The organism is Butyricicoccus porcorum (genome assembly GCF_051246315.1).
In the GTDB taxonomy this organism is placed as follows: Bacteria; Bacillota; Clostridia; order Oscillospirales; family Butyricicoccaceae; genus Butyricicoccus_A; species Butyricicoccus_A porcorum.
This window is the reverse complement of record NZ_CP178353.1, coordinates 2,124,111-2,181,781: the sequence shown is the minus strand read 5'-3', so window position 1 is coordinate 2,181,781 and position 57,671 is coordinate 2,124,111. Positions and strand designations below refer to the sequence as shown.

Here is a 57,671-nt window from a genome sequence, read left to right as displayed (position 1 = left end):
ATTTTCATACGCCTTATTTCCCTTTGCTGCACGTGCAGCTGCCATTGCCATATCGTCGTTGTTTGCACAGATGATTGCAACGCCTTCCGGATGAGTCTGCATGATAGCTTCCATACAGGTAACTGCCTTATCTGCTACTGCATCTGCATACTGAGTTTCACTCTCCAGGAACTCGCCGCCTGCTTCATTGATGCCCTTTTTGTAGCCTTCATAACGTGCAGTGTTGGTAGAGTCACCCTGAACACCACAAATTTCAATCGCCTTGATTTCCTCCCAGCCAGCTTCCTTTGCAGCTTCGACAGCGGTCTTACCGCCCAGTGCAGCTGCTTCCTCATTGCCGGTACCGATGAAGGAAAGAACCTCCGGTGCATCAATGTTGGTATCGACCGCCAGGATCGGCATCTCTGTTCCCTTAATCAGGGTTGCTATCTGATCGCCCTGAAGTGGAGCGATGACCAGTGCGTCATATGCACCGGAATTCAGGTCGGTTTCAATCATGTTCTGCTGCTCATCATAAGCAGTTTCAGAAGTCGGGCCCTTTACTTCAATCGAAACACCGTTTTCTTCGCCATAAGCCTCAGCACCGGCCTTGACGTACTGCCAATATTCCGCGGAAGTGGTCTTCAAAATCACACTGATTTTGTAATCTCCGCCGGACGAGCTGCCGGAGCCGCTGTCTCCGCCCGCTGCCGTATCTCCGCCAGAGGAACCGCAGCCTGTCAGACAACCTGCCGTCATTACGCCTGCAAGCGCAATCGATAAAAGTCGTTTCTTCATTTTCATTGTACTTTCCTCCTGTGTTTCTCTCTTTCTGATGTATTTATCTTTTATCCTACATCTCAGCCGATACGTAGAAATGCACAGCCGTGATGCTGCACGGTTTTGTTTCTCATACCGTTTGGGATATGGGAAAGAAGATCGATGTTATTGTCCTGAACCTGCATTTTCTTTTGCTGCATGTACAGATATGGGGCAATTTTCACGATTTGATCGTTGATTTTTGCATCATTTATTGTGCTTATTATACAAAACCATTGCATAATTAACCGAATCAAACCGCGCAAGAACTGTTGCAAATTGCTCTTTTTAAACTAAAAAATTGCGAAATTGTCTGGGCGACATTCCTACCTTGCTGCGAAATGCAGCGGCAAAGCTCGTATCATATGCATAACCGACTGCTCCTGCAATCTCTGTAACAGACAGTTCTGTTTCTTTCAGCAACTTTTTTGCCTGACTGATACGCAGATTTACCAGATATTCATGAGGCGACTGTCCTGTGCCTGCTCGGAATTTTCTGTTAAACTGCGATACACTCAAATGGAATCTTTTTGCCAGCATAGCAGTTGATACATCCTCCGAAAAGTGAAGCTCCAGATATTGTTGTACGCTGGCAATCAGTGGATCATCGGATTTGTCGGCCGCTCCGTCATCCAGCATGCTGTATATGATATCATACAGCATACGGGAAGCCGTTGTTTCTTCCATACAACCTGCTGTGCGCAGCAGATGCAGAAATTGCTGCATCTGGTCGCGGATGTATGCAGAATACTCTGCCGGAATGACAAGCCCATGTTCTTTGAAAATTTCCTTCCAGAACATCTTTGTATTGGCACCGTTGAAGTAGATCCACATATACTCCAACGATTCAACTGCGCGATAACTGTGCGCTTCATTACAGTTGATGAAACCGCATTCACCGGCATGAATGATTGCTTTTTCACCGTGTGCAAATACGCACATCTTCCCTTTCGTCACATAGAACAGCAGGTAACCATCCTGTCCTGTGTGCTCTATATAATAATCTGTATCGCAGTAAAAATATCCTGAACGCTGTAAAAAATACAGCAATCTTGCAGCGCGATCAGATGGTGTGGCTTCATAGAGCTCTGACATCGGTTCCAGCCCCTTTTCATGCGGCAACAGCATATCTTCTCGTCCTCCGTTCTGTTGCAACCAATAACAAAATCGTTGCAATGATCCACCTGTGCAATTCCTGAATAAAGCAAAAGCGATTCTTTCATGTGCCCGGAGAATCCGAACAGCAGCGATTCAGGTGTACATTTCTTCAAAAAATTACACATTTGCATCGTATTTCGTATAAATCAGGGCTTTAATTTCCTTTTTTTCATGATATCAGGTCTAATTTCCGTTTTCCATTGCAATTATTGCGCTTCACATTATAAATCTTGCTGCCTGGACAGCAGGATTCCTAAATGAATCGTTATTATTGACAGAAAAACGGGAGGAACTCTGTGATTTTTATGATACTCTGCCAAGCAAAATAAGTCATTGCACGCAGTGCGCCAGATTTATACATAAATAATCATGTTAAATTGGATTTGAAAGACACGGCAATGTGCGATACAATAGAAACCAATGCCAGAAAGAAGGAGTCTCTGTATGATTTTTAATCAATTTACGCCGGATATGCTGGATTTCCTCGCAGAAAACCATCTGCGCAACAGCAAGAGCTGGTATGATGAGCATAAGGATGTCTATAAGAAACTGGTGACGGAGCCGTTTTATGCACTGGTTGAGGAAATGAGCCCTCATATGTTGGAAATTGATCCGCAGTTTGTAACCATCCCATCCAAATCGGTTGCCCGTGTCCGCCGTGATACACGTTTCACAAAAAACAAGGATCTGTACCGCGATCATATCTGGATTGTGTTTCGTCACCCGAAAAAACGCCTTGGCAGCTCACTGTGCTATTATTTTGAGATTGAACAGGAAAGCTGGGGGTATGGTGTAGGCTATTATGATATTCCATCCGCTGTGCGCGAGGAATATCGCCAGATGATCCTGCATCACGACAAGCATTATCTGGAAGCCAGACGCGCACTGGAACAGGCGCCGGATTTCAGCCTATACGGCGATCCGTATAAGCGCCCGCCCTATCCCGATGCGCCGGAAGAGGATCGGCACTGGCTCAATCGAAAGAATATCGGCGCCAGTTTTTCCTGTGAGGACTATACCACCTTGTTTGACGGCACATTCTATGATATAATGATAGCAAATCTCAAGCGAATCGCACCATTTTACCAATTTCTTCGCATTGCAGAAGAGCGCGTTCGCCGTCAGTCATTGGAGGACCACTTGTGAAATTCACTGCAATCGATTTTGAAACAGCAAATGCATCCATGCTCAGCGCATGTTCCATCGGTATTGTCGAATTCGAGGACGGCGTTCCCGTTCGTGAGACCTATACGCTCATCCGCCCGCCTGAGGAATATGGAAAATTCAACTGGTACAACGTCCGTATTCACGGAATCAAGGCAACTATGGTGAAGGATGCACCGACCTTTGACAAGGTCTGGGAACAGATTCGGGACAGCATTGATGGTCAGTTGATCGTCTGTCACAACGCTGCGTTTGATACCGTCGTTCTGTGCCGCCTGCTGGAGTATTATGGAATTGCGATTCCCACCTTTGATTATGTCTGCACGGTTAAGATCTCTCAGCTGCTGTGGCCGGAGATGGAAAACCATAAGCTGGATACTGTTTGCAATGATCTCAATATTGTCCTGAACCACCATGAAGCGTTGTCCGATGCACGCGCCTGCGGCTTGATTTTCGCCGAAGCGCTCAAAAGCCAGCACTGTATCGATACCGCGGACTTGCTGGATGCACTGGAAATGCGTGTCGGACATGTTTCCCCAAAGGGTCGGCAGTCCTGTTCCACCTCGGAAGAGGTTCGCCGAAAAATGATTTCTGATAAGAAAAAACAGGCAAGCCGCCGCAAATATTTTGCCCGCCGCCATTCTGCCGCGGACACGAAAGAGAAAGGAGAAAAACCATCATGACAAACTGTTGTACGTTTTTCAAAAAAGCCGGAGATTACCGTGACCTTGCCGCTGCACGCCTTGAAAATGCAGGTGATCTCGTTCGGGCAGGCTATACTGCCGCAAGCCAGCGTATCACTTCCCTTCTGCGCAAATACATGCTCTCAGAGATTCAGATTCTTCAGTTAATGCTGGTTTCATTCGGCGTCCTGCTCGGCGCAACTTTTTCCGATTTCTTCAAAAAACACCGTAAATTCGTACTGATTGCATTCCTCCTCTCGGTCTGTCTGTTTGTTTACAAAGCATTCCAGCTGCTCGGTGAATGGGATGAATCAAACGGTGAGTTTTAACTGTGAGATCATGCAATCCGCCTGAATTAACATTCAGGCGGATTTTTTTCAAAAAGTACTTGCAACAACGGATAAAGTTATGTATAATATTTTTGTTGCATTACCATGCCGGTGTGATGGAATTGGTAGACGTAGTGGACTCAAAATCCACCGCTGGCGACAGCGTACCGGTTCGAGTCCGGTCACCGGCACCATAAAATAAAGCGGTTGATATCACAGGTTATTCCGTGGTATCAACCGCTTTTCGTCTTTAGATTCAGAGTCTGCCCTGGTGCATCCCGCTTGAATGGCAAGCCCAAGCGGGATGCGTGTTTCAATTGTGCTTCTCCCGGTCATACTCACACAGGGCATCCTTGACTGCTTTTTTAATGACAAGGTATGCCACAGCTGCCACAATCGCGATGATAACGGCATACATCATGAAAGCTATAATAACTGACATAACTCATTCCTCCTGTTTCTGCAATAAAAACGCAGAACCGCCTTCCATCTGGAAGGACAGGCTCTGCGTCTAAGCGTCTGGCTCTGATAAAACGGGATCATTTGAACTTTTCTATACTATAAATCCGGCAGCAGCGATTGTCAACATCTGATATTTATGATTTAAAAATTTCAGCGCATAAAATATAAATCAGCTGTTTTTTGTCGCTGTTTTTTCTGACTGCTCAGGTAAGGCTGCCGCAACGGAGACCTCCGAGGGATTGACATGAACCATAATATGTTTTACCTTGGGGAATTGCTGCTCGATTGCAGTATGCACCTGCTCTGCAATCTGGTGACCTTCCGCAAGAGACAAACTGCTGTCCGCTGAAATTTCAATATCCACATAGATTTTATTGCCGAACACGCGGGTGTGCAGCACATCAACTCCGAGTACGCCCTGCTGACTGCTCGCACAGTCGAGCAAAGCTGCTTCGGTTTCTTTTTCACAAGAGTGATCGACCATTTTGTCAATCGCGTCCTTAAAAATATCATAGGCGGCTTTGGCGATAAAAAAACAAATTACGAGACTTGCAACCGCATCCATCACCGGAAAGCCCATTCTGGCCGCGGCAATACCGATCAGTGCACCGACAGAGGAAAGTGCATCGCTGCGATGGTGCCAGGCATCTGCCATCAGTGCACTGGAATCATAGCGTTCGGCATAAGAGCGGGTGTACCAGTACATGGCTTCTTTGACGATAATGGAAATAAATGCGGCGGCCAAAGATAACACGCCGGGTACCGTCAGATTTTGATAGTCACCTCCGGCAATATTGCGGACAGCACCAATGCCAATCATCAGTCCTGTGAGAAAAAGCACCACGGAAAGGACAATCGCAGCCACGCATTCAAATCGTTCATGACCATATGGATGCTCGTCATCCGACGCTTTGGCGGAGATTCTTACGCCAATGATGACAATGATACTGCTGAATACATCGGATGCGGAATGCACCGCATCGCTGATCATGGCGCCAGAATGTGCAATCACACCGGCCAATGCCTTGAAGACGGAAAGGATCAGATTGCCCACGATACTGACCATGGATACTTTTGTAGCAACCCGCTCAAATTCCGCAGGAGAGCAGGTTTTCGGATGATTTTTCATATCAGTTACCTCCAAAATAAATGTGTGACAACTCTATGACATCTGCTTCGCGGAGGTTCCAACAATAAAAAACACCCACGAAACCAGTAATGTAACTTACTGTCCCGTGGGTGATCCTTCCACTGTCACATGTGTGACCCGGCTCCGAGCGCGTCGCTCCGGCCTGTTCAGTTTGTACTGTAGAGGTATGCAGTGCAAAGAGTATTTGTATAATACCACAAAGTCAGTACATGCGCAAGAGGGTATGCCTGTATTTATTCAAGCTGTCCTGAATGTTTTTCCTTCTTTTTGGGAGGGAATTGGCGATCAAACGCTTCGACAAGATCAGGCGCTGTAAAATAACAGGGCGGGTCGGAATAAACGCCCCGGATAGTTCCGGCAGCAGCATCCTGTAGAAACTTCACCATAAAAAACGGAGCTTCTTCCGTTGGATCCATACCTTCGTAAAAAATACCATATTTTGAAGCACTTTCAAACCCAAATCGGCTGTAGTAGTCCGGATTCCCCGTGATGACAACCGCAGGATAGCCCAGCTCTTTTGCTTTTTCTAACGTGAATGAAATCAGTTGTGCACCGTATCCCCTGCCCTGCTGCTCCGGTAAAACACTGACTGGGCCGAACAGCAGCAGTCTCTGTGTGCCAGCTTCTGTTCTGAGCACGCCCTCAGCATATGCAATATGCGCAATGATTTTCCCTTCTTCTTCTATCACATAATCCAGCTCTGACACAAAAGAGGGATCCGTCCGCAGCATATGTAGCACATAATGCTCCATGCAACCGGGACGGTACACATTCCAGAAGGCTTCGCGCGTCAGATTTTCCACTGTAAAATAGTCGTTTGGCTGTTCTTTTCGTATGGTCATATCTTTCACCACTTTCTATTGGTATTGTTTCGTAAGCCTGCTTCGCATTTTTTCAAAATGACTGTCCAGCAAGGCTGCAACTGCGGTTTTGTCCGTTGTGCCGTCATAACAGCTGTACAGCAAATACATAGGAGCATAAAACGCAACGGCCTGTTCGCGTGCATCCGGAATGTTCAGGCTTGTGAACAGATCTGTCACATATTGAAGCGGCCCTAATCCGAGATACTGCTGATACAATGCGCCCATTTCCTCATTCCGGTACTGTTCCAATGTCAGCATTTTTCGGAAGCAGGACGAAAACTCCTCCTCTGTCCAATACTGAAACTGTGCTTTGCTGAATACAATGATCTGTTCGATTGATGTGTTCTGATAATCCTCTGCCGATTGTTCCAGCGTTCCCTCCGGAACTTCGTACCGGCGGGCGTGTTCAGCATCCATCTGCTCCATACGCACAAGGATACTGTCAAAAATATCCCGTTTGTTTTTATAATGCTTATACAAGGCGCCTTTCGTCATTCCAAGCGCACCGGCAATCTGACTGACCGAAACCGCTTCATATCCATCTCTGGCAAACAGCCGGAGGGCTGTCAGCAGGATGTTCTCCTTTGTATTGCTCATAATGCTCCTATCTGTGAAGTAAACATTCGTTTACCTATATTATAGTAAACCATCGTTTACCTGTCAAGCAGATTCACTCCATATAAGAAAAAGCAGGTCATGACAATAAAAAATCCCCTGTCGGAAAAACCGGCAGAGGATTATCACAGTTCTATGTACTTGTGTACTGCGAAAAATCAGGATTTGCTCTGTTTTTTCGCAAAATATTCCCTGACCAGTTGAACGACTGTTCCGGACAGAAGGAACAGCGCAATCAGGTTGGGAATGGCCATCAGTCCGTTAAACGTTTCTGCGATATCCCACAGAAGGCCAAGATCGATGGTAGCGCCGATGATGGAAACCAGTGAATATACAACCATGAACGGCTTGATTACCTTATTGGAATGGAACAGAAATTCGATGCAGCGCGAGCCATACAGACCCCAGCCGAGAATTGTGGAAAATGCAAAGCTGCACATGGCAATTGCAGTAAAAATAGTAACCCAGTTGCCATATATCGAAACAAAGCCCTGAATCGTCAATTCTGCACCGGCGGCCTCACCGTAGCTCACCGGAATACCGCTGCACAGGATAACCAGTGCAGTCAGCGTACAGATGACGATGGTGTCAGTAAATACCTCAAAAATACCGAAAAGGCCCTGCTTGACCGCATCACTTGTATCGGCACAGGCGTGTGCAATGGAACCCGTGCCGAGTCCCGCCTCATTGGAGAAAATGCCTCTGGAAACGCCCTTTTTCATGCTCATGAAAAACGTGCCTACCGCACCACCTGTGATGGAGCGCGGGGAGAATGCGCCATAAACAATAGAATAAAACACCTCAGGAATACGCCGATAGTTGATGGCAACGACACCACATGCGAGGATGATATAAAGCAGCGCCATAAACGGAACCAGCTTTTCCGTGACAGTTCCGATGCGTTTAATTCCACCCAGCAGGATCAATGCAACCAGACCTGCAATAACAATACCGACAATCAGATTAAACGTGCCTGCAAAAGATTCCGACAACACACCATAGCTAAAAAGTGCAGAATCGATGGATGTAATAATGGTATTGACCTGCGTCGCATTGCCTGTGCCGAATACCGTGAGCACGCCAAACAGTGAAAAGGCGGCAGCGAGCCAATGCCAGTGCTTGCTCAGGCCGTTTTTGATGTAATACATCGGGCCGCCGACCCAGTCACCGTCTGAATTGCGTTCGCGGAAATGGACGGCGAGCGTGACTTCTGCGAATTTGGTGCACATGCCGAGGAATGCAGAACACCACATCCAGAAGACTGCGCCGGGACCGCCGATTGCGATGGCTCCGGCAACACCGGCAATGTTTCCGGTTCCTACTGTTCCCGCCAGCGCTGTGCAGACCGCCTGGAACGGTGTCATGGAGCCGTCCCCGGCTTCATCCTTCCGGAAAAGCCTGCCCAGAACCGTTTTTACCGCAAGTGGAAATTTGCGAATCTGTATAAACCGGGTCCGAATACTCAGATATAATCCCACGCCAATGATACAAATCATGGCCGGAATTCCCCAGATAAAATTGTTCACATATGTGTTGATTTGTTCAATGATCTGAAGCATTTCTCTCTCCTATCTGAAAAATTTCTTTATATTTTATCTGATTTCGACGGGAACACAAGGTGCCCGACAAAACGACATATAAAGAATTATATCTTATAATCAAAAAATAATCAATTTAATCATGGAAAATACTTTCAACCCTTTCTCAAGGCATGTCTGGAATTGATCTCAGAGAAATTTCTTGACAGGATTTCTGTGATATGCTACAATGATTCCAGTTTTGGAAAGATAGATTGACAGAGTCTTTCTAAAGCAATTATTCTTGGACCACTTCACAGATGAAGTCAAGGCCATACGGACAGCCGGGTCCACTGCCGACTGGCAACATTGTTGCCTATTGATTGAGTTAAAAGCTCAAATTTTATAAGTTGGTTGCTTAACAACCAGTTGGTTTCTTATAAACCGAATAGCGCCCGCGGGGTGCTGCTTGTGAAACGGTCAATACGAGTAGTAAAAGTATGATTGCTATATAGACTCTGACAATATCCAATGTAATTTCAAAAAGAACCTCCCTTCTGTTGCCCTGTGCCCGCATGGCAGGTCAACCGGACGTAGCACAGCAGGTTCTCATTTTGTCAGCACAATGGAAACGCAAGACAGCGCTCAAAGTATGGCGCAGGTCCTGCGTTTTATTTTTTTTGAAAAAATGAGGTGAGAGAATGGGGAATTCGACATATGCACTCGATCAGAATCGTGCGCCGATTCATGAAGCGCTGGAACAGTTCCGCCGCATTCGGGTGGTTCCCTTTGATGTTCCGGGGCACAAACGCGGTCGCGGCAATCCCGAACTGACGGCATTTCTTGGGCATCAGTGCGTTGGTGTGGATGTAAACAGCATGAAACCGTTGGATAATCTGTGCCATCCGGTTTCCGTCATCCGTGAAGCGGAGCAACTGGCCGCCGATGCATTCGGTGCAGCACAGGCTTTTTTGATGGTGGGCGGCACGACCAGCGCAGTACAAAGCATGGTGCTCACTGCCTGCAAGCGCGGCGATGAGATCATTCTTCCCCGCAATGTACACCGCAGCGTCATCAATGCGCTGGTGCTTTGCGGTGCAGTTCCCGTCTATATCAACCCGGAGGTCGACACACGGCTCGGCATCTCACTCGGCATGAAGCGCGAGCAAGTCGCCAAAGCAATTGCAGAGCATCCGCGTGCAGTTGCCGTTCTGGTCAACAATCCGACCTATTACGGTATCTGTTCTGACCTTCGTGAGATCGTCCGTATGGTACATGCAGCGGGCATGCTCTGCCTTGTCGATGAAGCACACGGTACACATTTCTATTTTGGCGAGAATTTTCCGGTTTCCGCTATGGCAGCGGGGGCAGATATGGCTGCTGTGTCCATGCACAAGAGCGGCGGCAGCCTGACCCAGTCCAGTTTTCTGCTGACCGGCCCCAATGTCCATGCCGGGTATGTCCGACAGATCATCAATCTGACTCAAACGACGTCCGGCAGTTACCTGCTCATGTCCAGCCTGGATATCTCCCGCCGGAATCTGGCGCTGCGCGGCCGGAAGGTCTTCGAGCAGGTGCGCCTGCTGGCCGAATATGCGCGCAGTGAAATCAATCTGATCGGCGGGTATGATGCATTTGGTCAGGAACTGGTGGACAGCGACGCAATCTATGCGTTTGACCCAACCAAGCTCAGCATTCACACGCGTGATATTGGTCTGGCGGGTATTGAGGTGTATGATATTCTCCGCGATGACTACGATATTCAGATCGAATTCGGTGACATCGGCAACATTCTGGCCTACCTGTCTATCGGAGACCGCGTACAGGAGGTCGAACGTCTGGTCAGTGCACTGGCAGAGATTCGACGTCGTTTTCAGCGCGACCCGAGCGGCATGCTCAGCCAGGAGTATATCGACCCGGAAGTTGTCGCCACCCCGCAGGAGGCTTTTTATGCCGAAAAAGTCAGCCTGCCGCTGCGCGAAACCGAAGGACGTATTTGCAGTGAATTTGTCATGTGCTATCCGCCCGGCATCCCGATTCTGGCACCAGGTGAAAAAATCACACGCGAAATTTTAAATTATATTGAATATGCCAAGGCAAAGGGCTGTAGCATGACCGGCCCGGAAGACCCGAACATCGAACAGCTCAATGTATTGCAGTAAGGAGGCGGACAATGGAATTATGGTTCAGTGAAAATCACACCGAGGACGTCAAGCTCAGTCTGCGTGTCAACCGTCAACTGTATTCCAAACAGAGTGATTATCAGCGCATTGATGTGTTTGACACACCCGAATTTGGGCGTGTGCTGGCGCTGGACGGCAATATTATGCTGACCGAGCGCGACGAATTTATTTACGACGAAATGATCGTCCATGTCCCCATGGCAGTACATCCGGATATCACCAAAGTGCTGGTTATCGGCGCAGGGGATGGCGGTGTCGTGCGCGAGCTGACGCGCTATGAGCAAATCAGACGCATTGATCTCGTAGAAATGGATGAACTGGTTGTAGAGGCGTGCCGCCAGTACCTGCCGGACAATGCGTGCCGCCTGGACGACGAACGCGTGCACATCTATTTTGAAAACGGCCTGAAATTTATTCGACGCTGTGAGGAGGAATATGATCTCATCATCGTCGATTCCAACGACCCATTCGGCCCGTCCGAAGGCTTATTTACGCGAGAATTTTACGGAAACTGTTACAAAGCGTTGAAAAAGGACGGCATTATGGTCAACCAGCAGGGCAGCCCATTTTATGCCGAGGATGCGCACGCCATGCAGCGCAGTCATAAGCGCATTGCAAGCACCTTCCCCATCAGCCGTGTCTATCAGGCACATATCCCGACGTACGCCGCAGGTTACTGGCTGTTCGGCTTCGCCAGCAAAAAATTTCATCCGATTGACGATCTGGATAGTGCTGCGTGGAATGCACATCACCTGCGCACGCGCTATTATACAACTCGTCTGCACATCGGCGCGTTTTATCTTCCTGCTTTTCTGGAACGCATGCTTGAGGAGGTGGAGTGATGCTTTCGCCCAACATAGAGACCTTTCTCGGCTGTGATGCGGATTATACATCTGCCGATCTCGTGCTGTTTGGCGCGCCGTTTGATTCCACCACCAGTTATCGTCCGGGTGCACGCTTCGGCCCATCCGCAATGCGGCATGAAAGCTTTGGTCTCGAAACCTACAGCCCCTATCAGGATGCTGACCTGACTGATTATGCGATTTTTGACAGCGGCGATCTCGAGCTGTGCTTTGGCAGCAGCGAGCTGGCACTGGAAGCCATTCAGGAGCGGGCAGAGGTGATTCTTTCGGACGGAAAGCTGCCGCTGCTGATGGGCGGAGAGCATCTGGTCACACTCGGTGCCGTGCGTGCGGCGCTGAACCACTTTCCCAATCTGCATATCATCCATTTTGACGCGCACGCAGATCTGCGCGAGGACTATCTCGGCGTGCAGCTCAGCCACGCCTGTGTCCTGCACCGCTGTTACGATCTGATGGGTGACGGGCGCATTCACCAGTTCTGCATTCGCAGCGGTGACCGGGAGGAATTCCAGTTTGCCGATATTCATACAGATATGCACAAATTTTCCTTTGACGGGTTGGAGGATGTCCTTCAGCCGCTAATCGCAGCAGACACACCGGTGTATTTCACCATCGATCTCGACTGTCTCGACCCGTCCTGCTTCCCCGGTACTGGTACGCCGGAGGCGGGCGGTGTGGATTTCCCTTCCCTGTTGCACGCCATTCAACAGGTCAGCCGCACCCATGTTGTTGCAGCTGACATCAATGAACTTGCGCCGATGCTCGATGCATCCGGCGCTTCCACCGCACTCGCATGCAAAGTTCTGCGCGAGCTGATGCTCGCCCTTGCACGCAATCGAAGCAACTAACCACCCCATATTCTGCCAAAAAGGAGATCAATCATGAGCAAGGTTCTTATCATCGGCTGCGGCGGCGTTGCATCCGTCGCCATTCACAAGTGCTGTCAGGTAAGCGATGTGTTTACCGAAATCTGCATCGCCAGCCGCACCAAATCCAAGTGCGATAAGCTGGCGGCAAAGCTGGCTCCTACAACCTCCACGAAGATTACCACTGCACAGGTCAACGCGGATAACACGGACGAGGTCATTGCACTGATTCGCTCTTATCAGCCAGAGCTCGTTATGAACATCGCCCTGCCCTATCAGGATCTGACCATCATGGATGCATGCCTTGCGTGTGGAGTGAATTATATGGATACCGCCAATTATGAGCCGGAGGACACTGATGATCCGGCATGGCGCAGGATTTATGAAGCTCGCTGTGAAAAAGAAGGCTTCTCCGCGTATTTTGACTATAGCTGGCAGTGGGCATACCGCGAAAAGTTTGAACAGGCCGGACTCACTGCCCTGCTCGGCAGCGGCTTTGACCCCGGTGTCACGCAGGCATATTGCGCTTACGCAGCAAAGCACGAATTTGACCAGATTGACACCATCGACATTCTCGACTGCAACGGCGGCGATCACAGCTATCCCTTCGCCACCAATTTCAACCCGGAGATCAACCTGCGTGAGGTATCTGCGCCGGGCAGTTACTGGGAGAATGGTCATTGGGTAGAGATTCCTGCGATGAGCATCAAGCGCGAATATGATTTTGATCAGGTTGGACACAAGGACATGTATCTGCTGCACCACGAGGAAATCGAATCACTGGCACAGAACATTCCGGGTGTCCGGCGCATTCGCTTCTTCATGACCTTCGGTCAAAGCTACCTCGACCACATGCGCTGTCTGGAAAATGTCGGCATGCTGTCGACTACACCGATTCTATTTGAAGGCAAAGAAATCGTCCCGATTCAGTTCCTTAAAGCACTGCTCCCTGATCCGGCGACGCTTGGCCCGCGCACCAAGGGCAAGACCAACATCGGCTGTATCTTTACCGGCAAAAAAGATGGCAAGGATAAGACCTACTATATCTATAACATCTGTGACCACGAAGCCTGCTACAAAGAAGTCGGTTCACAGGCGGTTTCGTACACCACCGGCGTTCCCGCAATGTGTGGTGCGCTCATGCTGCTGACCGGCAAATGGAACAAACCCGGCGTTTACACGGTCGAAGAATTCGATCCGGATCCGTATCTGGATGCGCTGGATAAATATGGACTGCCGCGCAGTGAAAGCCATGCGCCGGTGCTGGTTGACTGATGCAGAACAAAGATATACGTCCACCATTCGCCGGACTGTCCGGTTTGGATGTCACACAGCTGTTCGCCGATCTGCCAACTCCGTGCTATGTGTTGGACGAAGCACAGTTGCTGCAAAATGGTAAGATTCTGCGTGGTGTACAACAGCGCACCGGATGCCGCATCCTGCTCGCTCAAAAGGCGTTTTCCAACTTCCCACTGTACCCCGTACTTGCGCCGTACCTGTGTGGTACAGAGGCAAGCGGGTTATATGAAGCACGCCTCGGCAAAGAGGAAATGCCTCAAGGCGAGGTACATGTTTTCTGCGGAGCATACCGCGAGCGCGAATTTCCAGAACTGCTGCAATACGCCGACCATATTGTATTCAACTCTCCGCGCCAGCTGAAAAAATTCGGTGCACGTGCAAAGGATGCAGGGAAAAGCATCGGTTTGCGTATCAATCCGGAATGCTCCACACAGGATGGGCATGAAATTTATGATCCCTGTGCGCCGGGCAGCAGACTGGGCACCACACGCGCTCAATGGGATGCCGCGATAACACCGGAATTATTTGGTCTGTTGGACGGGCTGCATTTTCATACCCTGTGCGAGCAGACCGCCGACGCGCTGGAGACAACGCTGGATGCTGTTGAACAGAAATTCGGCGATATTTTGTCACATATGAGCTGGATCAATTTCGGCGGCGGTCATCATATTACACGCCGTGATTACGATATCCGCCGTCTGGAACGGCTGATTGTACGAACGCGTGACCGCTATGGTGTCACGGTTTATCTTGAGCCAGGAGAAGCGTGTGCACTCAATGCCGGATATCTGGTCACAGAGGTTCTCGATGTCCTGCAAAACGGTACCACTTATCCGGCGATTCTCGACATGTCAGCTGCCTGCCACACGCCGGATGTCATTGAAATGCCTTATCGACCGCCGCTCTATGGTGCGGGCGACGCAGGTGTTCACGCGCATACCTACCGCCTTGGCGGTCCCACCTGTCTGGCGGGAGATATCATTGGCGACTATAGCTTTCCCGCACCGCTTCGCGAAGGCGACCGCCTGGTTTTCGGAGATATGGCAATTTATACTACATGCAAAAATAACACTTTTAATGGCATGCCGCTGCCCGATATCTGGCTGCTGCGTGCTGACCGAACGCTCAAACAGCTTGTATCCTTCGGATATGATGATTTCAAAAGGCGTCTGGGCTAACCTGAAAATGCGCTGGATTGGAGAGTGATCTGATCCGGCGCTTTTCTTCTTTTTCTGAGAAAATCAGAAGCCTGCTGTCCATTGAGGCAGCAGGCTCTGATTGGGGTTTTTGAGAGAGTCACAGCAAGTCATGGAACCTGCTGTGACTGTGGAAGCATGTCCGAAGAGATCCATTCTGTTGCAGGATGCTTCAGATATTTGATGGCAAGTGGACCTGCTTTACAGCAGGTCCACTCGTGAATAAAAGTAAATGAAGAGAAGAAACTGAAAATCAAAACTTATGCCTTGGCAGCAGCTTCCTTGCGGCGAGCCTTTGCTGCCATGGACTCACGGGTGACATCGAGCAGAACCGCGCCGATGATAACCAGACCGAGAACCATGTTCTGAATCGAAGAGTCAATTGCCAGCAGCGTGAAGCCGTTGCGCAGAACTGCGATGACCAGAGCGCCGATCAGCGTGCCAGCCATGGTGCCCTTGCCGCCCATGAACGATGCACCGCCGATAACACAGGCTGCAATTGCGTCGGTGTCATACGGCTGGATTGCATTTGCGCCGTTGCAGATGCCGGAACGGCCAACAGATACGATGCCTGCCAGTGCCGCCATGAAGCCGGATACCACGTAGCAGAATGTCAGAACATTCGCGGAGTTGATGCCCGACAGACGGGTTGCTTCCATGTTGCCGCCTGCGCAGTAAATGGAACGGCCCAGTGCAGTGCGGGTCAACATAATATGCATGATGATATAGATCACGATCAGGACAATAAAGCTGACCGGGAAACCGCCGATGGTTGCGGAACCGAGAGCTGTAACTCCCTTCGGGAAACCGGAAATCATCTGAGAACCGGTAACCAGCAGCGAAGCACCCCACAGGAAGTTCTTCATGCCGAGGGTAGATACGAACGGATGCGGCAGATGCAGGCGGGTCAGCAGCAGGCCGTTAATCAGACCGATAAGCGTGCCGACAACCAGTGCGACAACCAGCAAAAGAACCGGATTGGTGATACCAGCCTTGACCATCATGCCCATGACGCAGGCACAGAAGGTCGCGTTCGCGCCGACCGAAAGGTCGATACCTGCGGTAATCAGGCAGAGCAGCATGCCGCTTGCCAGCAGTGCTGTAAATGTAGTCTGCTTCAGGACAGACATGATGTTGCTGTAAGTAAGGAATTTATTGCTGCAAATCGTAAGTACGACGCACAGAATAATCAGCGCCGCCAGTGTTCCAAGAATGGAACTGCCATTGGATTTCTTTTTCTTATTCATCTAACGTACCTCCCCATGCTGCCTTCATCAGGCTTTCCTGGTTAAAGTGTTTGCTGTCGCGGTCTACGGTCGCCATGACCCTGCCGCCGCGCATGACAACAACGCGGTCGGACATACCGAGAATCTCCGGCATTTCAGACGAAACCATGATGACGCACTTACCTTCCTTGACAAGGCGGTTCATGACATTGTAAACCTCGATCTTTGCGCCGACATCGATGCCACGGGTTGGCTCATCGAAGATGTAGATATCCGCATCCGTATTGACCCATTTGCCGATGACGACCTTTTGCTGATTGCCGCCGGACAGCTGTCCTACGATTTCATCGATGGACGGTGTCTTGATACGGAGCGAATTGATGTTCTCTTCGCCCCGCTCCTCAATCTTTTTCTCATCGAGGAACAATCCGGACTGGAAACCCTTCATGTTCGCAAGAATCAGATTGGTGCGGATGGTCTGCGCCAATACAAGGCCCTGTCCCTTTCGGTCTTCAGTGAGGAATGCAATGCCCTCTTTGATGGCCTGACGCGGGCTCTTGATATGAACCTCTTTGCCGTGGATATAAATCTTGCCGCCGTCAATCGGATCAGCGCCGAAAATTGCACGCATAGTCTCCGTTCGGCCTGCACCAACCAGTCCGGCAAAGCCCAGAATCTGACCGCTGTACGCTTCAAAGTCGACGCCAAACAGTACGCCGCCTTCCTCCAGGCCTTCGACCTTGAGGGCGACATCGCCCTTTTTGCCGAATTCCTTCGGGAACAGATTGTCCAGTGTACGGCCGACCATTGCGGAAATCAGAGAATCATTTGTCCAGTCCTTGATATCGCGCGTGTCGATATACTGGCCGTCACGGATAACTGTGACGCGGTCACACAGCTCAAACAGCTCTTCCAGCTTGTGAGATACAAATACAATACCAATGCCGCGGTCGCGGAGCTCGCGGCAGGTTTTCATAAGCTGAGCAACCTCTTTTTCGCCGAGCGAGGAGGTCGGCTCATCCATAATAATCATTTTTGCGTCGATCAGAACCGCTTTTGCGATTTCGATCATCTGCTGAACGCCCATGCCAAAGGTTCCAGCCGGCTTCTCCGGATCAACATCCTGTCCGAGGGAAGCCATGACTTCCTTTGCCTTTTTGTTCATTGTCTTGTAATCCAGCAGTCCGTTTTTGCCCTTGATCCACTTATTGATAAAAATATTATCGGTAATGCTGAGCAGTTTCTCAATGTTCAGCTCCTGATAGACACAGGCAATGCCTGCCGCTGCGGATTCATTCGGATTGCGGAAGGTTTTCCGCTCGCCATTGACATAAATTTCGCCCTCATCCGGCTGATGGACACCGGTAAGCACTTTAATCAATGTAGACTTGCCTGCGCCGTTCTCACCGATCAGACCGAGGATTTCGCCAGGCTTGACCGCAAGCTGCATCTTGTCGAGAGCCACAACACCCGGGAATGTTTTGGTACAATCCCGCAGCTCTACGATATATTCACTCATTGACAGTTCACCCTTTTCTCCGTTAAATCGGTTGCATGAAATGGAACAGGTGATATAATCTCCACCTGTTCCATATTCATTTTCCTATGTACAAGATCTGTGGCGCTGCCGCCGCAGATCCTGTACATCAAACATATTACTTTCCGAGGTAACCATTCAGTCTGTCAATGCGCTCCTGTGCATTATCCTTGGTAACGATTTCAGTACCGGAATCGACAACTTCGTCGACCTCTTCACCCTTAGCTGCCTTCAGTGCAGTCTCAACTGCCAGATAGCCCATGTCATATGCCTGCTGTGCAGCAGTCAGGGTCAGCTGGCCGTTCAGAATGGATTCACAAGCCGTGATCTGTCCGTCAAAGCCGAGGAAGATGGTGTTCTTGTAGTTTTCATTGCCGGATTCCTGAGCAGTACGAGCTGCTGCAACCGCCATGTCGTCGTTATTTGCGCAAATGATTGCAACGCCTTCCGGATGGGTCTGCATGATAGCTTCCATAGCGTTAACAGCTTTGTCAGCGACTGCATCTGCATACTGAGTCTCGTCCGCCAGGAATGTGCCGCCGCTCTCCTCGATGCCCTTCTGATAACCAGTCATACGAGCAGTATTGGTTGCGTCACCCTGAACGCCTGCAATTTCGATGCAGTTGACTTCCGCCCAACCAGCTTCCTTGGCGAGCTTTACAGCAGCCTCTGCGCCGGCCTTAGCAGCTGCCTCGTTACCAGTACCTACGAAAGAAATAACTTCCGGTGCATCAATGTTGGTATCGACTGCAATAATCGGGGTGGTCTGACCAGAAATCAGGTTTGCAACCAGGTCAGACTGTAACGGAGCGATGCAGTACGCATCGTAGTCAGCCGCGAGGTCAGTCTCGATCTGGTTCTGCTGCTCGTCGTAAGAGGTCTCAGACGGAGGTCCCTTGATATCGACAGTAACGCCCAGATCTTCCGAAGCTGCTTCTGCACCAGCTTTCATAAACTGCCAGTGCTCGGAAGCCAGAGTTTTCATGATGAAGCTGATCTTGATGTCGCCGTTGTCAGCTCCTGTGCTGCCCGAACTACTCGCAGAGCTGTCTCCGCCAGAGGAACTGCCGCCGCATGCGGTCAATGTCGTTGCCATTACGCCTGCCATCAACATGGCCATCAATCTTTTTTTCAACATACCTTGTTTCTCCTTTACTCCTTTTCTTTTGTTCTATTCAGAAACATCGGAAGAAAGGTCCTCCCGATGTTTCACGATAGATAAATTCAGCAATTCTCCATAATTGCCTTAACAGCGGTCTTTGTGTCGGTGGACGGGAACAGCTCATAGCCGACGCGGCCGGTATAACCACAGGCCTCCAGATGACGGATCACCTTGGTATAGTTGATCTCGCCCGTGCCCGGCTCGTGGCGGCCCGGCGCATCTGCCACATGAATGTGGCCAAACTGATCGCTGTACTTGCTGATGGTGTCACAGATACAGCCTTCGTTGATCTGCATGTGATAGACATCGTACAACAGCTTGAGGCGCGGGGAGCCAATCAGGCGGCAGATTTCCGCACCCATCTGGGTGGTTTCAAGGAAGTTGCCGACATGGTCGGTTGTGATGTTCAGCGCCTCGAGGTTGAGATTGATTTCCTCTTCCTCTGCAATCTTTGCGCACTCCAGCAGCATGTCGTACATGGAGCACAGCTTGACGGTGTGCGAGAGATCGTCATAGTGGTTGACGACAATGCCGCCGTCGCCCAGTGCGTTGGAATGAATGGTTACGCTGGAAGCGCCGACCTTCTTTGCCGCTGCAATCGACTGTCTGAGGTAGTCGATGTACTTTTCCTTATGGGTCGGATCAACGAGGGAATAATCCGCATCGCCGTTGAAGCCGGAGATCGCGATGCCTGCCTTTTCAGCAGCTTCACGGGTCGCATCCAGATCACGAATGCGCCAGTCCCAGAACTCTACGGCTTCAAAGCCGTCATCTTTTGCCGCCTGGAAGCGTTCCAGCCACGGCAGCTCAGTATACAGGGTGTCAATGCATGCGCATTTTCTCAATGCCATATTACTCTACCTCCGAAATCTTGACCGGACGGCCTTCCTTCAGGGACTTGGTTGCAGCAGCAGCCATCAGAACCGGATACAGACCGTCTTCGCCGGTTACCGGGGTCTCTGTGTCGTTGATGACAGCATCTGCAAATGCCTTCATCTCAGAGACAAATGCACCGGTGTAACGATCCCACATAACCTTGTATGCGGTACCATAGGTTGTGCCATCCGCAGTGGACAGAACAGCGGTGGACGGGATATCGTTTTCATCCTGTGCGCAGCCCTCGGAACCGAAGACCTCAACGCGCTGGTCATAACCATAAACTGCCTTGCGGGAGTTATCGATGATGCCGATTGCGCCGTTCTCAAACTTGAGGGTGACAACTGCGGTATCTACGTCGCCTGCTTCGCCAATGCCCGGATCAACCAGAACCGAACCGTATGCGCTGACTTCCGTTACCTCAGAGTCCGCGAGGAAGCGAACCATATCGAAGTCGTGGATCATCATGTCATAAAAGATACCGCCGGAAACCTTGACATAGGATACCGGAGGGGGCTCCGGGTCACGGGAGGACACCTTAATGATGTTGACCTTGCCAACCTTGCCGCTCTGAACCATATCGTATACGGCACGGTGGTTGTGGTCGAAGCGGCGGCAGAATCCGATCTGGAGCTTGACGCCGGCTTCCTTTGCCGCATTGATTGCTTCGTGAACCTTGTTCAGATCATAATCAATCGGCTTCTCACAGAAGATATGCTTCTTTGCCTTCGCCGCTTCGATGATGAAATGAGAGTGCGTATCCGTGGAGGAGCAGATCAGAACTGCTTCAATCTCCGGATCGTTCAGGATATCTGCCGGATCGGTGGAAACGTTTGGGATGTGGCACTGTGCCGCAAACTCACGAGTTGCATCGTTCGCAAACGGATCCGCGATGGTCTTGATCTCCATCTCCGGGACAAACATGGAAATGTTCTTTGCATGAACCTTGCCGATGCGTCCCGCACCAATAATTCCTACTTTCATAATAACTCTCCTTTTCCAAATTTATCATAATTATAAATTATGGCTAATGAAATAAAACAGACAAGGGACGGATATCATCCCATGTTTTCTGAATTTACAACACTGATTTCCGTGAAGGAAATCGGCTCTACCGGTGTTTCCGGTGATAAAATCAGATTTTTTAACAGAATGACCGGCTGGTAACCCTGCCAGTAGATATCTTGTTTAATAATGAAATCAATGCGATCTTCTGCCAGCAGACGCTTGGTCTCAGCGGTGAGATCATTGCCCACAATCATGATCCTGTCCATGCGTTCGCTGGCGGCGACCGCCTCGGTGCACGCGACGACATTTTCATTCGCCATATAGATGGCGGACAACCTCGGCTGCTTCTCCAGAATCTCACTGACCTTTTCGTATGTAAGCAAATATTCGTTGAAGCTCTCAATAATGGTGATTCGATAGGACGAAATGCCGACTTCCCGGCATTTATCGCAAAAGCCCTGCACGCGCTGCCTGTGGCCATCGATTTCGAGGTTTCCAACGACCACAAGAACCTCATCCTGTTCCTTTAGCATTTTAACGATCAGGTCTGCGGCGACCCTTCCGCTTTGATAGGGATCTTGTCCGATGAAACAAGTACGTCCACTGTTCGGAATATCACTGTTGTATGTGACAACCGGAATATCAGCATATGTCAATTCCAGAATCAGACGCTGAATCACGGGACTGTTCTTGACGCAGAGAGCAATGCCGCCAATCCCCTGCTTTCGCATTTCAGTTATTCGGTCGACAAACTCATTCGGCAGATCGGTTTCACACTCAACCACATCTACAGTAAACCCGAGCGGTTCGATCATATGCCTGGCATCATTGACACCCCGCAGCCATTCCCGTCTCAGATTTGCGTCAAACCATCCGCTGCCGGGAAACAGGACGCCAATCCGTTTTACAAGCGTATGCTCGAATTTGGGTGAGGAAATATATCCCAGTCTTTTGGCTGTTTTCAGCACATGCTCTCGAACTTCAGGCTTCACGTTTGGCCGATTGTGCAACACACGATCGACAGTCCCGCGTGAAACGCCGGAGTTTTCTGCAATCATTTGAATTGTGACACGTCCCATTCGTTCACCCGTGCTCCTTGTTTTTATTGTGTTATTAAGCACAATTATTTTATATCACACATTTTTGTCGAAGTCAACGTTATTTATCGGCATAAAAGTTGCTAAATTTAGGATAAATCATAAATTGTGCAAATTTTGTGCTTTTTTGTGCTTTCCTTTTTCCATCATTTTTTCAATTTTGCGTACCTTTCCTTGCAAGAGCCGGACTTGTCTATACATTTTTTCCTCTGTTTTTTGTGTATTTTGCACATGACACCCTATTATTCCGAAAAAAAGTCGTTGCGTGCACATGTACGCAGAAGTGCATCGCACAATTTTGCGCAAAAAAAGACAGAAACCTGTCTGTCGGTTCCTGTCCATTCAGATTCTATCTTTGTTGGAATGGTGGTTGACTTTACGTGAATGTGCTCAGATTTGGGGGTGCGGACAAAATCTTGGACTGATTATGCAGCAAAACCAAGATGATGTCTATACTCAATCGGGCTCAGCCCGCCTAAAGATAACTTGATGCGTTTATGGTTATACCAATTGATATAGCGGTCAATCTCCCGGCTAAAATCGTCAAGCGAGACTCCTGTCCAAGAGCGGCCATAGAACATTTCGTTTTTGAGCCTTCCAAAGAAACCTTCGCAGGCTGCGTTATCGGGGGGAGCAGCCCTTCTTAGACATAGAGCGAATGAGACCAGCCCCATTCATCCGTTCAATCCATCCGGGCCATCGATAATGGCAGCCCCTGTCAGAATGGACAATCGGATGACAGCCCTCTGGCAGATCGGCAATCACTTGATCCAACATGGTGTTGACCAGATCGGCATTGGGGCGGGTTCCGATCGTCCAGCCCACAACCATTCCATCAAAACAATCGATCATGGCGGAGAGATATAGCTTGCCGTTCGAAAGGGCAAATTCTGTGATATCCGTCAGCAACTTCTCATACGGCTGATTTGCATGGAAATCGCGTAAAATGATGTTCTCTACTTCGGGTGTGATTTCCCCCAAATACGAACTATATTTTCGTTTCTTCGAGCGCAAAACCACCAGTTTTTCTTCTTTCATGATCCGGCGGATGATCTTCTCGGAGAGCATAATCCCTTTGCGCTTCAGCGCCAGATAAATGCGACGGTAACCATATATGCCCCTGTTTTCGTGAAAAATCGAGGTGATTTGTGCCCGTTGGGATAGATATTTGTCGGGTTTGTTCATAACAGCTTGCTGGTAATAGTAACTGCTTTTGGCCATCTTAAAACGGGACAGCAGCGCTGGCAGTGCATATTTCCCCTTCAAGGCATCGATGATCACTGCCTTTTCACGGTTTCTGAGTACCGTTAGATCGATGCCGGGGGTCTTTTTTTAAAACTGAGATGGTCTCCTTCAGCACATCTACTTCAAACTGCAGTTCCTGGAGTTGCGTTCGAAGATTCTCCAGTTCCTCAGATTCAGGCAATGCATGATCCTGAGGCAACGGCTCCTTGGTATGCTTTTTCTCTTCGCCATCAGACCCACCATCCCATACTTCAGATATTTCCTGCGCCAGACGTATATGCTCATACGGCTGTATCCGATTTCCCTTGATACATATTCTACATCTTCGCCTAATTCAAAGCAACGGTGAATTACCTCATATTTGAATTCTGCTGAGGGATGCCTTGGATGCCCCGATGTGTTGCAGTGATGATCCATCTCTGTGGGAGACTCTTCTGTGTGGCCATGTCTGTTCTCTAACCCGGCTTTTTTGCGCTCATACCAGCGGTAAAGCGTAGACTCGCTCGGGTATCCTAACCGACGGATTACAGCAGCTATTGATCCCAGCCGCTCGTATTCTCTTAGTGCGATTTCTTCCTGCTCTTTTGTATACATTCAGTTCCCTCCTTTGGAGTCCAACTTTTTGTCCGCAGGCCCTTTTCCGAGCAAATAATGTCAATTGATGTTTTGTCCGTTTCATCAGACCGTTCTATATGCTTCTGCACATAGTTCCGTAAAACCCAGAGCGGACGATAGCCTTGATGGTAAATATCCTGTGCAATGGCAAAATCGATATCGCCGCTTTTCAGAAGTCGCTTGGTGGAGTCCGTTAAGTCGTGGCTGACCACAAAGATCTCACCCGTGCGTCCGACCTCATGAATGGCATCCACACAACCGGTCACGCTGTGGTTTGCCATATAAATCGCACGGATATTCGGTACACGCTCCAGCACTTCCTTTACCTTGCGGTAAGTGAGCGAGTAATCATTGTATGTTTCAATCAGCTCAATCTGTCCACCGCTGAAGCCTTTTTCATAAATTCGTTCGCAGAAGCCCTGCAAGCGAAGTCGATGGCCATTAAATTCCGGATTTCCGATTGCGACCAGGAAAGCATCGTCAGGACCGATGTATTTGGAGACCAGCTCGCCTGCAACGCGGCCTCCACTCACAACATCCTCGCCGACAAAGCACAGCCGCTTGCAATTGGAAATATCCGAATTGAATGTCACAACAGGGATATTTTTATCGTATAATTCGTCGATTTTCTCCGCTATTTTGCTATGATCTATGGCGCAGATCGCTATCCCGCATGCACCCTGCTCAATCAGATGGTCTATACGTTCGAGCGTTTCGCTGGGGAGATTGGTTTCACACTCTTCAACCAGAACTTCAATGGAATAATCTGCGAGCAGCGCCTGCACATCCCGGATACCGCGCATAATTTCATTCCGAAAATGTCCCTTCTCATTGGACAGCAGTACACCGAGCACGGATGGCTGCAAAGATGGTACTGCGAGCCCAAGTGCCTTTGCCTGATCTTCACGTGGGGGGACATAACCCAGCTCCTTCATTGCTTTGACAATGCGCTCGTGCAGCTCCGGCTTGACATGTGGACGCTGATTGAGCACACGGTCGACCGTGCCGCGCGACACCCCCGCCTGTTTTGCAACCATATTGATCGTCACTTTTCTCGGCACAGAAATCACCTCAGTTTGTGCTTTTTTACACAATTTATTTTTTAACACAATTCCTAGTATTTGTCAATATGCAATGAGAATATTAGCAACTTTTCACAATTCCCCAGAAGAATTTCTCAAGTTGTAAAAAATTAACAGCTTAGCAGGAAAGGTCTGTCACATATTTAAACAGTGTGCGGATAAAAAGATTGTCCCCTTTGTAAAATAGTGGGACAATCCCGTTGTCAGCTTCTTCATTTCTCTACAGTAAAAACGGACTCAGAACAGCCCGAAGCGTTTTTTCTCCCGCTGCGGTTCGGAATTACGCGTCAGGCATTCGACAATTGCTTTGCCCATCGAATTGCAATAGTAGGTGTGCTTCGACAAGTCAGCAACACAGATACGCAGCGCACTCCAGCCATATTCGCCTTTTTTGTATTGGCGATAGTCTTCACTCCGCTTGATTTTGCGCTGTATCCGCGGGTCAACGACATCCGTGCAAAGCACAAAGCTAATCAGCGTATAGTCATGGGACGGGTCACCGGACGGTACCCGTTCGTCCTGAATTTTGCGAAACAGTTCCAGATACTGCGCGAACAATGCCTCTGTCAGCTGCTCACAGCAGTCAAAAAAGCACAATTCGCCGCACAGACTTTCTCTGGAAATATTAGACTTGATTCCGAACAAATAGCGGGGATCTCGCTTTTCATATCCTGTGACCATCGGAAACACCTTTCCACAGCACGTCACATCATATTGCGTTTCAAACGGCGGCTGATACTGCTGCTCCGCCTGCCGGAGAAACTGCTCGGCTCTTTGGCTAAAATCACTCACGGCCTGAACTCCCTTCCCAGATTTATTTTCTGCAGCGTCAGGACTGCTCCGCGTCGTCAGCTTTTTCAGCTTCTTCCGCCTGTTCCGCTTCAATCTGCTCTGCCGGAATATCCTTTTCCGCAAAATATTTTCCGTCAATCCAATAGCCGACTGCAAAACCGATTACTGCTCCGACAATTTCCAGTGCAGAGCTGTCCATACGGAACAGGCCGGTTAAAAACATACCAATCGCAAAGCCAAGTGCCAGTCCCAAAAACTCCGACCGGGGCACCGTGTTAAAATATTTGCTCTGCGTGCTGTGATATCCACGTTTCATTGATTCCATCCTCCTGATCCTGTTTGTTCTGAAACAACACAGATTTCTTTTATCATACATACACAGCGTTTCTGTTGTCAAGTAGAAAATCGCGCAATCTGCCTGCTGTGTGTGCGGATTATGATTCGGCCAGCCCCTCGATCAAACGTCTGACCTCATCGTAATCTGCAATGGCGTTAATAAATTCGAGCAGTGCGTTCGCCGTCATGTGCTGCGGCAGGTCGAGCGCGCGCAGCAGCTTTTTGCGCTTTGCATCGCTGCCCGGTACGCCGGACAGGCCCCACGCATAAAAATCTGCCTTTGTGATTTTGGGGTTGTGATCCGCCTCCGGCAGACACGTCACACCCGCTTTTTTGAGCGCCTGCAAAATAACAGCATCCGGTACACCCTCGACACCCAGCGTTCCTTCCTTGGAGCCATGTGCTTTGCGTCGTTCCTTGCCGGCGATCTGTGGGATATAGGCGTGTCTCACCTGTCCCTTTGGAATGGCACCGCGCAGATAATTTCGGATGACAAAACCTGCTCCGTCGCTGTCGGTCAGCACGAGAATGCCGCGCTCTGCCGCAATGCGGCGGATAAGCGCCAGCTTTTCTTTGTTGTTAAAAATCGCAAAGCCACCGGTCTCGATGACAACGGTATCGACCAGCTGCCTGATTTTGTTGACGTCATAGCGGCCCTCTACGACAATCGCTTCGCGGATGTGAATCATCTCCGCACCGCCTTTTCTCCAAAGTTCGCCGCCATCTGAAGCAGCATCAATTCCAGAACCTTTTGTCTGTCCGCCCCGGCGGATTTCATCGCTACATCGCTCTCGCCGCACAGCAACAGTGTTCGCCGCAGCCATTTCGTGTCCAGGCGCGCGGCGGAATCGCGCATTTTGCGCGCATAGTATGTCGATTTGCTGCCGAGCAGTTCCATCAGTTCTTTATCGCTTTTATGCGCCTGCATGGCGAGCTTTGCGGCATACAGGCGTTGGATATGGCGCGCAATCGCTGCGAGCAGCACAATCGGCTCATTTTTCTGCGCAATCAGATCGTTGACCAATCCCAGCGCGCGGTCAAACCGCTGTGCGGTAATGGCATCGGTCAGATCAAATGTAACTGCATCCAACACTTTTGTGCAGACGGCATCAATGTCGCTGCGTTTCACAGTATCTGTCGCGCTGTGCGCACATGCTTTTTCGATTTCCAATGTCAGATTGGTCATCGAAGTGCCGCACAGGAACAGCAGATAATCGCACGTATCGGTGTCGATCACCTTGCCGGCATCCTTCGCATGCCGCTTAACCCAGGGAATCAAGTCATGCCGTTCCAAGTGTGAAAAATCCGCAATACAGCCGTTTTTTGTAATAATACTGTGCAGCTTGGTGCGCTTATCTGGCTTCAACGCAACCGTATCGTAATAAAAAACGAGGCATACATATGCCGGCAAATCGGACAGAATGCCGGGCAATTCCTCTTTCATTGCGGCAGGAGCCTTGTATACATCCAGATCTCTGACAACAACCATGCGCCGCTCTGCCATTGCGGGATAGCTGTCCACAGCCTCTGTCAGCCGCTCGACAGTCAGGGATGCTCCTTCAAACACATCGTAATTAAAATCGCGGAAGGTCTCATCAACAACCTCCTTTTCCAATGCAGCGAGATAATGCTCCTTGAGATAACTCTCTTCCCCGCCGATCAGGTACAGCGAGCCGATGGTGTGATTTTTCAGGTCAGTTTTCAACTGCTGCACACCGTCAGCTTTTGTCGGTTTCTTCGGCATACTACGCCTCCCTTCCAGTCTATCTTAATCCCGTTCGGTCTTCCAGTCAATCTGTCCTGTGTAATATGGGTTGACAATCGGAATCCCACCGTAATCTGTGCCGCTCTCCCAGCCGCTTTCCAGCACGATCTGTGAGGGAGCAATACGGCGCAGCAGTTCCTGCATTTTCTCAGTGTTTTCGGAAAATCCACCGGATACCAGCAGTGTATCGCAGGGCAACGGCGTTTGATCGGTCAGCTCCAGCAGCATATTCTGTGTCAGGGCATGTACCGTCACAATGTCCTGATCTTCCGATTGGATGCGTACAACCAGCTTGCGCTCGACTGCGCCGAGCACGGACAATCCGAGTGAGTCATTGCCCACCGCGGTCTCCGTTTCCGGAGCCAGCATTTCATAGGAAATGCCCAGTGTTTCCATCGTCTGGATGACTTCGGGATAAGGGGTCTTATTTTCCCGGTTTTTCTGTGGCAGAAGCACACGCTCTACCGGTATTTCCCGGAACAGCTCGCACACATTGCGCGCATGTCCGAGATCGACCGAGGTTAGAATGACCAGATCGAGCGAATCGATGCCATACCAGTCGAGGTATGCCGCGACATCCTCCGCCGCATTGTGATAGCCAGAACCACTGCAATCGATAAGCGCCGCCTGTTCCCCGCAGGAAATGACAATCGCCTGCCCGCTGCCCTCTGGTAACACAGAAATATGCAGGTCATTCTGTACCGCTGTACCGCGCCAGACACTGATTCCGACGACAAGCAGCACAAGCAGCGGTATGCCTGCCGCAAGCACGCGGCGGCTGCCCTTCCACAGCAACAGCGCGGCAAGTGCGCTCAGTACAATGGCAAAGGCAAAATCGACATGATTTTCGCAGTACAGAAGTCCATATGGAAGTCCTGCTATCCAGTCACTGACCCACAAAATATAATCGGTCAGCCAGCCTGCGGGCGTCAGCAGCACTGCCGCTGCTGTGGGCACGAACAATCCGGAAACTCCGCCGATAAACAGCAACGGAAATACCAACGACACCGCCCACAGTGCAAGCAGATTGGACAGCACGGAAAATACCGACAGATAGCTAAAGTGATACAGCAAAATCGGCGCGGTTATTGCGGTCGAACTGACCGTGCAGGCCACTGTACCTGACAACACCCGGTACAGACGCTTGACCGGATTCCGCACGCGCTTCGGCAGCGCCAGCAGATATTGGATGCGCGACGCAAAGCACAGAATGCCAAATGTTGCGGCAAAGGAGAGCTGTAAACTGACAGAGGTCAGCGAATCGGGCAAAATGACCAGAATCAACAGCAACGCCGCGAACAGCGAGTTCATGCTGTCGCTCTGCCGTCTGACCCAGAAGGACAACAGCAAAATCCCATACATCACACAGGCGCGCACAACCGACGGTGACCAGCCGACCATCAGATAAAATGCAAGCAGTGCGGGAATGCCGAGCGCTGTGCCGAGTTTCCTGCCGAATACAAGCAGCAACAGCGAAATCAAAAAGCCGACATGCATGCCGGACAGTGCGATGACATGCGAAAGCCCCGCCTTGCGAAGGTGATCTCTGTCTGCGGTTGTCAGATCAGATCGGTCACCGGTCGCCAGTGCATTCCAAAAAGATATCTGTCGTTCCGTGCCATACTGCGCAAATACGTCGCGCAGCTTCTGCGCGAACAATTTGGGATAATACGAGAGCGGACGGTATTCCGGCTGTGTGACAGTAATTTCCGCATTTTTATTCACCGATGCCAGCACAAAATAGCCCTGTGAGCGGTAATAGCTCTCGCGGTCGAAGCCCTCCCGCAATCCAGAGATATAAAATTCAAATTTGCCGGTAATCGTATCGCCCGGTTTGATTTCTTCCTCGGTCAGCGGCAAATATGCCAGCGTGCGGAAACCGGTTTTCAGCCCGACGTCGCTGCCGTCAACCCGCACTTCGAGGCGCTGGCTGTCTTCATACTGCACGGCATAATCTGCCGCAGTGACAGTCATGTGTTGTGAGAGCCCTTCCAGCCCGGAAACCGGATCGGTGATATACCTGTGATACGCATCTGTATATGCCAGGCCGCAGGTCAGTCCTGCCAGCAGTACACACACCGGAATCGTCGGTGAAACCAACCTGCCGATGATAATAGACGCAGCCAGCATGAGCACAGCCGCCGCAAGCGGAATCGATACGCCAAACAGGGCAATCCCACAGCCGACAGCAAACGCCACAGAAAACCAGATCAGCGGACGCTGCATGGCAATCTCCCCCTATCTGTGAACAGGATGCGAAAGGTGGCACCGCACAGCAGCGCCACCTCACAATGCCTATGTTCCGATATCAGCAGATCAACCGGGCGGCCATGTCATATCACGGCCGGACAGCACATGAAAATGCAGGTGGAACACGCTCTGCTGTGCCTGCTCACCGATGTTGGAGACAACACGGAAGCTCTCCATGCCCATCTCCTTTGCGATTTTGGCAATGGCTTCAAAGCACTTTGCCACAACCATGCTGTTTTCCGGCGTGACTGCCGCCGCAGACGGAATGTGCTGCTTCGGAATCACGAGGAAATGTGTCGGCGCCTGCGGGTCGATGTCATAAAATGCATAGACATCATCATCCTCATACACCTTTTTGGAGGGGATTTCCCCTGCAATAATTTTACAGAACAGACAATCTTCCATCGAACATCCTCCTTCCAGATGAATCGAACTGTGAGATTTATTTCAGCATTGCATCGACAATGTTGTTGACTGCTTCGAGGGCTTCCTCCAGCTTTGCCGGATTCTTGCCGCCTGCGGATGCGGAATCCGGACGGCCGCCGCCGCCACCGCCGCAGAGCTTGGCAACTTCCTTGACGATCTTGCCCGCATGTGCACCTGCCGCCAATGCTTCCTTGCCGCAGACACAGAGCAGCTGTACCTTGCTCTCGCCGGTGACAACCGCAAGAACAGCAACCATCTTCGGCGCACGCTCCTTAATCAGGTCGCCCAGTGTGCGCATGATCTCCGGAGACTCATCGTCCAGCTTGGCAGCCAGAACATTGACGCCATGAACGTCACGCGACAGGTTAAACAGCTCGACCAGCTTCATTTCAGCCAGCTTTCCGTTGAGCGATTCGATATTGCGGCGCAGATCTCGCATTTCGTCGACCATCTGACCCGCACGGACGACAACATCGTTCGGGGTCGTCTTCAGCTCAGATGCAATCTCAGCCAGTGTCTCCTGACGCTTCTCGAACATCTCAAGGAATGCACGGCCGGTCAGTGCCTCGATACGACGGACGCCTGCCGCAACAGAAGCCTCGCCGACGATCTTGAACATGCCAGCCTTTGCAGTATTGTCCAGATGTGTGCCGCCGCAGAATTCGATGGAGAAATCACCTGCGCGGACAACACGGACGATATCGCCGTATTTTTCACCGAACAGCGCCATAGCGCCCAGTTTCTTTGCCTCATCGATCGGCATTTCGTCCGTGCGAACCTCCATGCCTTCCAGGATTGCATTGTTGACAATGCTCTCAACCTTTACAATCTCCTCCGGCGTCATGGCAGCAAAGTGCGTGAAGTCAAAGCGGACATGGTCGGCATCGGTGTAGGAACCAGCCTGCTCGACATGGCTGCCCAGTACCTCGCGCAGTGCCTGCTGCAACAGGTGGGTTGCAGTGTGCGAACGGCAGATCGCCTGACGGCGCTCCTTGTCTACCTTACAGGTGACAGTATCACCGCGGCTGACAACACCGCTCTTGACGACGCCAGAATGCAGGTACATGCGTCCGTCGCCGCTCTTCTGTACGTTATCAATTTCAATCTCACAGTCGCCGTGCGAAATGATACCGTGATCCGGTACCTGGCCGCCCATTTCCGCATAGAACGGCGTGCGGTCGAGTACGAGCGTCAGCTTGGCACCTGCACGGACTGCATCAGTGCTCTCGCCTTCCGAGACAATTGCGAGGACATTGGCAGTTGCTTCCAGATTATCATAACCACAGAATTCGGTGCTCAGCGATTTGTCCAGACCGAGGTCTTCCGATGCCCAGCCGAGGTCGCCCATGCGCTTGCGGTCCTCACGGGAACGCTCCTTCTGTTCCTGAATCAGCGCATCAAAGCCGTCGCGGTCGGTGGTCATGCCCTGCTCCTCGAGGATTTCGATGGTCAGGTCAATCGGGAAGCCGTAGGTGTCGTGCAGCTTGAAGGCGTCAGCAGCCGGAAGCTCGGTTTTGCCTTCCTTCTTTGCAGCCTCGATCATGTCATTGAGAATGCTCAGACCCGCGTCAACCGTTGCATCAAAGCGTTCCTCTTCGACCTGAATTACCTTGCGGATATACTCCTGCTTTTCGATCAGTGCCGGATACGCACCGCCGCTCTCCTGAATGACGGTATCACATACCTGATACAGGAACGGCTTGTCGATGCCGAGCAGCTTGCCATGACGTGCCGCACGGCGCAGCAGACGGCGCAGGACGTAGCCGCGGCCTTCGTTGGACGGAATAACACCGTCGCAAATCATCATGACGGTCGAACGGATGTGGTCGGTGATGACGCGCAGCGAAACGTCCGTTTTGTACGACTCTCCGTAGGTCTTGCCGGAAATGCGGGAAACATGGTCGGTGATGTTGCGGACGGTGTCGACATCAAACAGAGAATCGACGTCCTGCATGACAACAGCCAGACGCTCCAGACCCATACCGGTATCGATGTTCTTCTGAACCAGTTCAGTATAGTTGCCGTGACCGTCGTTGTTGAACTGGGAGAATACGTTGTTCCAGACCTCCATATAGCGGTCACAATCGCAGCCGACCGTACAGCCCGGCTTGCCGCAGCCGTACTTCTCGCCGCGATCGTAGTAAATCTCGGAGCACGGGCCGCACGGACCGGAGCCATGCTCCCAGAAGTTGTCTTCCTTGCCGAAGCGGAAAATGCGCTCTGCCGGAATGCCGATCTGCTTGTTCCAGATTTCAAATGCCTCGTCATCATCCTCATAGATGGACGGATACAGGCGGTTCGGGTCGAGACCCATGACCTCAGTCAGGAATTCCCAGCTCCAGGCGATGGCTTCTTTCTTAAAGTAATCGCCGAAGGAGAAGTTACCCAGCATTTCAAAGAATGTGCCATGACGCGCGGTCTTGCCGACATTCTCGATGTCGCCGGTGCGGATACATTTCTGACAGGTCGTGACGCGGCGGCGCGGCGGCTCCTGTTCTCCGGTAAAGTACGGCTTGAGCGGTGCCATACCGGAATTGATGAGCAGCAGCGACTTGTCACCCTGCGGAATCAGAGAAAAGCTCGGCAGTCTCAGGTGATCCTTGGACTCAAAGAATGCGAGAAACTTTTCACGGATTTCGTTTAAACCCATGTACTGCATGAAAATTGCCTCCAACTATTGATATAAATTTATTGTTTTACAGACACAAAAAAGCCCTCGCCCGGTATAGGGGCGAAGGCTTTGCTCGCGGTACCACCCTAATTTGCCGGAAATCCGGCATCTCAGTGCGCCCTTAACGCGGGCAGACGATCCGGTTCTTTCCCGGATGGCTCAGAAATGGCTGACAGGCTCCTGCGCTGCGGGGCTTCCACCGTCCCCCGCTCTCTGCAAGGCGGTATGCGCTGTCTCGTTCCGTCATTGCCAAACTAGCTGTATAACGCTTTCATTATACACGTTTGTGTGAATTTGTCAACCGTTTTTGACTGGATTTGCCGCTTTTTCCTTGCGCAGGATTGAGAAATCCGAGACGTGGAACGGGAATTTCATATGAATACGCATCATGGCAGAACGCGCGGCATCCAGAATTTCCCCGTCATCGTTGCGCATTTCCTCCACGCGGAAGGAATAAACCGGCTTGCCCGGCTGCATCAGCTCAAGCGTATCGCCGCTGAAAAAGCGGTTTTTGAGTACGAATACGGCGTTGCCGTCTGCATCACACGACTCAAACAGTGCAGCGATTTCCCAGTCGCGTATGTACATGACGTCTGGGTAATACTGTCCCTTCGGGTCGCGCCCGAAGTAAAATCCGGTAAAGTATTCGCGGTGGCTGATCTTTCCGATTTCCTCGCGGATATCATCCGGAACCTTGAAGTCCGGTGTTGGATTCGCCAGATAAGCATCAACAGCGCGGCGGTATGCGGCAGTAATGCCCGCCGTATAATAGGCAGTCTTTGCACGGCCTTCGATTTTGAATGAGGTAATTCCCGCAGCGATCAGCTCCGGAATATGGTCAATCATGCACATATCCTTGGAATTGTACAGATACGTGCCGCGCTCGTCCTCATCCACCGGAAAAAACTGTCCCGGCCGCTTCTCCTCCATCAAGGCATACTTCCAGCGGCAGGACTGTGCACAAGCGCCGTGGTTGGCATCGCGCCCGGTCGTGTAGTTGGAAATCAGGCAGCGCCCGGAATACGAAATGCACATCGCTCCGTGGACAAAGCACTCGATTTCGACCTCCGGCGGGATGTGGTCGCGGATGGTTCTGATTTCCTCCAGCGTCAACTCACGCGCGAGCACAATGCGCTCCGCGCCCATCTCAACCCAAAATTGTGCGGCCTCATAGTTGAGGATGCTCGTCTGGGTGCTGATATGCAGCGGCAGCTGCGGCACCACGCGTTTTGCCACGCGGATCACGCCGAGGTCAGAGACAATCGCCGCATCTGCGCCGTATTCATACAGCTTTTGCAGATAGGTTTCCAGCTCAGCGAATTCGTTTGAGCGCGGTGAAATATTGACCGTAACATAGACCTTGACGCCGCGCGCATGCGCATAGGCGATGCCCTCGCGCAGCTCATCGTCGGTAAAATTGTCGGATGCCGCGCGCATGCCAAAGTGTTTTCCTGCCAGATAAACGGCATCCGCACCGTATGCAATCGCGTATTTCAGCCGTTCCATATCCCCTGCCGGGGACAGAATTTCAGGTTTGTTCATAAAAATCCTCTTGTTAATTTGCGTTCTTTTCCGCCTGTACCTTCTTGATATTGGCGGTCTGTTCCTCCTGCGTTTTCGCATAAATATGCGCTGAGCCATCCGCATTTGCAACATAGTAATAATAATCATGCTGTGCCGGGCTGACTGCTGCCTTCATCGCGTCAAGACCCGGATTGCAGATCGGCCCGGGCGGCAGGCCCTTGCTGGTATAGGTATTGTACGGGCTGTCGGTCTTCATATCCTCATCCGTCAGTTCGAGATGGCCGACCGCGTATTGAATGGTCGCGTCAATGTTGAGGTACGGATATTCGGACGAATGGTTCAGACGGTTGGCGATAACGCCGGAAACCTGATACATATCGTCAGCATTGACAGCTTCTTTTTCAATCATGGAGGCGATGTTGACCATATCCGCAACGGACATGCCTTTGGCTTCGCACAGTTCCGCCAGACTGTCGCCCTCCGAATCGTCGTTCAGCTTATTCTGGAAATTTCCAAGCATTTTATTGATGATGGTATCTGCGTCATCGCTCAGATAGAACTCATAGGTATCCGGGAACAGATAGCCCTCGAGACGGTTGGTCTCATTGCCCAGATCGTCCGGCAGGAAATCATAGTTGAATTCGCCGTCCTGAAGCACACTGGTCAGTTCATCCTTCGAGCTCAGACCATTTTCCACCAGCGTATCGATAATCTGTTCAATCGTATAGCCTTCCGGGATCGTAACTGTCTGTGTGCTCCGGTTGGTCAGGCGGATTTCATTGACAATGTGGCGGTAATCCATATTGGAATTGAGCGTCCACATGCCCGGGCGGAATGTGACATCCCGATAAATGATGGTGGTAAACAGCCGGAAGAATGAGCCGTAATTGACGACACCGCTCTTATCCAGCAGCTTGGAAACCTGTCCAACCGTGGCATCCTCCGGAATTGTGACCGTGATCTCACGGTCCTCCTTTGCCAAAGCAAACAGGTCATTGCCGAGCAGAATTCCGGTTGTCGCCAAAACTGCGGAAACCAGCAGGATACCGATCAGATACAACAGACTGTTGTGGCGCGTAGAGCGCTTTTTTTTGGTTCGTTTTTTGGTTTGTGACTCGTTTTTTGTATTATTTTTGTTTCCAAACAACTTCATATCCGTATCCTTTCTCCCTCTGCCGGAAGCGGCAGAAGGACGGGGCTTTTCTTCTTATTTGAGCGCGATGCTGACAACAAAGCTGGAGATAAAAATAAAAAATCCAGGGTTAATCAGACAGTCCCACAGGACCTCACTGACAGGTCGACCAGATGGCGTAAACGGCCGCAGCGTGTGCAGCTGAACCTGTGTTTCCAGCGAGCGCAGCGTCAGATAAAGAGTCAGCAGGAACAGGATCACATTGATGTGTGTAAAGTATTTCCAGATTCCAAAGGAACTGTACAGATGAATCAAATAATTGATGACATAATAATAGCAGTTGTTGATGACATGCGCCAGAACTGCCGGCCAGATCGAATCGAATGAATAGACCAGAAACGCGTAGGCGCAGCCTGCAATCAGCGGGCCGATGAAATTCAGTAGCGAGCCGTGCAGCATGGCGAAGCAGACACCGCAGAGCAGAATGCTCACAGCCGTTCCGGCTTCGCGCTCAAATGCGGAAAACAGCGCACCGCGCACAAAAATCTCCTCAGCAATGGGCGACAGAATAACGATGCCCAAAAAGCTCAGAAAGCCGTACTGATTCCCAACGCCGCTGGTTGTAATCATGCTGCTGAGATCCATATCGGTCGCACCGCAGATGACATATACAACAAGATTTGCCAGAAAGGACAGAAATGATACGGCAAGTGCAAATTTTACTGTAAATCCGAAATAGACCACTGCATTCTGTCGGCGCTTCCATCGAAAATTCAGCGTGAATGTCTCATCCTGTGCCTTGTACATGCAGTATGCCGGCGGGACAAATGCCAACAGCTCGACGACGATCACGCCCAGCGCCGGGACGGAAGAAAATGCAAAATCAAACCCCAGGCTGCATACTGTCAGGATGATAAAACAGGCAAACAGCATCAGACCCGGCAGCATGGTACTTTTATCCTTCATGAACCAGCACCACCTCCTGTTCGGTTATGATACAGCCGCAGCGGATGTCGTGCGGCTCAGCAGGCACATGTCCAAGCAGACGTGCCTGCGCGCACAGCGCAATACAATTTGCAGACGTCTGCGGCAGAAAGCGGTCGTAAAAGCCGCCGCCATAGCCCAGCCGCGCGCCGGTTTGATCGCATGCCAGCGCAGGGACAAGGCACAAATCAATTTCATTCGGCAGCACCGCCGTGCAGTGTGCACCCGGCTCCGGGATACCGAAGGTCTCTTCGGTCAGGTCGCGTTCCGATGTAATGATGCGGGGCTGCATGATATGTCCCGGCAGGCATTTTGGCAGACAGACGCGCTTACCGCACCGCAATGCATCCGCAATAATTGCATGCGTGTCAATTTCGTCCGCAGTCGAATAATAGACAAACAGCGTCCGGCTGCGCCGGTACAGCTCGCTTTGCAGCACTTTTTCTGTGATGGCGCGGTCGATGGCAGCTTTTTCTGCCGGTGCGGTCTGTTTGCGCTGCCGGAGCAGCTCACGCCGCAGAGAAGCCTTATCCATGGTATCCAATGCCATGACGCACTCGATCAGCGGCTTCTTTTCCGCGCAACAGCTCAACCATGGTCAGACCGAGCTCAATCGAAGCCGCCGCACCACAGCCGGTGATGATCTTCCCATCGACACAGACCAGCTCATCGCGCACAGTTGCGCCTGCCATTTTGTCGTTTACGCTGAAATGGCACACCGCATTTTTGCCCTCGAGCACGCCTTTCGCCGCCAGCACAGACGGTGCCGCACAGATGGCAGCGATATAGCAATCATGCGCGACACAATACGCAATTGCCTTGTCGATAACCGGCTTGTCATAATAGTTTTTCGTCCCCGGGCCGCCCGGCAGGAAAATCATTTCGCAGTCGGACAGGTCGAGCTGTTCGGGCAGAATATCCGCCTCGATGGTCATGCCCATCTTGCTCGTGATTGTCTTGCCAGTCACGCCGACGCGCGTTACCGGAATGCCCGCACGGGTCAGCATGTCGAGCGGCGCAATCATCTCGGTGTCTTCATAGCCGTCTACATGAAAGATATATACCATAATCAGCGTCCTCCTTCGTTATAAAACACATCTTCGGGGCTATCTGAAAAGTCGAAACTTTGGACTATTTCTACAGATGCGGATCGCTTCATCGTTAAAACACTTGAAATCCGAAAGGATTTCTGCGTGCTTTTGTCTTGAATCGACCTCCCTTTGCGAAATATTCGCCATTTTCTTGGTTTTCAGATACGTCCTAGTTGAACAGCAGGTTGAAATAACCGTTTTGCACCGGTGTATCATCGTGGTAGCGAATACATCCCAGCTTCTGCGAAGTTCCTGGCGTGGTCACACGCATTTCCGAGCAGCCGCAGGCGTGCAATATCGCCTGTGTCAGCACGGGAACATCTGCTCCACAGGCTTCCTGTGCCCACAGCTTGTCCGCGCCGTCCTGCCAGACAAACGCATATGCCGTCAGCAAGCCTCCGCGTTCCAGCCCAAAGGCACCGGCTCCAAGCGCACGGAACAGTGCAAGCTGCGCGCGCCAGTCGTCCGGAGACCGCAGCAGGCACATGCCCTCCGCGGGATACAGTGCCTGTATCGCCGGAATATCATCTTCTGTCAGGTGGCGGAGCAGGAACGCTCCCTCCGGCACATCGGAACGGGAAGCTGTGTTTGTATCGACAAAAAATGCTGTCCGATAGCCAAACTGATCGTAAAATCCAAACAGCCATTCCTCCTGTGGGATCAGGATGGAAGCCGCACGTCCCGCCTGCCGGTCAAGCTCAAACGAGTGTGTGAGCAGACGATCCATGCGGTGCTGCCGCCGGCATTCCGGCGCAGTGCATGCGCCATAGATATAAGTGACCGGGCGCACACCGCGCGCATCGCGCAGCTGATACGGCAGCATTTGCACCATGGAGCAAAGCCTGCCGTCCTCCTCATCCAGCAGTGTAACCGCCGGATTGTATTGATTTTCAAAAAACCATTGCGTAAACGCTTCATCGCCCGGAAAGCAGCGCTTCCAGAGCGTGCGCACCGCGTCAAAATCGCGGTTATCTGCAAACCGGATCATGCGTTCTTCACCGCCAGGAATTTCTTGCCCATCATCACCGGATGATAGGACTGCTTTGCCTTGCGCAGTCCTTCCATGCCGAGGTCATCCTCGCGGTTGATGTAGGTATATTCCGCACAGTTGTGCTGTGCGAACTGCTGGTTAATCATCGGATATGCGCCTGCAATCGATGCTTCTGCCTTTTCCAGCTGAATCACATAAGTGTCAGGGCTGACCGGGCAGCCCATCGTAAACGCGATGACATTGCCGTCCAATCGCAGGATGCCGCCCTTCATGCCAAGCGCTTCTCGATTGTTCAGCGCAAGGGTAACCGCACAGGTTTCACCGGAATACATCATGCCGTTCGGACAGTTGTCCCCGGTGCTGCACCAGTGCAGGTGGAAATCATATGCCTCCTGGCGATTCTCGTCGGTCAGTTCCTCATACGACCAGCGGCCTTCATAGTTTTTCTTAAAACGGTTGACAAAATTGCGTTTGGACTGCAATTTTTTGCCGGAAAGCGTCATGAGCTTTTCGGCGGAATAGATATAGTCCGCAGAGTCCACGCCATCGGTAAAGGTATATCGTCCCGGAAGAACGGTTTCTATCTGCTCAAGCAGCGGCTCCGGGATGCCGCACATGGCAAACGGGATGCCGCGCTCACGTGCATCGTCCTCCAGCGCCAGCATAGCCGCTTTCAGGTCACCCGCGCCGATCGGCGCGAGATACATCGGAATCTTATCCGGGAAGGTTGCCATTTTTATGAACATATATCCATTCACAAAGCATATCTGGGTGTCATAATGATCCTTCCAGATAAACAGATCCGCAAAACAGTGTTCACAGATCCGGTAATTGTGCTTTGCGGTGCAGATGTCTGCGTTTGCCTTATCCTCTAACGTAACTGGTTTAAATGGTAGCATAAAAAAATGCGAGTCTCCTTTTAGGGTATTGCGCGAAGCACCGCCGCCGTGAGCTCCGCCGAGATGTCCTCAATCGTGCGGATACGTCCGTCCTGCGTGCAGCGGATGCGGTGCCAGCCGAATGTATCAGCCAGCTTCGATGCAGTCTGGTAACAGTGTTTGAGATATTCCATATCCTGTTCATGAATATCCTGTGTTTTGCCCTGACGATGTTCGAGCAGGTCGTGCACCGCTTCGGTGGGCATATCGAGAAAATACACATCGTCGGGCGCAGGAATGCCCATAATACGATACTCAAAATCGAACAGCCAGTCGAGGAATGCCTTTTGCTCCTCCTCTTCCAGCTTGGATGCCTGATGCACCGCATTGGATGTAGTATAACGGTCGGCGAGCACCAGCCCGCCGTTTTCATAATAGTCTTTCCATTCGGTCTGATAGGATGCATACCGATCGACCGCAAAAAAGGTAGATGCCGTATAGGCGCTGACATCATCCGGATGCTCACCGAACTGTCCGCCCAGATACATGCGGATGAGTGCGGACGATTCCTCCTGATAGCGCGGAAACACAAGGCGGCGGTAGGAAATACCGCGCTCATCTAAAAACGCGCACAGCCGTTCAAACTGCGTCGATTTGCCGGATGCATCCGTGCCCTCGAGCACCAACAGTTTTCCACTCATTTTCCGGCCTCCGCACGGATGCGCTCATACTTTTCACGCACCTCCTGCGCCTTCCCGCAGCTCATCTTGCCTTCCGAGCAGGTGCCGCAGGTGCAGGACGGGCCCGCCTTGCGGAACAGGGTCGGTGCAACGGCATAAACCTGACGGTACATCTCTTCTGCCAGCTCACGGATTTCCCACTGTGCGCGGTTGCAGCAGCGCAAGCGGAAGAAATTATACAGTGAACGGGCATTTGCCGTCATGACCATCTTGGTCGCACACGCATTCGGCAGCACATAGCGTGCGTCCTCGATCGCCTTTTTTTCGGCTTTGCGGCGTGCTTCCTTTTCGGAGCAACCCTCTGCAAGGAACGTCTGCATGTGGCGCTCCTGCAAAATGGCCGTCAGATTTTCATAGGTCTTCTGATCGTCCTCCATTGCCTTCAGAAACGCTTCCTTTGCTTCGGGAATGGCCTCGATTTCATGTGGGATGACAAATTCAAACGCATGCTCGCGCACATAACGCTGCGACTGTACACTGAAAGAAGCCATGCGGTGCCGCGTAATCTGCGCCAGCAGCGAACGGGAAATGCCCTCAATGGCAAACGTAAACGATGCATGTTCAATCGGGCTTTCATGCCCAATCTCAGTCAGCATAGTCAGATACGATTGTGTCTTTTCTTCGTCCAGTCCGTCCAGCAGAGTGTCAACTGTCGCGGCGGAATAACAGGTTTTCGCCGCCGCAGAGATCAACTGCTCCGGCATGGGGGTATATGCAATCAGCTTTACGTTCATTTGTCTTCTCCCGTTACTTTAGATTTCATAACTGTCAACAGGAATTTCGGCAGCGCTGTCATGCGCTTTGCGCGCCACGGCTCCTTTTTGAGACGATAAAACCACTCCAGTCCGTGCCTGACGTAAAAGTCCGGTGCGCGTTCAACAACGCCAGCATAGACATCCAGCGAACCGCCCAAGCCGCACAGCATGGTGCCGTTCAGCTCGTCCAAATGCTGCTCCATAAAAATTTCCTGCTTCGGTGCGCCGAGACACACCAGAATGACATCCGAATGCCCGGCAGCGTTGATGTCGCGCACAGCCTCAGCGTCATCCTTAAAATAGCCATCACGGCAGCCTGTGACAATCAGACCCGGATACTTCTGCTTGAGATTTTCCGCTGCTTTTTCCGCGATGCCCGGTTTTGCGCCGAACAGGAAGATGCTGCGCCCTTCCTTTGCCATCGCCTCCATCAATGAAGTGGCGAACTCAATTCCTGCGACCTTTTCGGTCAGCGGCTTTTTGAGAATTTTTGCCGCGTGAATCACGCCGATGCCGTCCGGAAGGACAAGTGCCGCCGCATTGAGCAGCTTCTTCAGATGTTCGTCCGAGCGGGCCATATATACAATTTCAGAATTCGGCGTGACAACGTAGCCCTTCTTTCCTTCGCGGATGCGCGCCATCGCGCGCGTAACCGCTTCGGACTGTGTGACCGCGTCAAACTGTACGCCGAGAATGGAAACTCTGTTCAACGATTGTTCCTCCTCTATGGCGTTTTTTCAATTACCATTTGTTTATTATACCATCATTGCCATATCGGTTCAACCATGGATTTGTTTCGTTCCTGTGCACAACTGCACAAAAAACTTCCCTTTTTCACACGGAAAAAGGGAAGTTTGAATTGCTGTTACAGCGTAACCTTGTGGAATGTCTTCTTACCCTTGCGGATAATCATGCCGTCCTCGCCGAATGCATCCGCACCGTACATGGCGAACATGTCGGTTACCTTTGCATCGTTGATGGTCAGGCCGCCCTGCTTGACAACCTGGCGTGCCTCACTCTTGGACTTGACCAGACCGGTCTTGACCAGCAGATCGAGTGCACCGATCTGTCCATCGGTCAGGTCATCCGCAGACAGCTGCGTGGTTGGCATATCAGCCGCAGATGCGCCGCCGGCAAAAACTGCTCTCGCCGCCGCCAGTGCCTTCTCGGCTTCTTCCTTGCCGTGAACCATGGCAGTAATCTCGTAAGCCAGTTTTTCCTTGGCACGGTTGAGACCTGCGCCCTCCAGCTTTTCGTACTCGGCGATTTCGTCGAGCGGCATAAAGGTCAGCATCTTCATGACGCGGATGACATCTGCGTCGTTGATGTTTCTCCAGTACTGGAAGAAGTCGTACGGGGAAGTCTTTTCCGGGTCGAGCCAGACAGCACCCTTCTCGGTCTTGCCCATCTTCTTGCCTTCCGAAGTGGTCAGCAGGGTGAAGGTCAGACCATAGGCATCGTCCTTGCCTTCGACGCGGCGGATGAGGTCAGCGCCATTGATAATGTTCGACCACTGATCGTCACCGCCCAATTCAAGGTGGCAGTCCTCTGTGCGGTACAGGTGCAGGAAGTCATAGCTCTGAAGCAGCATATAGTTGAACTCGATGAAGCTCAGACCTTTTTCCAGACGGGTCTTGAAGCACTCAGCCGTCAGCATACGGTTGACAGAGAAGTGTACGCCGACCTCACGCAGGAAGTCCATATAGTTGAACTTGAGAATCCAGTCGGCATTGTTGAGCATCGTTGCCTTGCCGTCGTTGAAATCGACGAGGCGGCGCATCTGCTGCCGGAAGCACTCCGCATTGTGGTTGATCTCTTCCTTGGTCAGCATCTTGCGCATGTCGGTCTTGCCCGTCGGGTCACCGATCATTGTAGTACCGCCGCCGATCAGCGCAATCGGGCGATGACCGGCCTGCTGCAAACGCGCCATGACAACCAACTGGAGAAAATGACCGACGTGCAGCGAATCTGCCGTTGCGTCGAAGCCGATGTAGAACGTAGTCTGATGATTATCCAGCAGATCGCGTACTTTTTCTTCGTTGGTGCACTGGGCGATCAGGCCGCGTGCCTGTAATTCTTCATATACTTGTGACATCGTTGTTGAAACCCTTTCTATTTATCGTCATTTGGCACAGCCGAAAGACAGGCCAATTGCTCACATTGTCTTGCTTTTCGCCGCGCGCGTGAGAAGCTCCTCCGCATTGCGCAGAGAAAGCTCAGTAATCGCGTCACCGGAAATCATGCGCGCCAGTTCCTGCGCGCGCGCTTCCCCTTCCAGTGGGCGCACATCGGTATAGGTGCGCTCATCCGAAACCGATTTCTGGATGAGCAGGTGATGGTCGCCCATTGCTGCCAGTTGCGGCAGGTGCGTAACGCACAGTGTCTGCTTACTGCGGGAGATTTCTCCGAGCTTAACAGCGATTTTCTGTGCCGCCCGTCCGCTCACACCAGTGTCAATTTCGTCAAAGATAAGTGTACCCACATCTTCCGACTGCGTCAACACATTTTTTATCGCAAGCATGATGCGAGACAATTCGCCGCCGGATGCAATCCGGCTGAGCGGCTTAACCGGTTCGCCTGGATTGGTGGAAATCAGGAAGCGGACCTCGTCCGCACCGCGTGGGTTGAGCTTGGTCTGCGGAGACACGGAGATGGACAGGCGCACCTTGGCCATGTCCAAGTCTTCGAGCTGTTCAATGATTTTTGCTTCCAGCTCAATGGCCGCGTCGCGCCGCAGGCGCGACAGCTCTCCAGCAATTTCGCGCGCTGCTGACAGTGTTTCGCGGTATTCCGTGACAAGCTGCTCCTTGCGGTCGTCCGCATTCTCCAGCTCCTCCAACTCAGAAGCCGCGCTGTCACAGTAAGCCAGAACTTCCTCAACCGTCGCACCATATTTTCGGCGCAGACGGTAAATGACATCCAGCCGTTCCTCTACTGCGTCGCGTTCCTGCTCAGAAAAATCGACGCGCGAAGCCAGATCAGACACCGTTTCACGCAGATCCTCCGCGAGATAGCGCAGCTCTTCGGCTTTTTTCGCCGCGTTGTTCAGCTCCGTCGACAGGGTTGAGATATCCGTCAACTCTTCCGAAGTCTGTGCGAGCAGGTCGCATGCGCCATCGGTATCCTCATCGCCGGCGAGCATCATAGACGCATTTTGCAGCGCATATGCCAGCTTTCCGGCGTTGTCAAAAAACTGCCTGCGCTCGTTCAGCTCCTCTTCCTCGCCCGGCTTGAGATTCGCCGCGGCGATTTCATCAAACTGATAGCGCAGCATATCAATGCGTTGGGCGCGCTGCTGCTCGCTTTTTTCCAGCTCACGGATTTTGCTTCGCAGTGAAAACAGGCGCGTATACAGCGGGCGGTATTGCTCCAGCAGCGGCTCGGTATCGCAGAAGCTGTCGAGAAAATCGATATGATATTCCTCCTGCATCAGCTTCTGACCGTCGTGCTGGCCGTGGATATTGATCAAATACGGGCTGATTGTCTTGAGTACAGACGCAGGCACTGGCCGCATATTGACGCGGCACACGCTTCTGCCCTCCGCAGACAGCTCGCGCTGAATGCGGACAGTACTGTCCTCACCGGTGTCCAGACCCAGCTCCTGGAGCTGTTTTTCCAGCTCCGGGGAGACCTGTTCAAACACCGCGCTGACAAAGCCTTTCTTTTCGCCGTTTCGGATCAGCTCACGGCTCGTGCGCTGTCCCATAATTGCGCCAATGGAATCGATGATAATCGATTTGCCCGCGCCGGTCTCACCGGTCAGGACGGTAAAGCCCGGCTGAAGGACAATATCCGCCTGCTCAATGACAGCGATATTTTCAATATGAAGCAGGCTTAACATGTCTGTTCTCCTTTAAATTCTATTTATTTCAGCATATTTTTGGTATCTTCACAAAAATCAAGCGCGCTTTCGTTGTCGCGCATGACAATAAATACTGTGTCATCGCCACTGATCGTGCCGACAACCTTCGGCACGCGCATCGCGTCAATCGCCATGGCTGCCGCAGATGCGAGCGCCGGAAGCGTCTTAATGACGACGATATTCTGTGCGGCATCCACACCTGTGACGCACTCGCGGAAAATATTTTGCAGTCTGCTGACAAAGCTGTTCTCTGCCTCCTGTGTTGACGTCGCATAGCGGTATTTGCCGGACGGAGATAGAATTTTAATCAGGCGCAGATCCTTGATATCACGGGAAACTGTCGCCTGTGTTGTGTCATATCCGAGATCGCGCAGGCGCATGGACAGCTCTTCCTGCGTTTCAATTTCATTGTGCTCAATGAGCTCGAGAATTTTTGCCTGGCGCTGGAATTTCATAAAATGTCCTTTCTCCCGCTCAATTGCGGCCAATCGTCAGTTTTTCATTCAGCAGAGAATAAAAGCTGTTGCCCTTTACACGGAGCAGCCGGGTGCAAAACGGTGCTTTGCGCACAAAAACATGGTCGCCATCCGTCAGTTCAAAACCCCTTCGCCCGTCACTGGATACAAAAATGGTCGCATCATTAAAGAAACGCGGCTGTATACAGATTTCACGGTGCGGGGAAAACAGATACGACCGCGGCTGTACACCGTGCGGACAAATCGGGACGACGGAAATATTCTCCGCAGACGGTTCGATGACCGGGCCGCCTGCCGCAAGCGAATAGGCCGTGCTGCCAGTCGGTGTGGAAATAATGACGCCGTCTCCGTGCAGCGAACAGACCGGCTCACGGTCACACAGAATATCCAGCAGGCTGATGCGGAAAATCGAGCCGGTCTTGATAATCGCCTCGTTGAGCGCCATCGTGCGGTATACAATTTCTTCTCCGCGCAGAACCTCGACATCCAGCATCATGCGTTCGTCAATGGTGTATTCTCCGTTGAATACGCGTCCGATGAGGCGCAGTTCCGGAAATTCCAGCTCACTCATAAAGCCGACATGTCCGAGATTGACGCCAAGAATCGGCACATGGTACGGTGCCGCCTGCTGTGCCATGGCGAGAATCGTGCCGTCACCGCCAAGTACAACGATAAAGTCCGCCTCAATCATTGCCTTTTGCACCGAATACACAAGAAACCCGTCTGGCTTAATGCCGATTGTCAGTGCAAGATCGGTCAGAATGACCTGTGCTCCGAATTCGCGGATGACCTCCGCGGCCTGTCGGACGGCGAACGCCATACCCTTTTTTCCTGTATTGGGCCAAAGCAGCACCTTTCGGATCGTGCCGCATTTTTTCTGCTTATTCGTCATGCTTTGCAAGTGCTCCATGTGCTTCGGCAACCAGCGAAGCCGGGTCAAGTTCCCCGTCTTCGCCGTCCTTGCCGAGATAGCCGAGAAATTCGATGTTGCCCTCCGGGCCTTTGATGGGCGAGAAGGTCAGCTGATAGACGTGAAAGCCTGCCTCGTGTGCATTTTCGATAAACGTCTCGAGCACCTCCTGATGAATTTCCGGCTCACGCACGACTCCCTTTTTGCCGACCTTGCCTTTACCCGCTTCAAACTGCGGCTTAATCAGGCAGGCGATACGACCATGCTCGTTCAGCAGATTTGCCACAACCGGCAAAACCAGCCGCAGCGAGATAAACGAAACATCTATAACCGCAAGCTCCGGCACCTCTCCGTCCAGCATTTCCGGCGTCACATGCCGGATGTTGGTGCGCTCCATGCACACGACGCGTGGATCCTGCCGCAGCTTCCAGGCGAGCTGACCATAGCCGACATCAATGGAAAAAACCTTCCGTGCGCCGCGGGTCAGCAGACAATCGGTAAATCCGCCGGTCGATGCGCCGATATCCATAACACACAGGCCGGACGGGTCAATTTCAAAATAATTGAGTGCTTTTTCAATTTTCAGGCCGCCCCGGCTGACAAACGAGTTTGTCTTTCCGCGGATTTCGATCTCGGCATCCTCTGGGATACTCATGCCTGCCTTGTCCGCTTTCTGGTTGTTGACATAGACAATCCCGCTCATAATAATGGCTTTTGCCCGCTCGCGGGATGGCACCATGCCCTTCTCAAACAGAAGGACGTCCAGTCTCTTTTTCATGTTGCATGGCCTCCAGACATGTCGCGGCAATCCCGTTGCCGTCCAGGTGGTAATATTCATAAATCCGGCTTACGGCGCCCTGTGGGGCAAAGGTATCACCGGTGTTGCATAATCGGATCCAGCGCGTCGCAATACCACTCCGCGCCAGTGTTTCTGCCAGCGCCTGTCCCATGCCGCCCGCATGGACAACATCCTCGACAACGGCAACACGGCCGCAGTCTGCAATGCGCTGAAGCAGTTCCGCAGAAAAATCAGCTGTTAAGTCGTTCAACTTTACAACAGCAGAAATCACGTTATTTTTGTTCAAAATCTCAGCTGCTTCGAGCGTTTGGTTAATCATCGTGCCGTATGACACCAGCACAATATCTGTTCCCTCACGCAGGCAGGCATCCGGGCCTTCGCTGTGATCCTCCGTATATGCCCCCTCGCCGCCGCGCGGATAACGCAGCGCGATCGGGCCGGACAGATGCGCCACAGCACTGCGCAGCATACTGCGCAGCTCAGCAAAGCTCGCCGGTGCAAGCAATGTCATGCCGGGAATCTGACGGAGAAAGCCAACATCAAATACGCCGTTGTGCGTCGCGCCGTCCTCTCCAACGATACCTGCACGGTCAATGGCCAGCACCAACGGAATATGGTCGATCGCAACGTCGTGAATGAGCTGGTCATAGGAACGCTGCAAAAATGTCGAATACAGCGCGCAGACCGGGCGCATCCCCTGCTTTGCCATGCCAGCGGACATTGCTACGGCATGTTCTTCTGCTATGCCGACATCAAAAAAGCGGTCGGGATATCGCTTGGAAAACGCCGACAGTCCCGTGCCGGATGGCATTGCCGCCGTCACTGCACAAATTTTTGGATTCTCCTGCGCGAGCTTCACCAGTTCCGCCCCAAAGACCGCCGAAAAGTTCGGCGCGGATTTTTTCAGCGGCAGACCGGTTTCAACGTCAAATTTGGAGACACCGTGGTATTTCTCCGGCTTCTGCTCGGCATAGGAATATCCCTTGCCCTTGCGTGTCATCACATGGATGAGCACCGGCTTGTTCATTTCCCTCGCGGACTGGAACAGCTGGCACATCGCCAACACATCATGGCCGTCAACCGGCCCGAGATAGGTAAACCCCATTTCCTCAAACATTGGGCTGGGCAGCACGACGGATTTTACAGCACGCTTGGATCTGGAAATCAGATTCACTGCGCCTTCGCCGCCCGGAATGTGGCCGAGCGCCGTCTTGACATCCTTCTTCATCTGAAGATAATGGGGACGGACACGCAACCGGCTCAGATGCCGGCTCATTGCGCCGACATTTTTGTCAATCGACATATTGTTGTCGTTGAGCACGACGATCAACGGCTCCCCACTGCCGCCGGCAGAGTTGAGCGCCTCATATGCCATGCCGCCGGTCAGTGCGCCGTCACCGATGACAGCGACAACAGAATAGTCTCTGTGCTGTAGTGTGCGGGCGTGCGCCATGCCCAGCGCAACCGATACAGAACCGGATGCATGTCCGGTGATGCAGGGGTCGTGCGGCGATTCCTCTGGCTTCAGAAAGCCGGACATACCGCCGAACTGGCGCAGCGCATCAAACCCCGCACGCCGTCCGGTCAACAATTTATGGGTATAGCACTGGTGGCCGACATCGAAAATCAGCCGGTCTTCCGCTGTGTCAAAACAGCGGTGCAATGCAACAGTAAGCTCGACAACGCCCAGATTGGACGCAAGATGCCCTCCTGTTTGGGAGACATGCTCGAGCAGGAACTGCCGGATTTCCGCGCACAGCTCATCCAGATTCTCCTTCGACATCGTTTTGATCGCTGAGCAGAGATCTTCGCGGTCCAGCAGACCGTACCGTATATGATTTTGATTTTCCATTATCCCTGAATCCAATCCATATCAGGCAAATGCCTGCTTATTTTTTCCACGAAAAAAAGGCCAGCAGGCGGCCGACGAGAAAAACAATATCCTCACTGCGTGAAATACCCAATGTTTTTCCGACTGCCTTGCCGCCAATTGTCAGCGAAGCGACACAGCCTGTGATCGCAAGCGAAAGCAGAACCGACCGCAGGTCTGCCGCGTTATTCGTCAGATGTGTAATAATGACTGCGCTCGTTGCGCCCGAAATAATGCCGGAAATATCGCCAACAACGTCATTGCAGAAGCTGCCGACCTTTTCCGCATTGCGTACGATCCAAATCGCCTGCTTCGCGCCCGGCACCTTCCGCGCCGCCATCGAGTGAAAACGCTTTTCCGACGAGGCCGTGGACGCCACGCCGATGATGTCAAAGATGATGCCGAAGCCGATGAATGCGAGCAGAATGACAAATGCCACAATATTGCCCACATTCTCCAGCGCACGCTGCGAAAGATACGACATGGTGACCGACATAAAGAAGCTGACCACACTGATGGTCACAATCCATCGGACATTCACGCCGCCACTCTGTTTGTTTTTTGTTTTTTTCTTCGGTTTGCCGGAATCACTGTCCAAGTGACCTGACCTCCATTTATCGTTCAATTTTGTTGCCCTCCTGAGAAAGAAGAGGCAATCTTAACGGCTTTCGGGCACATTAAGATGTTTATATCATACCATAAACAAAAATTTTGTCAACCGACCATTCCCCGCTCCCCATGAAGCCCGGCATCCGTCCCGTCGCCCTGTTCCCGCGCACATGGCGAAGTGTGGAAAAGCAATCAATTTGCGATTCCATCCGCGCACCCCGGCAAGACACACATTGCATTCCGTGTCCCTCCATGTTATAATACACACTATAATCGTCTGGGGCAGTTCCGGACGTGAACCAAAACAATTGAATCAAAATAATCGGTGCCTCTGGTTTTGTGCCAGAGGGTAAAAGGGAAACAGGTGTAAATCCTGTGCGATCTCGTCACTGTAATGGGAAAGGATAAAGCAAATGTGCTTCGGCACAGCCACTGACAACATTGTTGGGAAGGCTGCTTTGTACGATGATCCCTGAGTCAGGAAACCTGCCGGTTATTTGGTACAGGAATGGTATATTCCAGATCACGAGGTATTGATCGTACCGTTTTGCCGCTGCATATGGCAGTGGTTTAATCGTATTGCTCTTTACCCGGCTTAAGGGAAAGAGCTTTTTCTTTTCTCCCGCCGGTAGAGGGGTATGTAGTTTCTGTACTTTTATTGTATCCAATTGTTTGGAAACTTTAAAAGGAGGGTCATAGAATGAAGAAATTGACCGCTTTACTGCTTACCCTTTCGGTAACAATCACAATGCTGCTGGCCGGATGCTCCTCGTCCAGCTCGGGCAGCACAGCCGACACCGGCTCGGCAAATGCTTCTGCTGATACCGGTTCTGCTGCTACCGCAGTCAGTGAAGAAGATGAGGAGAACTACAATACCGGTGATGCTTCGCTGGACAATGTCCGCAATCAGGATGACATCGGTGAAAACGAGCTTCTTGTCCTCAGCTTCGGCACCAGCTTCAACGACAGCCGTCGCCTGACCATCGGTGCAATCGAGAATGATCTGGAAGCAGCTTTCCCGGATTATTCTGTCAGAAGAGGCTTTACCGCAAACATTGTTATCAACCATGTTCAAAGGCGCGATGGCATCCTGATTGACGATGTTGATGCGGCACTGAACCGCGCCGTGGATAACGGTGTCAAAAACCTGGTCGTACAGCCTACCCATCTGATGGACGGTCTGGAATATCAGGAGCTGGTGGACAAGGTCGCTGAATATTCGGATGCATTTGACAAGGTTGCATTTGGCAAGCCGCTCCTGACGAGTGATGACGACTTTGCAAGAGTAGAAAAGGCAATCACAGAATGGACGAAGGAGTATGACGACGGCGAAACCGCAATCTGCTTTATGGGTCACGGCACAGAAGCGGAATCCAATCAGGTCTATCAGAAGATGCAGGACAAGCTGACGGCCGATGGCTATAAGAATTACTTTGTCGGCACTGTCGAAGCAACGCCTTCTCTGGACGATGTACTGGCAGCTGTAAAAGCAGGCAATTACAAGCGTGTTGTATTGCAGCCGCTGATGGTCGTAGCCGGCGATCATGCCAACAACGATATGGCAGGCGATGAAGAGGGTTCGTGGAAAACCATATTTGAAGACGCAGGCTATGAGGTTGAATGCGTGCTTCACGGTCTGGGCGAAAACGAGGAAATCCGTCAGATTTACATCGACCATGCACAGGAGGCCATTGATTCTCTGAATCAGTAAGTCGAAATCACAATCGTATGGGACGGTTCGGAGCATTTCGAGCCGTCCCTTTTGAAAGGTAAGAACAAAATGAAAAAGAAATTTCTTTCTGTTATGGCTGCACTGACACTGGTGCTGTCCCTTCTGTCCGGCTGTGGCGCAGATTCCAGTGCTGACACCTCCGGCTCTGCCGATACAGGCTCTGCCAGCAGCCAGGTTGCCTCCGCATCGGAAATGGTAAAACCGGAGCAGGTTGTGGAGGACGATATGGAGCCTGTTCCCGGCAGCGATGTAAAAGACGGCGTATATCAGGTCACAGTGGACTCCAGCTCCTCTATGTTCAATATCACCAGCTGTGAGTTAACTGTCCAGAACGGCAACATGACTGCTGTCATGACGATGGGAGGCACCGGTTACCTGTATGTCTTCATGGGCACCGGAGAAGAAGCCGCACAGGCGCAGCAAAGCAGCTATATCCCCTTTGAGGAAAACGAAAAGGGAGAACACACCTTCACCGTTCCGGTAGAAGCACTGGATGCGGGCATTGACTGTGCAGCATTCAGCAAAAACAAGGAAAAGTGGTATGACCGGACACTGGTCTTCCGTGCAGACTCCCTCCCTGCCGATGCCCTTTCCAACAACGCGATAACGACACCGGAAAGCCTGAATCTGGAAGACGGCACCTATTCGATTGATGTCTCGCTGGAAGGCGGCTCTGGCCGTGCAAGCGTGGAATCTCCGGCAACACTGACCGTCGCAGATGGAAATGTGACGGCTAAAATCATCTGGAGCAGTGCCAATTATGATTATATGAAAGTGGATGGAACTCAATTCAATTGTCTGAATACAGAAGGCAATTCTACGTTCGAGATTCCTGTGACCGGATTTGATTACAAGATGCCGGTTTCCGCAGATACGACCGCCATGAGCACGCCGCATGAAATCGAATACACGCTGTACTTCGATTCCTCAACCCTTCAGAAAAAATGATGCAGCATAGAAAACAGCGGCGGTTGGCAGCTGTTCTGCTTTTCTTTTTCTGTCTTCCTCTCCTGTCCGGCTGCGGCTCCGCAGCATCGGATTCTGCAAATAACCGGGCAGACCGGAAGCCCACCGGCAGCATGCACTTGGAATATGCCAGCCAGTTTCAGGTGGAGTATTATGCCGGCGGCTATTCCCTCATTACCATCGGAGATTCCGACCGGTATCTGCTCGTTCCGGAGAATGGAACAGTTCCCGACGGTGTGGACAGCGACATTACTATCCTGCAACAGCCGCTGGAAAACCTGTACGTAGCGGCATCCTCTGCCATGGATCTGTTCAGCGGATTGCAGTCGTTAGACAGCGTCCGTATGACGAGTACCAAGCTGGCAGACTGGTGCCTGCCCAAAGTTCAACAGGCAATCCAGCAGGAGAAAATTCTGTATGTTGGAAAATACAATACACCGGACTATGAAACCGTGTTATCGGAAAACTGTGGGCTGGCAATTGAATCCACCATGATTTATCACAACCCGGAAACCCAGGAACAGCTGGAAAGTCTGGGCATTCCGGTCATGGTGGAGCGTTCGAGCTATGAATCCCACCCATTGGGACGCATGGAATGGATCAAGTTGTATGGCCTGCTTCTCGGCAAAGCCGACGAAGCGGAGGCATTTTTCGATGAAAAAGTTTCCCAACTGGACAATATCCTGACCGGTGACAGTACTGGTAAAACCGTAGCATTCTTTTATATCAGCTCCAGTGGATATGTCAATGTACGCAAGCCCGGAGATTATATTTCCAAAATGATCGAACTGGCGGGCGGAACCTATATTCTCTCCGCGGAGGATTTGAATGTGGACGAAAATGCGCTGTCCACGATGAATATGCAGATGGAGGCATTTTACGACGCTGCGCGCGATGCCGACTACCTTATTTATAACAGTACCATTGATGGGGAACTGGATACCATTGAGCAACTGCTGCAAAAGAGTGAACTGCTGGCGGATTTCAAAGCTGTTCAACAGCACAATGTATGGTGCACAGAACAGAATATGTTCCAGCAGACCACCGGAGCTGCTGATATGGTATCCGATTTGCATGCCATTCTTACCGGTGAGGCAGACGCTGTCGACCAACTTACTTTTTTACACCGTTTGAAGTGACAGGAGGTGCACAATGAAACAAACCCGTTGTCTGCGGTATCTGGCCGGATATATTGTACTGGCCGCGCTCCTGCTGCTTCTGTTTCTGTTGAACCTCAATGCGGGCAGCGTCCACTTGTCCGCCGGACAAGTGCTACACATTCTGTCGGGAGAACAGACAGACCATACGGCAATTATCTGGGAGATCCGCCTGCCCCGTATGCTGGCGGCAGCTATTTTGGGCGGTGCACTGTCTGTTTCCGGCTTTCTGTTGCAGACCTTTTTTGCCAATCCAATTGCAGGCCCGTTTGTTCTGGGTATTTCCTCCGGGGCCAAGCTCGTTGTTGCACTGGTCATGATTTTTGCTCTGGGACAAGGGATTGTCCTGAACTCAGCTGCATTGATTGTTGCCGCCTTTGTCGGTTCGATGATCTCGATGGGATTCATACTCCTGATTTCCAATCAGGTAAAGAAAATGTCCCTGCTGGTTATCAGCGGCGTGATGATCGGCTATATTTGTTCCGCCGTCACGGATTTTGTCGTTACCTTTGCCGATGATTCCAATATTGTCAATCTGCACAACTGGTCGATGGGCAGCTTTTCCGGCATGAACTGGAGCAATCTGCGGACAATGACAGTGGTCGTATTTATCTCCCTGCTTCTCACCTTCCTGCTTTCCAAACCGATGGGCGCATATCAGCTCGGAGAAATGTACGCGCAGAATATCGGGGTAAATATCCGACGATTCCGTATCGAACTGATTCTATTGTCCAGCATCCTGTCCGCCTGCGTCACGGCATTTGCCGGACCGATCTCCTTTGTCGGAATTGCTGTGCCCCATCTGGTAAAGAGCCTGTTCCGCACAGCAAAACCAATTCTGATTATTCCGGCGAGCTTTTTAGGCGGTGCCGTGTTCTGCCTGTTCTGTGACCTGCTTGCCCGAACGACGTTTGCGCCCACAGAGCTCAGCATCAGTTCAGTAACTGCCGTCTTCGGTGCTCCGATTGTCATCTGGATGATGCTGCACCGTGGCGGCAAAACGCAGAAGGGGTGACGGAAATATGAAAGAAGCCATTCTTCACACAAAGCAGCTGACTGTCGGATATAACAAAAAGCCACTGATTCACGGCATCGATATCTCCGTATGCCCGGGACAGATTCTGACACTGATCGGGCCGAATGGCGCCGGAAAATCCACAATTTTGAAAAGCATTACCCGCCAACTGGAACCGGTTGCGGGAACGGTGTGGATCGGAGACAAACCACTCCACCAGATAAAGGAGCAGGAACTCGCGCGAACGGTGTCAATCATGATGACCGGTTGGGTTGAGCCGGAGCTGATGCGGTGCGAGGAAGTCGTGGAATCCGGACGTTTTCCCTATACCGGACGTCTGGGTATTTTGTCAGACTACGACCACAAACAGGTTGCAGAAGCAATGGAACTGGTGCATGTGACCGAACTTGCCGACCGGAATTTCAATTGTATCAGCGACGGACAGCGGCAGCGTGTCATGCTGGCACGTGCAATCTGTCAGGAGCCGGATATTCTGGTGTTGGACGAACCGACCTCATTTCTGGATATCCGGCACAAGCTGGAGTTGCTTTCCATTTTAAAAGACCTGGTGCGGCAGAAAAATCTTGCTGTCATCCTGTCACTGCATGAACTGGATCTGGCACAAAAGATTTCCGATTTCGTCGTTTGCATCAAAGACGACCACATTGACCGCTATGGACCACCGGAAGATATCTTTACCGGTACCTATATCCGCGATCTGTATCGTGTAAACCGCGGCAGTTATAATGAATTTTATGGGTCTCTGGAGCTGGATGCACCGCAGGGAGAGCCAAAGGTTTTTGTCATCGGCGGCGGCGGTACAGGCATCCCCATTTACCGCAGGCTCCAGCGGCGTGGCATCCCGTTTGTAGCCGGTATCCTGCACACCAATGATCTGGATTATCCAATTGCGCAGGCACTGGCAGCACAAATCATCGAAGAGCAAGCATTTGAGCCAATCAGTGAAGCCACATTCCATCGGGCGGAAGAAAGTATACGCCAGTGCAGTACCGTTATCTGCTGTCTGGAACAGACCGGAACCATGAACCGCAGAAATGGGCAGCTGATGGAACTGGCCAAACAGCGCGGCTGCCTGCTGTCAGCTGCGGAATTTTGTGAACAGGATTGCATATAAAACCACGATCCATTCTCCATGGCGGAGAGTGGATCGTGGTTTTTCTCATTGTCGTGTATTTTTACCTGATATGTCATGCGCCGATAGAAAAAGGTCTGAAAGCGCATACTTCACAGAAAAATTTCTCTTCCACGCACATATTTTTTCACAACGTGACAGTGTGCAGATAAATGAATGATTCGTTCCAGCCTCTGATGAAGGGTCAGCTCCTGTGGATGTATCAATTCATGGTCATCTATCACAACAGCATCAAATTCATAGCCAGCTTCCAAGCTGCCGACCTTGCCAAAGAAACTGCCGCCTCCAATCGTACCCATATAGAAAGCCTCTTCCATCGTTAACGGTGGTGTCTGTTCCTCTATATAGCGCCAGCGCAATTTGGAAACTGCAATCGCATCCGACATCACTTTCAAAATGGATGACGATTCTCCGGCGGACAAATCGGTTGCCAGACCGATTTTCAGTCCGGCATCCAGGCAGTCCTTTGCCGGCGCAATTCCCGAAGAAAGATTTCTATTGGAAGATGGGCTGTGCGCAATCGTAACGCCGTTCTTTTTCATCAGTTCCATTTCAGCATCGGGACACCAGACACAATGTGCCATAATGGTTGGCGTGCTTCCAAAAAGGCCCCATTTGTCATAGGCATGTCCGTAGGTTTTTGCCCAGGGGCAAAGCTCTTTTACCCATGCCACCTCTGCCGGATTTTCCGACAAATGTGACTGCACCGGAAGCTGATATTGCTGTGCCATATGCCCCAGCTCCCGTAACAGTTCATCGGTACAGCTTGGAATAAACCGTGGAGTCAGCATAGGGCTTGTTCTGCTGTAACGCCCGTCAATCTGTCTCAGCCATGCTGTCGTGTCTGCAATCGAATCTGCTGTACGTTCCACAAGTTCCTTCGGACTGTTGCGATCCATATTCACTTTGCCGACATATGTGCACAATCCACTGCGCTCCAATTCGTCCATCAGCCAAACAGTAGCCGGAACATGAACTGTTGCGAAGATGCAGGCACGTGTTGTTGCTCCCTGCTTCAGTTCATGGACAAACATTCCATACGCGCGCCGGGCATATTCCAGATCTGCGAATTTTGTTTCCTCCGGAAAGGTATATGTGTTCAGCCAGTCCAGCAGCTGCAAATCCATTGCCATTCCGCGGTTGGCAAACTGTGGTGCATGAGTATGCAAATCTGTCAGTCCGGGAATGATTACACAATCGCCGCAATCATATACGTGGAGCTTGGAAAACTGCTCTGGCAGTTCACGAAATACACCGGCAGATCGTCCTTCTGCGCAGACCACATAACAGTTTTCACCACAATACACTTCCCGGGGATTGATACTGTAACAGATATTACCTTTTAATGCAAAACTGTCTTGTTGTAATGACACTGTAATTCGGCCTCCTCTTCCTATCCATACCCTGCCGTTGCTGTGGAAACGCTTTTACCAGCCTTGCCGGATGATTTCACTTTTATGCAGCTGGCGTCAAAATTGTTACTGTTTTTCCTGCCCGATCAGCTTTTTTATTGCCCTGACAGCTGTTCTCACTGCCAGATCCGTATCATGCACCTGATGGTTGCTGAGCCCGCGCTTCGCACGCTCCTGATTGGCAAGCACCAGCAAAACTGTACCGATCCGCACACGCAGGCAGCTTGCCACAACAAACAAGGCAGCAGACTCCATCTCAGAGGCAAGGCATCCGCAGCGAATCCATGCATCCCATTTGTTCATCAACTCATAGCCCACCGGTTTGGCTTCCGGTTCATGCTGACCGTAAAAGGAGTCCTTGCACTGAACCACACCAATATG

The 57,671-nt window shown here is 51.4% G+C and carries 54 protein-coding genes, 1 tRNA gene, 2 pseudogenes and 2 riboswitches (2 of these 59 cut by a window edge); of the genes and pseudogenes, 14 read left to right on the top strand and 43 right to left on the bottom strand.

What is annotated here, in order from left to right; all coding sequences use genetic code 11:
* Positions 1–783: the 5' portion of a sugar ABC transporter substrate-binding protein gene (locus ACLM7Z_RS10755; RefSeq protein WP_165761156.1), read on the bottom strand. Its footprint begins 234 nt before the window's first position; the window shows 783 of its 1,017 coding nt (coding positions 1–783); the start codon lies at positions 781–783; the stop codon falls past the left edge of the window.
* Between the two features lie 303 nt (positions 784–1,086).
* The gene (locus ACLM7Z_RS10750; RefSeq protein WP_087021450.1) at positions 1,087–1,926 is read right to left on the bottom strand and encodes a helix-turn-helix domain-containing protein; all 840 of its coding nucleotides are present in this window, start codon (positions 1,924–1,926) and stop codon (positions 1,087–1,089) included.
* 474 nt (positions 1,927–2,400) lie between these two features.
* Here ACLM7Z_RS10750 and ACLM7Z_RS10745 point away from each other — a divergent pair, with 474 nt between their 5' ends.
* From ACLM7Z_RS10745 to ACLM7Z_RS10730, 4 genes are all read left to right on the top strand, one after another.
* Positions 2,401–3,102, top strand: a complete 702-nt coding sequence (locus tag ACLM7Z_RS10745; RefSeq protein WP_165761157.1) for a DUF2461 domain-containing protein — start codon at positions 2,401–2,403, stop codon at positions 3,100–3,102.
* Positions 3,099–3,803 carry a 3'-5' exonuclease gene (locus ACLM7Z_RS10740; protein WP_087021456.1) on the top strand — a complete coding sequence of 235 codons (705 nt, stop codon included), beginning with the start codon at positions 3,099–3,101 and terminating at the stop codon, positions 3,801–3,803. Before ACLM7Z_RS10745 ends, ACLM7Z_RS10740 begins: the two co-directional genes overlap by 4 nt.
* On the top strand, positions 3,800–4,132 hold the full coding sequence (locus ACLM7Z_RS10735) for a hypothetical protein (RefSeq protein WP_087021459.1): 333 nt from the start codon (positions 3,800–3,802) through the stop codon (positions 4,130–4,132). The genes ACLM7Z_RS10740 and ACLM7Z_RS10735 overlap by 4 nt, the downstream gene beginning before the upstream one ends.
* A 107-nt stretch (positions 4,133–4,239) precedes the next feature.
* Positions 4,240–4,326: transfer RNA gene (locus ACLM7Z_RS10730), tRNA-Leu, on the top strand.
* 119 nt (positions 4,327–4,445) lie between these two features.
* Here the strand turns inward: ACLM7Z_RS10730 and ACLM7Z_RS10725 are convergent.
* The 5 genes from ACLM7Z_RS10725 to ACLM7Z_RS10705 all read right to left on the bottom strand — a co-directional run bounded on the left by ACLM7Z_RS10725 (position 4,446) and on the right by ACLM7Z_RS10705 (position 8,781).
* Positions 4,446–4,574: a hypothetical protein gene (locus ACLM7Z_RS10725; protein WP_273348988.1), complete on the bottom strand. Its 129-nt coding sequence runs from the start codon at positions 4,572–4,574 to the stop codon at positions 4,446–4,448.
* 189 nt (positions 4,575–4,763) lie between these two features.
* Positions 4,764–5,723 (bottom strand): cation diffusion facilitator family transporter, encoded by a 960-nt coding sequence (locus ACLM7Z_RS10720; RefSeq protein WP_087021462.1) that lies wholly within the window; start codon positions 5,721–5,723, stop codon positions 4,764–4,766.
* A 97-nt stretch (positions 5,724–5,820) separates the two neighbouring features.
* Positions 5,821–5,904, bottom strand: a riboswitch (NiCo riboswitch).
* Between the two features lie 73 nt (positions 5,905–5,977).
* On the bottom strand, positions 5,978–6,586 hold the full coding sequence (locus tag ACLM7Z_RS10715) for a GNAT family N-acetyltransferase (protein WP_435645006.1): 609 nt from the start codon (positions 6,584–6,586) through the stop codon (positions 5,978–5,980).
* Positions 6,587–6,601: 15 nt separating this feature from the next.
* On the bottom strand, positions 6,602–7,204 hold the full coding sequence (locus ACLM7Z_RS10710; protein WP_087021467.1) for a helix-turn-helix domain-containing protein: 603 nt from the start codon (positions 7,202–7,204) through the stop codon (positions 6,602–6,604).
* 176 nt (positions 7,205–7,380) lie between these two features.
* Positions 7,381–8,781 carry an alanine/glycine:cation symporter family protein gene (locus ACLM7Z_RS10705; protein WP_435645005.1) on the bottom strand — a complete coding sequence of 467 codons (1,401 nt, stop codon included), beginning with the start codon at positions 8,779–8,781 and terminating at the stop codon, positions 7,381–7,383.
* A 659-nt stretch (positions 8,782–9,440) separates the two neighbouring features.
* On the opposite strand from ACLM7Z_RS10705, the gene ACLM7Z_RS10700 reads away from it, so the two are divergent.
* Genes ACLM7Z_RS10700 through nspC form a run of 5 tightly spaced genes read left to right on the top strand, consistent with a single transcriptional unit; the run spans position 9,441 to position 15,128 of the window.
* Positions 9,441–10,901: an aminotransferase class I/II-fold pyridoxal phosphate-dependent enzyme gene (locus ACLM7Z_RS10700; protein ID WP_435645004.1), complete on the top strand. Its 1,461-nt coding sequence runs from the start codon at positions 9,441–9,443 to the stop codon at positions 10,899–10,901.
* Positions 10,902–10,912: 11 nt separating this feature from the next.
* On the top strand, positions 10,913–11,764 hold the full coding sequence (gene speE, locus ACLM7Z_RS10695) for a polyamine aminopropyltransferase (RefSeq protein ID WP_435645003.1): 852 nt from the start codon (positions 10,913–10,915) through the stop codon (positions 11,762–11,764).
* On the top strand, positions 11,764–12,633 hold the full coding sequence (gene speB / locus ACLM7Z_RS10690) for an agmatinase (RefSeq protein WP_087021482.1): 870 nt from the start codon (positions 11,764–11,766) through the stop codon (positions 12,631–12,633). Before speE ends, speB begins: the two co-directional genes overlap by 1 nt.
* Positions 12,634–12,666: 33 nt before the next feature.
* The gene (locus tag ACLM7Z_RS10685; RefSeq protein WP_087021485.1) at positions 12,667–13,926 is read left to right on the top strand and encodes a saccharopine dehydrogenase family protein; all 1,260 of its coding nucleotides are present in this window, start codon (positions 12,667–12,669) and stop codon (positions 13,924–13,926) included.
* A complete protein-coding gene (gene nspC / locus ACLM7Z_RS10680; protein WP_435645002.1) occupies positions 13,926–15,128 on the top strand; it encodes a carboxynorspermidine decarboxylase in 1,203 nt (400 codons plus the stop codon). Before ACLM7Z_RS10685 ends, nspC begins: the two co-directional genes overlap by 1 nt.
* Positions 15,129–15,406: 278 nt before the next feature.
* Here nspC and ACLM7Z_RS10675 read toward each other — a convergent pair whose 3' ends face one another.
* The 34 genes and pseudogenes from ACLM7Z_RS10675 to ACLM7Z_RS10510 all read right to left on the bottom strand — a co-directional run bounded on the left by ACLM7Z_RS10675 (position 15,407) and on the right by ACLM7Z_RS10510 (position 49,871).
* Entirely contained in the window at positions 15,407–16,393 is a 987-nt protein-coding gene (locus ACLM7Z_RS10675; protein WP_087021491.1) for an ABC transporter permease, read from the bottom strand.
* Positions 16,386–17,891 carry a sugar ABC transporter ATP-binding protein gene (locus ACLM7Z_RS10670; protein WP_087021493.1) on the bottom strand — a complete coding sequence of 502 codons (1,506 nt, stop codon included), beginning with the start codon at positions 17,889–17,891 and terminating at the stop codon, positions 16,386–16,388. The genes ACLM7Z_RS10675 and ACLM7Z_RS10670 overlap by 8 nt, the downstream gene beginning before the upstream one ends.
* A gap of 136 nt (positions 17,892–18,027) precedes the next feature.
* Positions 18,028–19,047 (bottom strand): sugar ABC transporter substrate-binding protein, encoded by a 1,020-nt coding sequence (locus tag ACLM7Z_RS10665; protein ID WP_087021496.1) that lies wholly within the window; start codon positions 19,045–19,047, stop codon positions 18,028–18,030.
* Positions 19,048–19,133: 86 nt separating this feature from the next.
* Positions 19,134–19,922, bottom strand: a complete 789-nt coding sequence (locus tag ACLM7Z_RS10660) for a TIM barrel protein (protein ID WP_435645001.1) — start codon at positions 19,920–19,922, stop codon at positions 19,134–19,136.
* Between the two features lies 1 nt (position 19,923).
* Positions 19,924–20,934: an inositol 2-dehydrogenase gene (iolG, locus tag ACLM7Z_RS10655; protein ID WP_435645773.1), complete on the bottom strand. Its 1,011-nt coding sequence runs from the start codon at positions 20,932–20,934 to the stop codon at positions 19,924–19,926.
* 71 nt (positions 20,935–21,005) lie between these two features.
* Positions 21,006–21,770 carry a substrate-binding domain-containing protein gene (locus ACLM7Z_RS10650; RefSeq protein ID WP_242969863.1) on the bottom strand — a complete coding sequence of 255 codons (765 nt, stop codon included), beginning with the start codon at positions 21,768–21,770 and terminating at the stop codon, positions 21,006–21,008.
* Between the two features lie 132 nt (positions 21,771–21,902).
* Positions 21,903–22,013 (bottom strand): annotated as a pseudogene (locus tag ACLM7Z_RS10645) (helix-turn-helix domain-containing protein); the annotation flags it as partial.
* A gap of 464 nt (positions 22,014–22,477) precedes the next feature.
* Positions 22,478–23,333: pseudogene (locus ACLM7Z_RS10640) on the bottom strand (IS3 family transposase).
* An 81-nt stretch (positions 23,334–23,414) separates the two neighbouring features.
* On the bottom strand, positions 23,415–23,891 hold the full coding sequence (locus ACLM7Z_RS10635) for a transposase (protein ID WP_435645000.1): 477 nt from the start codon (positions 23,889–23,891) through the stop codon (positions 23,415–23,417).
* On the bottom strand, positions 23,858–24,973 hold the full coding sequence (locus ACLM7Z_RS10630; protein WP_435644999.1) for a LacI family DNA-binding transcriptional regulator: 1,116 nt from the start codon (positions 24,971–24,973) through the stop codon (positions 23,858–23,860). Before ACLM7Z_RS10630 ends, ACLM7Z_RS10635 begins: the two co-directional genes overlap by 34 nt.
* A gap of 258 nt (positions 24,974–25,231) precedes the next feature.
* Positions 25,232–25,786, bottom strand: a complete 555-nt coding sequence (locus ACLM7Z_RS10625) for a hypothetical protein (protein WP_087021508.1) — start codon at positions 25,784–25,786, stop codon at positions 25,232–25,234.
* 37 nt (positions 25,787–25,823) lie between these two features.
* Positions 25,824–26,102 carry a hypothetical protein gene (locus ACLM7Z_RS10620; protein ID WP_087021511.1) on the bottom strand — a complete coding sequence of 93 codons (279 nt, stop codon included), beginning with the start codon at positions 26,100–26,102 and terminating at the stop codon, positions 25,824–25,826.
* 118 nt (positions 26,103–26,220) lie between these two features.
* Positions 26,221–26,811, bottom strand: coding sequence for a toprim domain-containing protein (locus ACLM7Z_RS10615; protein ID WP_087021514.1), 591 nt, complete (start codon positions 26,809–26,811; stop codon positions 26,221–26,223).
* Complete coding sequence (gene holA / locus ACLM7Z_RS10610; protein WP_087021517.1) at positions 26,808–27,866, bottom strand: DNA polymerase III subunit delta; 1,059 nt, start codon at positions 27,864–27,866, stop codon at positions 26,808–26,810. The genes ACLM7Z_RS10615 and holA overlap by 4 nt, the downstream gene beginning before the upstream one ends.
* A gap of 24 nt (positions 27,867–27,890) precedes the next feature.
* Positions 27,891–30,113 (bottom strand): ComEC/Rec2 family competence protein, encoded by a 2,223-nt coding sequence (locus ACLM7Z_RS10605; protein ID WP_435644998.1) that lies wholly within the window; start codon positions 30,111–30,113, stop codon positions 27,891–27,893.
* Between the two features lie 90 nt (positions 30,114–30,203).
* A complete protein-coding gene (locus tag ACLM7Z_RS10600) occupies positions 30,204–30,542 on the bottom strand; it encodes a histidine triad nucleotide-binding protein (protein ID WP_087021522.1) in 339 nt (112 codons plus the stop codon).
* Positions 30,543–30,579: 37 nt separating this feature from the next.
* The gene (gene alaS / locus ACLM7Z_RS10595) at positions 30,580–33,222 is read right to left on the bottom strand and encodes an alanine--tRNA ligase (RefSeq protein ID WP_087021525.1); all 2,643 of its coding nucleotides are present in this window, start codon (positions 33,220–33,222) and stop codon (positions 30,580–30,582) included.
* A 309-nt stretch (positions 33,223–33,531) separates the two neighbouring features.
* Positions 33,532–34,776, bottom strand: coding sequence for a peptidase U32 family protein (locus ACLM7Z_RS10590; RefSeq protein ID WP_435644997.1), 1,245 nt, complete (start codon positions 34,774–34,776; stop codon positions 33,532–33,534).
* 13 nt (positions 34,777–34,789) lie between these two features.
* On the bottom strand, positions 34,790–35,911 hold the full coding sequence (mltG, locus tag ACLM7Z_RS10585; protein WP_087021531.1) for an endolytic transglycosylase MltG: 1,122 nt from the start codon (positions 35,909–35,911) through the stop codon (positions 34,790–34,792).
* 54 nt (positions 35,912–35,965) lie between these two features.
* The gene (locus ACLM7Z_RS10580; protein ID WP_435644996.1) at positions 35,966–36,856 is read right to left on the bottom strand and encodes a lysostaphin resistance A-like protein; all 891 of its coding nucleotides are present in this window, start codon (positions 36,854–36,856) and stop codon (positions 35,966–35,968) included.
* Positions 36,846–37,424, bottom strand: coding sequence for a 5-formyltetrahydrofolate cyclo-ligase (locus ACLM7Z_RS10575; RefSeq protein WP_087021536.1), 579 nt, complete (start codon positions 37,422–37,424; stop codon positions 36,846–36,848). The genes ACLM7Z_RS10580 and ACLM7Z_RS10575 overlap by 11 nt, the downstream gene beginning before the upstream one ends.
* On the bottom strand, positions 37,402–37,941 hold the full coding sequence (locus ACLM7Z_RS10570) for a DJ-1/PfpI family protein (protein WP_087021539.1): 540 nt from the start codon (positions 37,939–37,941) through the stop codon (positions 37,402–37,404). Before ACLM7Z_RS10570 ends, ACLM7Z_RS10575 begins: the two co-directional genes overlap by 23 nt.
* A 193-nt stretch (positions 37,942–38,134) precedes the next feature.
* Positions 38,135–38,953 (bottom strand): GNAT family N-acetyltransferase, encoded by an 819-nt coding sequence (locus ACLM7Z_RS10565; protein WP_087021542.1) that lies wholly within the window; start codon positions 38,951–38,953, stop codon positions 38,135–38,137.
* Positions 38,950–39,855 (bottom strand): DUF2156 domain-containing protein, encoded by a 906-nt coding sequence (locus ACLM7Z_RS10560; RefSeq protein WP_087021544.1) that lies wholly within the window; start codon positions 39,853–39,855, stop codon positions 38,950–38,952. The genes ACLM7Z_RS10565 and ACLM7Z_RS10560 overlap by 4 nt, the downstream gene beginning before the upstream one ends.
* A gap of 20 nt (positions 39,856–39,875) precedes the next feature.
* A complete protein-coding gene (locus tag ACLM7Z_RS10555) occupies positions 39,876–40,535 on the bottom strand; it encodes a dTMP kinase (RefSeq protein ID WP_087021547.1) in 660 nt (219 codons plus the stop codon).
* A complete protein-coding gene (thyX, locus tag ACLM7Z_RS10550) occupies positions 40,532–41,308 on the bottom strand; it encodes an FAD-dependent thymidylate synthase (protein WP_435644995.1) in 777 nt (258 codons plus the stop codon). The genes ACLM7Z_RS10555 and thyX overlap by 4 nt, the downstream gene beginning before the upstream one ends.
* Complete coding sequence (locus tag ACLM7Z_RS10545; protein WP_087021553.1) at positions 41,305–42,039, bottom strand: WecB/TagA/CpsF family glycosyltransferase; 735 nt, start codon at positions 42,037–42,039, stop codon at positions 41,305–41,307. The genes thyX and ACLM7Z_RS10545 overlap by 4 nt, the downstream gene beginning before the upstream one ends.
* A gap of 155 nt (positions 42,040–42,194) precedes the next feature.
* Entirely contained in the window at positions 42,195–43,424 is a 1,230-nt protein-coding gene (gene tyrS / locus ACLM7Z_RS10540; RefSeq protein WP_087021556.1) for a tyrosine--tRNA ligase, read from the bottom strand.
* A 60-nt stretch (positions 43,425–43,484) separates the two neighbouring features.
* Entirely contained in the window at positions 43,485–45,170 is a 1,686-nt protein-coding gene (gene recN, locus ACLM7Z_RS10535) for a DNA repair protein RecN (protein ID WP_435644994.1), read from the bottom strand.
* Positions 45,171–45,193: 23 nt separating this feature from the next.
* Entirely contained in the window at positions 45,194–45,646 is a 453-nt protein-coding gene (gene argR, locus ACLM7Z_RS10530) for an arginine repressor (protein WP_087021562.1), read from the bottom strand.
* A gap of 19 nt (positions 45,647–45,665) precedes the next feature.
* The gene (locus tag ACLM7Z_RS10525; RefSeq protein ID WP_165761158.1) at positions 45,666–46,559 is read right to left on the bottom strand and encodes an NAD(+)/NADH kinase; all 894 of its coding nucleotides are present in this window, start codon (positions 46,557–46,559) and stop codon (positions 45,666–45,668) included.
* Entirely contained in the window at positions 46,549–47,355 is an 807-nt protein-coding gene (locus tag ACLM7Z_RS10520) for a TlyA family RNA methyltransferase (RefSeq protein ID WP_087021567.1), read from the bottom strand. The genes ACLM7Z_RS10525 and ACLM7Z_RS10520 overlap by 11 nt, the downstream gene beginning before the upstream one ends.
* The gene (dxs, locus tag ACLM7Z_RS10515) at positions 47,324–49,228 is read right to left on the bottom strand and encodes a 1-deoxy-D-xylulose-5-phosphate synthase (RefSeq protein WP_273349848.1); all 1,905 of its coding nucleotides are present in this window, start codon (positions 49,226–49,228) and stop codon (positions 47,324–47,326) included. Before dxs ends, ACLM7Z_RS10520 begins: the two co-directional genes overlap by 32 nt.
* Positions 49,229–49,265: 37 nt before the next feature.
* Positions 49,266–49,871 carry a hypothetical protein gene (locus tag ACLM7Z_RS10510; protein WP_435644993.1) on the bottom strand — a complete coding sequence of 202 codons (606 nt, stop codon included), beginning with the start codon at positions 49,869–49,871 and terminating at the stop codon, positions 49,266–49,268.
* A gap of 290 nt (positions 49,872–50,161) precedes the next feature.
* Positions 50,162–50,363, top strand: a riboswitch (cobalamin riboswitch).
* 192 nt (positions 50,364–50,555) lie between these two features.
* Here ACLM7Z_RS10510 and ACLM7Z_RS10505 point away from each other — a divergent pair.
* The 5 genes from ACLM7Z_RS10505 to ACLM7Z_RS10485 all read left to right on the top strand — a co-directional run bounded on the left by ACLM7Z_RS10505 (position 50,556) and on the right by ACLM7Z_RS10485 (position 55,860).
* Positions 50,556–51,566 carry a sirohydrochlorin cobaltochelatase gene (locus ACLM7Z_RS10505; RefSeq protein ID WP_087021573.1) on the top strand — a complete coding sequence of 337 codons (1,011 nt, stop codon included), beginning with the start codon at positions 50,556–50,558 and terminating at the stop codon, positions 51,564–51,566.
* 69 nt (positions 51,567–51,635) lie between these two features.
* Positions 51,636–52,535 (top strand): hypothetical protein, encoded by a 900-nt coding sequence (locus ACLM7Z_RS10500; protein ID WP_087021576.1) that lies wholly within the window; start codon positions 51,636–51,638, stop codon positions 52,533–52,535.
* A gap of 131 nt (positions 52,536–52,666) precedes the next feature.
* On the top strand, positions 52,667–53,692 hold the full coding sequence (locus tag ACLM7Z_RS10495) for an ABC transporter substrate-binding protein (RefSeq protein WP_273349852.1): 1,026 nt from the start codon (positions 52,667–52,669) through the stop codon (positions 53,690–53,692).
* Between the two features lie 13 nt (positions 53,693–53,705).
* The gene (locus tag ACLM7Z_RS10490) at positions 53,706–54,725 is read left to right on the top strand and encodes a FecCD family ABC transporter permease (protein ID WP_087021582.1); all 1,020 of its coding nucleotides are present in this window, start codon (positions 53,706–53,708) and stop codon (positions 54,723–54,725) included.
* Between the two features lie 7 nt (positions 54,726–54,732).
* On the top strand, positions 54,733–55,860 hold the full coding sequence (locus ACLM7Z_RS10485; protein WP_273349856.1) for an ABC transporter ATP-binding protein: 1,128 nt from the start codon (positions 54,733–54,735) through the stop codon (positions 55,858–55,860).
* 110 nt (positions 55,861–55,970) lie between these two features.
* On the opposite strand, the gene ACLM7Z_RS10480 is transcribed toward ACLM7Z_RS10485, so the two are convergent.
* Both ACLM7Z_RS10480 and udp read right to left on the bottom strand, forming a co-directional pair.
* Positions 55,971–57,251: an amidohydrolase family protein gene (locus tag ACLM7Z_RS10480; RefSeq protein ID WP_087021587.1), complete on the bottom strand. Its 1,281-nt coding sequence runs from the start codon at positions 57,249–57,251 to the stop codon at positions 55,971–55,973.
* 105 nt (positions 57,252–57,356) lie between these two features.
* Positions 57,357–57,671, bottom strand: the 3' end of a protein-coding gene (gene udp / locus ACLM7Z_RS10475; RefSeq protein WP_407922970.1) for a uridine phosphorylase. 459 nt of this gene lie beyond the right edge of the window; the window shows 315 of its 774 coding nt (coding positions 460–774); its start codon lies off the right edge, out of view; its stop codon occupies positions 57,357–57,359.

What these genes read in the sequence shown, in the direction of transcription:
- ACLM7Z_RS10750 (WP_087021450.1), bottom strand. Translation starts at nt 1,926, where the DNA reads ATGCTGTTGCCGCATGAAAAGGGGCTGGAACCGATGTCAGAGCTCTAT.
- ACLM7Z_RS10745 (WP_165761157.1), top strand. Translation starts at nt 2,401, where the DNA reads ATGATTTTTAATCAATTTACGCCGGATATGCTGGATTTCCTCGCAGAA.
- ACLM7Z_RS10735 (WP_087021459.1), top strand. Translation starts at nt 3,800, where the DNA reads ATGACAAACTGTTGTACGTTTTTCAAAAAAGCCGGAGATTACCGTGAC.
- ACLM7Z_RS10725 (WP_273348988.1), bottom strand. Translation starts at nt 4,574, where the DNA reads ATGTCAGTTATTATAGCTTTCATGATGTATGCCGTTATCATCGCGATT.
- ACLM7Z_RS10720 (WP_087021462.1), bottom strand. Translation starts at nt 5,723, where the DNA reads ATGAAAAATCATCCGAAAACCTGCTCTCCTGCGGAATTTGAGCGGGTT.
- ACLM7Z_RS10715 (WP_435645006.1), bottom strand. Translation starts at nt 6,586, where the DNA reads ATGACCATACGAAAAGAACAGCCAAACGACTATTTTACAGTGGAAAAT.
- ACLM7Z_RS10710 (WP_087021467.1), bottom strand. Translation starts at nt 7,204, where the DNA reads ATGAGCAATACAAAGGAGAACATCCTGCTGACAGCCCTCCGGCTGTTT.
- ACLM7Z_RS10705 (WP_435645005.1), bottom strand. Translation starts at nt 8,781, where the DNA reads ATGCTTCAGATCATTGAACAAATCAACACATATGTGAACAATTTTATC.
- ACLM7Z_RS10700 (WP_435645004.1), top strand. Translation starts at nt 9,441, where the DNA reads ATGGGGAATTCGACATATGCACTCGATCAGAATCGTGCGCCGATTCAT.
- speE (WP_435645003.1), top strand. Translation starts at nt 10,913, where the DNA reads ATGGAATTATGGTTCAGTGAAAATCACACCGAGGACGTCAAGCTCAGT.
- speB (WP_087021482.1), top strand. Translation starts at nt 11,764, where the DNA reads ATGCTTTCGCCCAACATAGAGACCTTTCTCGGCTGTGATGCGGATTAT.
- ACLM7Z_RS10685 (WP_087021485.1), top strand. Translation starts at nt 12,667, where the DNA reads ATGAGCAAGGTTCTTATCATCGGCTGCGGCGGCGTTGCATCCGTCGCC.
- nspC (WP_435645002.1), top strand. Translation starts at nt 13,926, where the DNA reads ATGCAGAACAAAGATATACGTCCACCATTCGCCGGACTGTCCGGTTTG.
- ACLM7Z_RS10675 (WP_087021491.1), bottom strand. Translation starts at nt 16,393, where the DNA reads ATGAATAAGAAAAAGAAATCCAATGGCAGTTCCATTCTTGGAACACTG.
- ACLM7Z_RS10670 (WP_087021493.1), bottom strand. Translation starts at nt 17,891, where the DNA reads ATGAGTGAATATATCGTAGAGCTGCGGGATTGTACCAAAACATTCCCG.
- ACLM7Z_RS10665 (WP_087021496.1), bottom strand. Translation starts at nt 19,047, where the DNA reads ATGTTGAAAAAAAGATTGATGGCCATGTTGATGGCAGGCGTAATGGCA.
- ACLM7Z_RS10660 (WP_435645001.1), bottom strand. Translation starts at nt 19,922, where the DNA reads ATGGCATTGAGAAAATGCGCATGCATTGACACCCTGTATACTGAGCTG.
- ACLM7Z_RS10650 (WP_242969863.1), bottom strand. Translation starts at nt 21,770, where the DNA reads ATGATCGAACCGCTCGGGTTTACTGTAGATGTGGTTGAGTGTGAAACC.
- ACLM7Z_RS10635 (WP_435645000.1), bottom strand. Translation starts at nt 23,891, where the DNA reads ATGTATACAAAAGAGCAGGAAGAAATCGCACTAAGAGAATACGAGCGG.
- ACLM7Z_RS10620 (WP_087021511.1), bottom strand. Translation starts at nt 26,102, where the DNA reads ATGAAACGTGGATATCACAGCACGCAGAGCAAATATTTTAACACGGTG.
- ACLM7Z_RS10615 (WP_087021514.1), bottom strand. Translation starts at nt 26,811, where the DNA reads ATGATTCACATCCGCGAAGCGATTGTCGTAGAGGGCCGCTATGACGTC.
- holA (WP_087021517.1), bottom strand. Translation starts at nt 27,866, where the DNA reads ATGCCGAAGAAACCGACAAAAGCTGACGGTGTGCAGCAGTTGAAAACT.
- ACLM7Z_RS10605 (WP_435644998.1), bottom strand. Translation starts at nt 30,113, where the DNA reads ATGCAGCGTCCGCTGATCTGGTTTTCTGTGGCGTTTGCTGTCGGCTGT.
- ACLM7Z_RS10600 (WP_087021522.1), bottom strand. Translation starts at nt 30,542, where the DNA reads ATGGAAGATTGTCTGTTCTGTAAAATTATTGCAGGGGAAATCCCCTCC.
- alaS (WP_087021525.1), bottom strand. Translation starts at nt 33,222, where the DNA reads ATGCAGTACATGGGTTTAAACGAAATCCGTGAAAAGTTTCTCGCATTC.
- ACLM7Z_RS10590 (WP_435644997.1), bottom strand. Translation starts at nt 34,776, where the DNA reads ATGAACAAACCTGAAATTCTGTCCCCGGCAGGGGATATGGAACGGCTG.
- mltG (WP_087021531.1), bottom strand. Translation starts at nt 35,911, where the DNA reads ATGAAGTTGTTTGGAAACAAAAATAATACAAAAAACGAGTCACAAACC.
- ACLM7Z_RS10580 (WP_435644996.1), bottom strand. Translation starts at nt 36,856, where the DNA reads ATGAAGGATAAAAGTACCATGCTGCCGGGTCTGATGCTGTTTGCCTGT.
- ACLM7Z_RS10575 (WP_087021536.1), bottom strand. Translation starts at nt 37,424, where the DNA reads ATGGCATTGGATACCATGGATAAGGCTTCTCTGCGGCGTGAGCTGCTC.
- ACLM7Z_RS10570 (WP_087021539.1), bottom strand. Translation starts at nt 37,941, where the DNA reads ATGGTATATATCTTTCATGTAGACGGCTATGAAGACACCGAGATGATT.
- ACLM7Z_RS10565 (WP_087021542.1), bottom strand. Translation starts at nt 38,953, where the DNA reads ATGATCCGGTTTGCAGATAACCGCGATTTTGACGCGGTGCGCACGCTC.
- ACLM7Z_RS10560 (WP_087021544.1), bottom strand. Translation starts at nt 39,855, where the DNA reads ATGCTACCATTTAAACCAGTTACGTTAGAGGATAAGGCAAACGCAGAC.
- ACLM7Z_RS10555 (WP_087021547.1), bottom strand. Translation starts at nt 40,535, where the DNA reads ATGAGTGGAAAACTGTTGGTGCTCGAGGGCACGGATGCATCCGGCAAA.
- thyX (WP_435644995.1), bottom strand. Translation starts at nt 41,308, where the DNA reads ATGAACGTAAAGCTGATTGCATATACCCCCATGCCGGAGCAGTTGATC.
- tyrS (WP_087021556.1), bottom strand. Translation starts at nt 43,424, where the DNA reads ATGTCACAAGTATATGAAGAATTACAGGCACGCGGCCTGATCGCCCAG.
- recN (WP_435644994.1), bottom strand. Translation starts at nt 45,170, where the DNA reads ATGTTAAGCCTGCTTCATATTGAAAATATCGCTGTCATTGAGCAGGCG.
- argR (WP_087021562.1), bottom strand. Translation starts at nt 45,646, where the DNA reads ATGAAATTCCAGCGCCAGGCAAAAATTCTCGAGCTCATTGAGCACAAT.
- ACLM7Z_RS10525 (WP_165761158.1), bottom strand. Translation starts at nt 46,559, where the DNA reads ATGACGAATAAGCAGAAAAAATGCGGCACGATCCGAAAGGTGCTGCTT.
- ACLM7Z_RS10520 (WP_087021567.1), bottom strand. Translation starts at nt 47,355, where the DNA reads ATGAAAAAGAGACTGGACGTCCTTCTGTTTGAGAAGGGCATGGTGCCA.
- dxs (WP_273349848.1), bottom strand. Translation starts at nt 49,228, where the DNA reads ATGGAAAATCAAAATCATATACGGTACGGTCTGCTGGACCGCGAAGAT.
- ACLM7Z_RS10505 (WP_087021573.1), top strand. Translation starts at nt 50,556, where the DNA reads ATGAAGAAATTGACCGCTTTACTGCTTACCCTTTCGGTAACAATCACA.
- ACLM7Z_RS10500 (WP_087021576.1), top strand. Translation starts at nt 51,636, where the DNA reads ATGAAAAAGAAATTTCTTTCTGTTATGGCTGCACTGACACTGGTGCTG.
- ACLM7Z_RS10495 (WP_273349852.1), top strand. Translation starts at nt 52,667, where the DNA reads ATGCACTTGGAATATGCCAGCCAGTTTCAGGTGGAGTATTATGCCGGC.
- ACLM7Z_RS10490 (WP_087021582.1), top strand. Translation starts at nt 53,706, where the DNA reads ATGAAACAAACCCGTTGTCTGCGGTATCTGGCCGGATATATTGTACTG.
- ACLM7Z_RS10485 (WP_273349856.1), top strand. Translation starts at nt 54,733, where the DNA reads ATGAAAGAAGCCATTCTTCACACAAAGCAGCTGACTGTCGGATATAAC.